The organism is Bacillota bacterium, from assembly GCA_040757205.1.
Taxonomy (GTDB): domain Bacteria; phylum Bacillota; class Desulfotomaculia; order Desulfotomaculales; family Desulforudaceae; genus Desulforudis.
The window spans coordinates 1-46884 of record JBFLXL010000012.1 but is presented as its reverse complement, the minus strand read 5'-3'; the positions used below and the strand labels follow the sequence as shown (position 1 = coordinate 46884).

The window sequence follows — 46884 nt, the reverse complement described above, 5'->3', positions numbered from 1 at the left end:
CTCGATCCAAGAGGTCCGGGGGCCGGGAACGTCAACTGTCACGGCTCCCGGTGCCATCCACTCCCGGCAATGACGAGTGCCATTGGCACGCGTCAATCAGTGACAAATAGCTCCGGCAGCAACAGCCTGGTGGGGTCTCTTTTTTTTTACACGTATGCTATAATTCAGGGCAGAGGTGGGAGCGGGTGCGTATTGCGGTCGTTGACGGCCAGGGAGGCGGCATAGGTAAGCACATCACGGAAAAACTGAGAAAAGAACTCCCCGAGGGAGCGGAAATTCTCGCTCTGGGCACGAACGCTCTGGCCACGGCGGTAATGCTGCGGGCCGGAGCGAACGAGGGTGCAAGCGGGGAAAACGCCGTCGTGTTGAACGCCGGGAGAGTGGACCTCATTGTCGGCCCGATCAGCATAGTCGTACCCAATTCCATGCTGGGGGAACTCACCCCCAAAATGGCCGAAGCCATCGCTCAGAGTACCGCGGCCAAAATCTTGCTGCCCTTGATTCCGGGGAGAACCACCATTGTGGGCCTGAAGTCCGAACCATTGCCCCACCTCATAGACGAACTGGTGCGCAAGGTAAAGGAACTTTGGACCGATTGATGCGGGTGGTTTTGGGCGCAGCCTGTCCGCAGTGTGGTCCTTTCTCGAAGAAGGAGGCAGGATATCCTTGGGCTGCAAGATGTACTTGGTGCGGCACGGTGAAACGTTGTGGAATTACGAACTCCGTTATCAGGGTCATGCGGATATCTTACTGAGCGAGTCCGGAATCCGGCAGGCCCGGGCCCTGGCGCTTAGGCTCAAGGACCAGCGTTTCGCGGGTTTTTACTCCAGCGACCTGCGCCGGGCTTACGACACCGCCCGCATCCTGGCGGAACCGCACGGGGCGGAAGTAGAGCGGATGGCCGAATTGCGGGAGATCAACTTCGGTGATTGGGAGGGGTTGACCCGCGAGGAGATTATCCGCATGTACCCCGACGTCTCCAGGAAATGGTGGTCCAAGCCGCTGGAAACCCGTTTGCCGGGCGGTGAGACCCTGAACGAGGTGGCCGACCGCTGCGTCCGTGCGCTGCAAGCAATCGCCGCCCGCCATCCGGACGACCAAGTGCTGGTGGCCGCCCACGGTGGTTCGATCCGGGCCAGTGTGGCCCTCCTGATGCGGATGGACCTCAACCAGTACTGGCGCCTGCGCCAGGACAACGCCGCCCTCACCGTCGTCGAGCTTTTCGAACCCGACCGCGCCCAGCTTTTGCTTTTCAACGACACCTGCCATCTATAGGCCTGGTGGCAATAACGGTATCTTTAATTTGACACCGGTCTGTTGCGCAGTGTATACTATCTTCACAAGAGCGCTGAGTTCCCGGGAAAAGTCCGGGAAGCGGGGGAACCACCAATTGGGGTGAATCCCGGCATTACGCCGGGTAGGGTTAGCTTTCGACCCGAACCCGTCAGCTAACCTCGCAAGCGTGGGAAGATGGCCCGGCTGACAAGCCGCTCAGGGTTGTCGGAACGGATATTGTTCGCGCATCTTCCCCGGAACCGGTGCTCCGGGGTTTTTGTTTGCCGGCCAAGTCGCTTTCGGGAGGTGGAAACACATGGCGATCGACAGCCTGGAGTGCGGCGTATTGTCGCCGGAGGAGAGCCGGAAGCAGGGACTGAAGCGGGCCAAGGAACTGAAGGGCCGCATTGCCGACTACCTGATGGTCAAAGACTATATCCCCTGTGGGCGTGAGCGGGCCGATGAGATCGGGGTCCACAAAGAGCGGCTGTTGAAGCTTTTGGGCGGGACCAAGGAGCAATGGCTGGACTGGCATTGGCAAATGCGCCAGCGAATCACGAACGTCAAGGTGCTGGCCCGGTTTGTGGAACTCAACCGCGATGAGATTCGCGATATTGACCAGGTCTCCAGGCAGTACCGGTGGGCCGTGTCTCCGTACTATGCCGCCGTGATGGCCGTTGGGGGAATGAAGGGGCCGATCTGGGCTCAGGCCGTCCCGTCGGCGGCCGAGATCACCGATGGCCGCGGAACGGCCGACCCCATGGCGGAACGGCTGACGTCCCCCGCGCCCGGTATCACCCGGCGGTACCCGGACCGGCTGATTATCAACGTTACCAACCAGTGCGCCACCTACTGCCGCCACTGTCAGCGGCGCCGGAACATCGGGGAGGTGGACCGGCACCAGCCGCGGCGGGTGCTTGAGGCCGCCCTGCAGTACATCCGTGAGAACCGCGAAATCCGCGACATTCTGGTCACGGGCGGTGACGCGCTGCTTTTGAGTGACACGGTGCTGGATTGGCTCCTGGGCGAGTTGCACGTCATCCCGCACGTTGAGATCAAGCGGTTGGGAACCCGGACGCCGGTGACCCTGCCGCAACGGATCACGGCGGGGCTCTGCGCCGTACTGGAGCGGTATCCGCCGGTATATATCAACTCGCAGTTCAACCACCCGCTGGAGGTCACGCCCGAGGCCATCCAGGCCTGCGGCCGGTTAGTGCGGGCGGGAGTGGTTCTGGGCAATCAGGCCGTACTGTTGAAGGGAATCAACAACGACCCGCACGTGATGAAAAAGCTGAACCACGAGCTTCTCCGCGCCCGGGTGCGGCCCTACTACATCTTTCACGCCAAGTCGGTACGGGGCACCAGCCACTTCATCACTCCGGTCGAGGAAGGGCTAGCCATTATGGACCAACTGCGCGGTTACACTTCGGGCCTGGCGGTGCCCACCTATATCATCAACGCTCCCGGGGGTTACGGCAAGACGCCGGTGACCCCTTCATACGTGGTGGACCATGACGACCAGCGCTTGATCCTGCGCACCTGGGAAAACCGGGTCCTTCCGTACCCCAACCGACCGTCCGGCTTATGAAAGCGCCGGTCGTGGGGGAACCTATGGGCACGGAGCGGACCGTCGGTCTTTGGTCTTGCAGACCAACGCCTGCCGGGGAAAAGGGGGCCTTAGCTCACTAATGGATATCGACCGTTGGGAAACCTGGTCGCGGGCGCCGTGGAGCACGCAGCCCAGCTTGAAACTAAAGACTGACGAGGTCGGCATAGACTTCGACCTTTTCATCGAGGGCTTACGCGAGGGGCGGAGCGATGCGGAAATGGCCGGCGCCTTCGAGGTGCCGGCGGGGACGGTGGCCAACCTGCGGGAGCACTTCATGCGCTACGGCGTGGACTCGGTCCAGGGTCAGGACTAGGAAAGGCCCCGGCTGACGGGCCGCCGACCGGCCCAGACCACGCGGAATAGAATACCCAGTCAGAACCGACCGAGCCGAGAATTGAACCGGCTTGCGCCAACGGATTATTCCTTGAGCAATGCCTTTGGCGCCTTTGATCGTCCGATTGGCAGGCCTGTTTCTCCTATGCTATAATGTTCGGCAATCAATGTTAGGAGGCGGGCTTACTTGACGCACCCCGAAAGGTTTATCCAGGAAGGCTTGACATTTGACGACGTGTTGCTGGTGCCCGCGGCCTCGGAGGTCCTGCCGTCGGAAGTGGACACTCTGACCAGGCTCACCCGCAAGATAACCCTCAACATTCCCCTGATGAGCGCCGGGATGGACACCGTAACGGAGGCGCGCCTGGCGATCGCCGTCGCCCGCGAGGGCGGCATCGGCGTCATCCACCGGAACATGAGCATCAAGAAGCAAGCCCTGGAGGTGGACAAGGTAAAGCGTTCCGAACACGGCGTGATCTCCGATCCGATTTACCTGTCGCCGCGCAACCTGATCGGCGAGGCCGATATGCTGATGGGCCGATACCGGATCTCAGGGGTGCCGATTACGGAAAAGGGCAAGCTCGTGGGAATCATCACCAACCGGGACCTCCGTTTTGTCACCGATTTCAACCAACCGATCGATCAGGTAATGACCAAGGAGAACCTGATCACCGCTCCGGTGGGCACCACTCTGGAAGAAGCCAAGGAAATCCTACGCCGTTACAAAATCGAGAAACTGCCCCTGGTGGACGGGGAGAACAACCTGCGCGGCCTGATCACCATCAAGGACATCGAAAAGGCGCACAAGTACCCGCGTTCGGCGAAGGACCCCCAGGGACGGCTGCGGGTGGCGGCCGCGGTGGGCGTTTCCCGGGATTTCATGCACCGGGTCAACGCCCTGGTGGAAGCAAAAGTGGACGCCGTGGTGGTGGACACCGCGCACGGCCATTCCCGCCGGGTGATCCAGGCCGTCTCGGTGATCAAAAACAAGTATCCGGACCTCTGCGTGATCGCCGGGAACGTGGCCACCGCTGAGGCGTCCCGGGACCTGATCCAGGCCGGGGCGGACGCGGTCAAGGTGGGCATCGGGCCGGGTTCCATCTGCACCACCCGGATCATCTCCGGTGTCGGGGTGCCGCAGATCACCGCCGTGCACAACTGTGCCGGCGAAGCGGCGAAACACGGTGTGCCGGTCATTGCCGACGGGGGTGTGAAGTACTCCGGGGACATCGTGAAGGCGATCGCCGCCGGAGCCGATGTGGTTATGATCGGGAGTCTTCTGGCCGGCACCGAGGAGAGCCCCGGAGAGATCGAAATCTTCCAGGGCCGGAGTTACAAGGTCTACCGGGGAATGGGCTCGCTGGGCGCGATGAACGAGGGCAGCAAGGACCGTTACTTTCAGGAAGGCGCGGGCAAGCTGGTGCCCGAAGGGGTGGAGGGGCGCGTACCCTTCAAAGGTCCCCTGTCGGAGACCGTTTATCAGTTGGTGGGCGGTCTTCGCTCCGGTATGGGCTACTGCGGGGTGCGGACCATTGAAGAGCTTAAGCACAACACGCGCTTCGTGCGGATTACACCCGCCGGCCTGCGTGAGAGCCATCCTCACAACGTAACCATCACCAAGGAGGCACCGAACTACAGTTTACGCTAAAAACTCCTAAAAAAAGTTTGCCTTTTCCCGCAGGGTTTACCGGGTCGACGGGGTATTTATCTGTAAAGACCTGGGATCACTAGCAAATGAAGGGAGAAGGTGAGCGCACCGGTGAGCGGGACCCTACATTCGTTGACCGATGTACTGAAAAAGACCCTGTTCTTTTTTGAAGCTATGTCCGCCAAGGAACTGGCGCCTTACGTGCGGCGGAAAATGCTGCAGGACTATTCCCTGAGCCAGATTGAGGAAAAGGTGCTGCTCTGCCTGAAACAGCACGCTGGCTTCAAACAGGGAGAGGACCGTCTGTGGATGCTTAACCTTGAGGGCAACCGGGAAAACGACCAGTTCTACCACCTGCTCCTCAAGCGGGGTGAAGCCTTGAGCCTCTGGGATGCGGTCAACGTTGGCCCAAACAAGAAGAAGAAGCTAAGGCGCCTGATTGCGGAAGAGGCGAACCTGATCCGGGACGGGCGGTTCGTCCAGTTGACCAACGGGACGTGGGGCCTGACCGAATGGGACACCGAGACCGAAGGCTATCCCTTGAATCATCTCATTATCAAGGCTCTCCGGCTGCATCCTGCGGGCCTGTCCCTGCCCCAGATCGCAACCGTGGTAAACAAGTGGCGCCTGGCCACCGAGGCTTCGGTGGAGGCCCAGGTGCGCAAGTTTCCGTACTTCGAAATCCAGAGTGAGAGCGTTTGGACTTACAACCAGTCCGCCCACCGGGTTTACGAAGAGGTCATGAAAAAGTACCTGGGCATCCTGCGCGATCAGAAGAAACGCTGGCAGTGGGAGCGCGAGCAGTGGTACCGAAAGTACCAGCAGGTGCAGGCCCAACTCGAAGAACTGGGTTCCGCCCAGCGGGAGGCAGCCGCAGCCGTCGCTCAGCACGTCATCGTCCGGGACCAGCGGGACCACCTGGCCACCCTGCTTTCCGAGAAAGACCTGCTCCTGTCGCTGCGCAAGAAGGAGATTCTCTACTACCAGGACCAGGTGCGGAAACTGGAGTCGAAAGCGAACAGCATCCTGCACCAGTGCCGCCTGTGGGTCCAGCGGGCCCGCGACTCCCAGGATGAGACCCGCCGGCTGCGGGATTCACTGGAGGCGACCCAGAACAACCTGGAGGGGATGTTCAGCAAGCTCCAGCAGTTCCGCGAGCGGGCCCGGGAACAAAAGAGCGAACTCGCCCAGCTGAAAGAGGAGCAGAGTGCCCGCGTGGCTGAACTCCAAGGGGAAATAATCGAACTGAAAGCCCGGGGCGAGAAGGAACGATTCACGGCCTCCCGCAAGGAGAAGACCCTGCGCGAAGAGATCGACCGGATGCAGCGCGATCTGCGCGATGCCCTGGAGGCTGGGGAGGACCTGCAGCGTTCAATCCGCTTCATGCAGGAGGAAGTGGGGCGGACGCGGGAGGAGTTCCGGCGGCTGCAGAGGACCGCAAACCATCCCTTGGTGCGGCTGGCCGTACGGATCTCCACCATCCTTGCCCGCCGCCCCAGTGATGCCTAAAGGGCGCCAAAAGGGGAGCGCGCCCACGCACCGAAAAAGGTGTCGACCCTTTTTCACTAAACACGAGTGCGAAAAAAGTGTCAGACACCTTTTGCGCACCTCGAAAAAGCGTCAGACCCTTTTGCCTTTCCTGATGTCACGAGTGGATATCCTGGTTGCCAAGGAACAGGGTCACCGAGGGGGACAGGCACCTTTTCCCACTTGTCACTTGTACTGGTAATCGTCAGGTTTCCATGCGGGAAAAGGAGCCAGTCCCCTGGAACGGGGACAGTTCCCCTCTCCCCAAGGGGACTGTCCCCCTTTGGTGTTACGGAAAAGGGCACGTCCCTCTTTGGATACGGAAATAGGGGGGGGATAGGGGACTGCCCCCCTTTTCCCCTTTTTTTAGGTGTAGACGCGCAGGCCGCGGTCGCGGGCCATGCGAATCGCTTCGAGCACCTCTTCCCGGAACGGCCGCCGGTCCAGAGGCGGGAAGTGCCGCGCGCGGTAGGCCGGGCGGTACTGGGCCATGATGTTGATGAAACAATCCGGGGAGACTTTTGCCGCCAGGAAATCAATCAGCTCGGCGGTGCCCGCCAGGCCGCCGGGCAACACCAGATGCCGCACCAAGAGCCCCCGGGTCGCGATCCCGTCCCGGTCCGTCACCAGGTCGCCCACCTGGCGTTGCATCTCGCGGACGGCGGCCTTGGCGACGCTTGGGTAGTCTTCCGCTCCCGACAGGCGCCTGGCCGTATCACGGTCCATATACTTCACGTCCGGCATGTAAATGTCCACTATACCGTCGAGCAGCGCCAGCGTCCGCAATGAATCGTAGCCGCCCGTGTTGTAGACCACCGGGACCCGCAGACCCTCGCGAGCGGCGAAGTACAGCGCGGCGATGATCTGCGGCACGTAGTGGGTGGGGCTGACGAAGTTGACATTGTGGCAGCCCCGTTTCTGCAGGCCCAGCAGGATGCCGGCCAGCTTTCGCACGGTGACCGGTTCGCCTTCCGCCTGCCAACTGATGCCGTAGTTCTGGCAGAAGACGCATTTCAGGTTGCAGTGGGTCATGAATACGGTGCCCGAACCGTACCGCCCCACGAGCGGGGCCTCCTCGCCGAAATGCGGGCCGTAGCTCGAAATCATCACGAGCCGTCCGGCCCGGCAGGTTCCGGTCTCGTTCAGGACACGGTTCACCGCGCACTCCCGGGCACAAAGCCGGCAGCTCTTCAGTTCCCGGTAAGCCCGTCCCGCCCGGTGCCGCAGATTCTCCAACCCCAACTTCAGGTAAGCCGGTACAAAGCCCCGCTCCCGCTCCCGTTTCCGCTCCTTACCCTCGGCCATAGCCGTTTTCACACCCCATCGAACATGCCGTTCAATAGCTATTTGTGTTTACATTAATATAATTGCACTTGTAGACACAAGCGCACAAAAAGCCATCGGCAAGAGGAAAACTGCGGAAGATGGAGAAGTATTGTTTTTTGAGGTAGCAATGGACGTCACCTTGTGGAGGAGGAAAAAGGCCAGTGAACGAGAGGGTCATCAAGATCGGCCTTCTGGGTTTGGGTACGGTCGGCGGCGGCGTGTACCAAGTTCTGCAGAAAAACGCCGGCCTCATCACGCGCAAAGCCGGTGTGCGGCTTGAGATCGACCGGATTATGGTTCGGGACGTAGGCCGCGACCGGGGTTTGTCATTGCCCCCCGGTGTGCTCACCGACAGGCCGGAAGACATTCTGGAAAACCCGGCCATACAAATAGTGGTGGAGGTCATGGGCGGCACCGGGCCGGCGCTCGACTACGTGCGCCGCGCGCTCAGGCGGGGGAAGAGCGTGGTCACCGCCAACAAGGACATGCTGGCGGAGCACGGGAAGGAGCTTTTCGATCTCACCCGTGAACACAAGAGCGACCTCCTGTTTGAGGCCAGCGTGGCCGGCGGCGTCCCGATCATCCGAGTCCTCAAACAGTGCCTGGCTGCGAATCGGATCGAAGCGGTGATGGGTATCCTGAACGGGACCACGAACTACATGCTCACCCGGATGACCGCCGAAGGCACCGACTTCCAGACCGTGCTGCAGGAGGCGCAGGCGCTCGGCTACGCGGAGTCCGACCCGACCAACGACGTGGAGGGCTACGACGCGGCCCGGAAAACGGCAATCCTGGCCTCTATCGCCTTCAACACCCGGATTTCGTTCCCGGCCGTGTACGTTGAAGGAATTTCGCGAATTACTGCCGAAGATATCACCTATGCCACCGAACTCGGCTACGTGATCAAGCTCCTGGGGATCGCCAAGGATACCCCGGAGGGCATTGAGGTCCGGACGCACCCGGCGCTGTTGCCGCGCCGGCACCCGCTGGCCGCCGTGAGCGACGTTTTCAACGCCATCTACGTCCGGGGTGACGCGGTCGGCGAGACCATGTTCTACGGACGCGGCGCCGGAGCCCTGCCGACGGCGAGCGCGGTGGTGGCCGATATCATGGATGCGGCCCGGAACATCGTGCACCGGGTTCCCGGCATCATCAGCTGCACCTGCTTCGAGGACCGCCCGCTCAAGGAGATGGGGCGGGTCAGCTGCAAGAATTACCTGCGCCTTCGGGTCGTGGACCGGCCCGGGGTGCTCGCTCAGATCGCGCGGGTGTTCGGGGACAACCAGGTCAGCCTGGCCGCGGTGACGCAGAAACACAGCGAAGGGACCAAGGCCGAACTGGTTCTGGTCACGCACGAGGTGGCCGAGCAGAATCTGCGCGGCGCCCTGGCCGGACTCACCGGCCTGGACGTGGTGGAGAGGGTCTGCAATGTGATCCGGGTGGAGGGCGATAGTTGAGCGGGCGCAAAGCGATAGTCCGGGTGCCGGCCACGTCCTCCAACCTGGGCCCCGGATTCGATTGCCTGGGTTTGGCCCTGGAGCTTTACAACTTCGTGGAGCTCAAAGTCGTGCCGGAGGGCCTGGATGTCACCGTCCAGGGTGAGGGGGCTTCGGAGATCCCGGCGGACGAGTCCAATCTGACGCTCCGGGCGGCGCGGCGGGTGTTCGACCTGCACCGCGAACATCCACCTGGCCTTAGCCTGCGCATGACCAATAATATTCCCCCGGCTCGCGGACTCGGTTCCAGTGCGGCGGCGGTGGTCGGCGGGCTGGTCGCCGCCAACGCCCTTTTGGGGAACCGACTGTCAAAAACCGAACTTTTGCGTTTAGCCGGGGAAATGGACGGACACTTGGACAACGTCGCCCCGGCACTGCTCGGAGGCCTGACGGTGGCCGTTCCGGACGGCGCGGCGGCGCTCGCCCTGCGCCTGGAACCGCCCGCCGGACTCCTAGCGGTGGCGGCCGTCCCCGCCGTTAACGTATACACCCCCCGGGCCCGGGCGGTTCTGCCGCGCGACGTTCCCTTCGCGGACGCGGTGTTCAACCTGGGGCGCGTGGCGCTCTTGGTCGGGGCCCTCACCGGGGACCGATTAGAGTTCTTGGCCCCCGCCATGGCCGACCGCCTGCACCAAAAGTACCGGGAACAGCTTGTGCCCGGATTGGCCGGCGTTATCGAGGCCGCTCTTGAAGCCGGCGCACTGGGGGCGGCGCTCAGCGGTTCCGGACCCACCGTGGTCGCCCTGACGGACGACCCGGAAAAGGCGGGGGCAATAGCCGCGGGGATGCGGGAAACCTTCGCTAAACTCGGACTCCCGGCTTGGACGCCGACCCTGGCGCCGGACCGGGATGGCGCGTGTACGGTGGAAACTGTGGCAGGAGGCACGATATGCTCGTAGTGCAGAAGTTTGGGGGCAGTTCGGTGGCCGACGCCGGACGGATCGCCCGGGTGGCCGTCCGGATCAAACGTACGGTTGAAGACGGGCACCGGGTCGTGGTGGTAGTCTCGGCCATGGGCGACGCCACCGACGAATTGCTGGCCTTGGCCGGCGAGGTCACCCGGAACCCCTCGGCCCGGGAAATCGACATGCTGTTGGCCACCGGCGAGCAGGTGTCGATCGCCCTTCTGACCATGGCACTTCAGGCGATAGACTTGGACGCGGTTTCTCTGACCGGTGCCCAAGCCGGGATCACCGTTGACGGCATCCATACCAAAGGGAAGATTGTGGGCCTAGACACGGCCCGCCTGCACTCCGAACTCGAGCGGGGCCGGGTGGTGGTGGTGGCCGGCTTCCAAGGGGTGACCCGCGACGGCGAGATCACCACCCTGGGGCGGGGCGGTTCGGACACCACGGCGGTGGCGCTGGCCGCGGCCCTGAAGGCCGGGGTCTGCGAGATTTTCACCGACGTGGACGGCGTGTATACCGCCGACCCCCGCCTGGTGCCCGAAGCCCGCAAACTGGACATGATATCCTACGACGAAATGTTGGAGCTGGCCAGCCTCGGGGCGGTCGTGCTGCACCCGCGGGCCGTGGAACTGGCCAAGCTGTACGGGGTACCCCTGGTGGTGCGGTCGAGCTTCAACAACGGGCCGGGGACGCTCATAAAGGAGGTCGGCGATTTGGAGAAGACGGCGGTGGTGAATGGGGTGGCCCACGACGTGAATATCGCCAAGATCAGCCTGTTCGACGTTGAGGACCGTCCGGGCATCGCCTCAAGGATCTTCCGCGAACTGGCCCGGTCCAACATCAACGTGGATATGATCATTCAGGGCGCAATGCGCGACGGCCGGAACGACATCGCCTTCACGGTGAGCCGGGACGACCTGTCCCGGGCACTGGAGGCCGTTCGCCGCATCCAGGCACTGGTCGGCGCCAAGGGGGTGACCTTCAACGACACCCTGGCCAAGGTTTCGATCGTGGGGGCCGGAATGGTCTCCTATCCCGGGGTCGCGGCGACGATGTTCGAAGGGCTGGCCGAAGCGGGCATCAACATCGCCATGATCAGCACTTCGGAGATCAAGGTGTCGTGTGTGATCGGCCGGGAGGAAATCGAACGCGCGGTCCGGGTGCTGCATATGAAGTTCAACCTGGGCGAGGTACCCGCCTCCGGCGCACCGGCCTAGCGACTGTTTCGGTTGCGGGGGGGGGAGGGCGCAACACCCGTCCCGCCGGCAACCAGGGGATAGATACCGCTTCTGGGAGCGGGATTAGACTAGAGGACCCGCCTCCCGGGAAACGTAATTTTTGCAAGGAGGTGAAACATCACCGAAAGAAAAGAGTACTAGGCAAGAAATATTACGGGATGGTCTGGCTTTTAACACCTATTTTTTTTAGGAGGGAAACACTGATGGCGCTACCAAATCCGCATGGTCCGGAGAAAAAACTGATGCCCCTGTTCCTGGAGGGCGAGGCGCGTGAAGCCGAAATCGCCCGCGCGGCAAGCCTCCCGAAAGTCTACATGACCTCCATGGAGACCTCGGACATCCTGATGCTCGGCATGGGTGCGTTCACCCCGCTGAAAGGCTTCATGAACAAGGCCGACTGGCAGGGTTGCGTATTCGACCTTAAACTCGCCGACGGCACCATGTGGCCGATGCCGGTCACCCTATCCATCTCCGCCGCCGAACTTGAGGCCTCCGGTGTCAAGGAAGGCAGCGACGTCGCCTTGATCGACCGTGAGTCGGGCGAGGTGTATGCAACCATGAACATAGAGGAGATCTACCAGATCGACAAAATGGCCCAGGCCAAGGAAGTCTTCAAGACCGACGACGCCGAGGGGCACCCCGGCGTGGAGAAGACCTTCAAGCAGGGCGAGTTCAACCTCGGCGGCCCGATCAAGGCCCTGAACGAAGGCAAATACCACGAAATCTACCCGGAGTACTACATGTACCCGGCCCACACCCGGGCACTCTTCGAGAGCAAAGGCTGGTCGCGGGTGGTGGCCTTCCAGACCCGCAACCCGATGCACCGCTCCCATGAATACCTGGTCAAGTTCGCCCTGGAAAGCGGAGCCGTTGACGGCGCCGTCATCCACGCCATCGTGGGCGCCCTGAAAGCCGGCGACATCCCCGGCGAGACCCGCGTCAAGTGCTACGAGGCCCTCATCAACAACTGGTTCCCGAAGCAGAACATCGCGCTCGCCGTGTACCCGATGGAGATGCGCTACGGCGGCCCGCGTGAGGCCCTGCTGCACGCCGTCTTCCGGCAGAACTTCGGCTGCAAATACCTGATCGTCGGCCGCGACCACGCCGGCGTGGGCAGCTACTACGGCCCGTTCGACGCCCAGACCATCTTCGACGAGCTGTGGCCGGGCGCCCTGGAACTGGCCCCGATGAAGATCAACTGGACCTTCTACTGCTACAAGTGCGAGAGCATGGCTTCCCTGATGACTTGCCCGCACGGCAAGGAAGACCGGGTCATCGTGTCCGGTACCCAGTTCCGCCGCGCAATGCAGGAAGGCGCCGAACTGCCGAAGGAATTCGGCCGGCCCGAAGTCCTGGCTATCCTGGAAGAGTACTACCAGACCGCGGAGAAGGTCGAGATCAAGAAGCACGCCTACGAAGAACTGACCCCCGAGATGCTGAAGAAAATCCAGGAAGGCAAGAAGTAGTCAGTCTCTTTTAAGCTGCAAGAATTGCTTAAAGGGCCCGCTTCCGGCACGGAACGCGGGCCCTCTTTCCGCCGTGGAGCGGCCGGCTCACTCAACGTTGGCGGGGCAAGCCGACCTGTCTTTGTGTCGCCCGTGGTCCAAAAGCACCGGGCGGCGAGTTTTCAAAAGGGCGGCAAGTTCTCAAAACAACGCCGAAACGCCTGGAGCGCCGGGCGGCCCCGCACCTGGAACGTCCTGAAACGTTTTCGGCTCACTTGACGAGCGGCCGGATCATGGGGTACAATCAAGGACACAAGCTCAGTCGGGGCGTAGCTCAGCTTGGCTAGAGCGCTACCTTGGGGTGGTAGAGGCCGCAGGTTCAAGTCCTGTCGCTCCGACCATAAAGTACTTCCGTAAGTCAAAGAAGGCTTACGGATTCTGCTTTTTTTGAGAGAAGTCATGTAGTTGCCGGACAACCCGACGGAATAGAGCCATCAATTTGGTAAGATAAGGTGGTACGTAACCACATGGGATCGATCAACCGCACTAACGCCGAGGGGCCGCCAAGAATGTCCCGGCTTTCGGTAAGCGGGCGCACGGGCGGCAACCAACAAAGGGACGGTTTGTAAAGAGAAAATGACAAATCCGGTGCAATACAAAGCACTACCGTCCTCAATGGCTCGGTTTGCGCACTCTGGAACATAGCCAGGCAGGCCATAATTGTCCCGGTTTCAGCCTCGAAAACGGGTTTCTGTACTCCAAGCGGTTTCACCAGGGCGAGACTCTGGGTCGTTGGGCTATTAATTGGTACCCAGGCAGTTGTCTGGGCCAAAATTGTTGGATTGTATTGACCGCACCCAAGGATGTTTGCTATAGTGATATTGTGAACAAGCGCAGCAGTATGCACCAACACGTGCCATAATGTACAAAACATCGACCCCGCACGCGCTAATCCGCATGAGGAGGTGATATTTCCAGAGTTTCGGCGATGACTGATTGCCCAGAGAGTCCGTGTGTAGTGACGGAAGCAAATATCCGTATAGGGAAAGGAGAAGAGACATGAGTCTGATCGGGCACGGTGGAAAAGAAATTGTCGAACGGGTAATGGATCCGCAGGAGGCGGTGGATAAGATCCGTGGCCTCACCCAAATTCCGATCCGGAACCAGATCGCGCGCGAAGTCATCATGCTTTCCTACGGCTTCTTTACTCCGTTGGAAGGCTTCATGACCAAGGCCGATGTGGACGGCGTGGTCGAAAATATGCGCCTGGCGAGCGGAGTGGTTTGGTCAATCCCCATCGTCTTCGACATGTCCAGTGAGGAGATCGCCGCCAAGGGAATCAAAGAGGGGGATACCCTCCTGCTGATGTCCCAGAACCAGCCTTTGGCCACCCTGGACGTGGAGGAGATTTTCGAGTACGACCTGAAAAACATGGCCGCCAAAATCTACGGCACCGACGACGAAAAGCACCCGGGCTGCGCCCGGACCTACCGGTACGCCGACCGTTTCATCGGCGGGAAGGTTACCCTGGTGAACCCCCCGAAGATGAACGAGCCCTACGACGCGTTCTTCCTGACCCCGCGCCAGATGCGGGCCAAGATCGCCGAGAAGGGCTGGGAGCGCTGCGTCGCCCACCAGACCCGCAACGTGCCCCACAGCGGCCACGAGTGGCTGATGAAGCATTCCTGGATCGCCTGCCACGCCGACCAACCGGTGGAGAAGACGATCACCGGGGTCGTGGTCAGCGCGGTCATGGGCGAAAAGCGCAAGGGTGACTACATCGACGAGGCGATCGTTCTCACCCACGACGCCTTAAGAAAATACGGCTACTTCCGGGAAGACGTGCACCTCACCTCGATCATCATGTGGGACATGCGCTACGCCGGCCCGAAGGAAGCCATTTTCCACGCCATCGTCCGGACCAACCTGGGCATCACCCACCACATGTTCGGCCGCGACCACGCCGGCGTGGGCAGCTACTACGATCCGTACGACGCGCACCGCATCTTCGACACCATCTCCAAGGAGGACCTGCGCATCACGCCGATCCGGGTGCTGGAGTGGTGGTTCTGCCCGCTGTGCGGTGAGGTGACCTACATGGGCCTGTGCGGGCACACCAAGGAGCGCCAGAACTTCAGCGGCACGGTGGTCCGGAGCATCATCCAGGACGGCGTGAAGCCGCCGCGGATCATCTTCCGCCCCGAGGTGTTCGACATTATCCTGGAAACGGCGGAGAAGTACGGCTTCGGTTCCGCATACGTGAATGACCAGTACCTGGCGCAGAGGCAGCCGCTGTTTACGGTGCCGCCGCTCGAACTCTAGTTAGTTAAGGAGGTATCAGAGAAGATGACCCATCACGAGGAGACCTTCCCGATCAACGTGTGGATCAACGAGGAGCGGTTCGCCAAGCTGCAGGCCGTTAAGCTGGGCGACCTGACCCAGGAGGCGTTCGCCGGACTCAAGGTGTTGCGCGTGCCGTGCACCGCCGAACAGCGGGACAAGGTGCTGGCCGTATTTCCCACGGCCAAGTTTGATAGCGCCACCACGAAGAGCATCGAACAGTTGCCCAGGGACATCAAGGACAAGATCTTCGACCTGGTGGTGGAAAAGGCGAGCGTGGACATAATGGAGGAGTTCCTGGCCGGCTACTAGCCGTCTGAAAACCCACCAATCTCAGAACTGGGTGGCGGCCCGCCTCCGGGCTGGAGCGGGCCGCGGCCTTGTGCGCCTGCATACTTTGCGCCGGTGCACGCCAGACTAGCCATGAAATTCTCCCAAGTGCAGGAGGTGTCCGGCTTTGCAGGTGGAAGTCGATCCGGAACTTTGCATCAGCTGCGGGGTATGCATCGAGATGTGCCCGGAGGTGTTCAACTGGGGCAACGAGGACAAGGCGGTGGCGGTCAGGGACGAGGTGCCCGACGACCTGGAGGAACGCGCCCACGACGCCATGGACGGCTGCCCGACCGAGGCGATCCTGGAACATTAGCCTGATCCGGTTTAGTACGGCCAAGGCTCCCCTGAAAGAGGGGAGTTTTCTTTTGTCGGACCTCCGGGGCCGGCGGGGCGGCTGCCACCGGCAAGCCGGGTGAGGAAATCCGGGTGTCGGCTTTCCAGGAGGCGCGCGAACTGGGCTCGGCTGGTGCGGCCGGTCACCCGCAGGCGCTTTAAGGTGTGGGGATCGTCACCGGCCTCGACCCGGCCCTGTACGGTGGTGAAGGCGAGCATGTACCCGGAGTCGGCCACCGTTTGGACCGTATGGTCGTTGAATTCGCCGTACGGGTAGCAAAAGTGCTGCACGGGGCGGCCCAATCTCTCCGCCAGAACTTCGCGCGCGCCGCGTACCTCGTGCTCGGCCCGGCCCGGGCTGACGGCGGTCAACCGGGGATGGTCCAGGGTGTGGGCGCCGATAGTCCAGCCGGCCGCGTCCAAAGCCCGGATCTCATTCCAGCTCAACATTACGTTCACCGGCTGGGTGTCTACGTCGAAGTAGTTGGTGCGTTCGACCGCGTTGGCCACCACGAAGACCGTGGCAAAAAACCCGTACTCGCGCATAATCGGGTAGGCGCAGACGTAGTTGTCGCGGTAGCCGTCGTCGAAAGTGATGAGGACCGGCTTCGGGGGTAGGGGCGCACCGTGGTCCAGCCAGGCCCAGAGCTGATCCGGGGTAATGGTGCTGTAACCCCGAGCCGCCAGGTAGCTCATCTGCCACTCGAACTCCCGTGGGTCCACCCGCAGTCCCCAGCCGCCCGTGTACCGGTCCGGGTTCACCTTGTGGTACATTAAAACCGAGATATCCCGTGGAGCAAATTCGGACGAGACGGGCGCAGGGGAATGAAACGGAGCGAGCAGGAGAAAGAAGACGGTCGCCAGAATGCCCCATGTTAGGGGCGATCGGTGGGGCGGCCTTGCAGGGGTCGGAGTTTGCCCGGCATCGGGTGCACGGCAGTGCATCGAACGCTCCCTCCACATTTGCGTCGTTAATTCCGGTATATTCGCGCTATCCGGTCGATAATCCTCGTTTTTTGGGCCTGCCCCGACGGCGCGGCGAGTGCAGGAATCCGGGCTGTCCCGCCGAATCACCGATCGTCTGTCTGTCTGTCTGTCTGCGTGCGGCGCTGGGAATACGGCGGCCGGTCGGCGGGCAAATAAGGATCAGGCAGGCTTTCCAGGAAAAGGAGTACTAAACGACATGGCGGAACGGTTCGACGTCCTGCACGTTATCAGGCCCGCGGACGGGGGCATGAAAAACCACCTCCTGACCCTGGCGCGGGGGATGCACCAGCGGGGCGTAAAGGTGCTGGTGGCCGGTCCCGCGCCCTTGCTCGCCGCCTTCCGGGAGGTGGGGCTCGCGACGGCCCCGGTGTGGATTGAACCCGGCCCGCGGGTCGACCGGCAGGTCGGGGCCCTGTGGCACCTCGTCCGGCTGATCCGCGCCCACCGGGTGACGGTGCTGCACGCCCACGCGGCGGCGGCCGCACTGGCGGCCTGCCCGGCGGGGCGTCTGGCCGGGGTCCCGGCGGTGGTGGTGACAATGCACGGGTCGGTCAGGCTGGGAGGCGTATGGCGGCAGCGCGCCGCTATCGCGGCGCAGAAAGCGGTGCTCCGGTGGTCCCACCGCACTATCTGCGTCGCGGAATACGTGCGCGCCGAGCTGCTGGAACTCGGGCTGGTACGGCCCGAACGGGCGGTGACCGTGTACAACGGGATCGACCCGCCGGTGCCGCAGGCCGGGGGTGGGGAGGCGCTGCGCCGGGAACTCGGATTGCCCGCGGACCGCCCGGTGGTGGGCACCCTGGCGCGCCTCGCCCCGCAAAAGGGAGTGGAATACCTCTTGCAGGCCGCGGCCGTACTGCGGGACCGGGAGCATCCGGTCGCTTTGGTGATCGCCGGCGACGGGCCGCTGAGGGCGCCGCTTGAAAAGACGGCCCGGGCGCTTGGGGTGGACGCCCGGTTTTTGGGATACCGCCCGGACGCAGCCGGCTTGTTAAGCTTGTTTGACGTGTTTGTGCTCCCTTCGGTCACCGAGGGCCTGCCGCTGGTGGTGCTGGAGGCGATGGCCGCAGGTTGCCCAGTGGTCGCCGCCGGGGTCGGCGGGGTGCCGGAGGCCGTGGAGGACGGCCGGACGGGCAGGCTCGTGCCGGCCCGTGACCCGGAGGCGCTGGCCCAAGCCTTGGCGAGCGTCCTGCGGGACCGGGCGAGAGCACAAGCCATGGCCGCGGCGGCCAGCAGACGCGTCAGCGAACTCTTCACCCGCGAACAGATGGTACAGCGCACCCTGGCGGTCTACCGCGAAGCCCTGGCGGCCGGGGGGAAAGACCGGGTGAGTGCAGAATTTGAGTAGGTGATGACAGGTCGGAAATAGAAATGAGACCTCAAGCGGCTTCCCACAAGGGGAACTATCCCCCGCTTGGGTGTTGTTTTTCCCCGGGACGGTGCATTAGAATGAGTAAAGTCGGTAACGGAGAAGAGGTGCGTCCTTGAGAATTCCGGGGCTGGGTCTGGTGGCGGCCCTGTTGCTTTACACGGCCCTTTTTGGAGCCCACCCGGCGGCCGCCGCCGAAGGGCGGGTCGTGATGGTGGTCATCGACCGGATGAGTTTGAGCGACCTGGGGGCCTCCGAGGCGTTTGGCGATCTTGTGCCGTACGCCGGGCTGGGCCTGATGAATACCAACACCGGCGGCCTCCGGAACGTGGAGAACAGCCATGCCTCCATCGGGGCGGGCAGCCGGATCGTGGCCACCGGCGTCGGTTTTCCCGCTTTTGAGGTCAACGAGCGGGTGCAGCGCATTCCCGCCGGAGAAGAATACGCCCGCCGGACCGGGGTTGCGGCCCCGGACGGGAGCGTGGTGCACTTGGGCATCGCCCGTGTCTGGGAGCTTACCCGGGCGCTCCCCTACCCGGCCGAGGTCGGTGCCCTGGGCACGGCGCTGCGGGCCAACGGGCTGGTGACCGGGGTGCTGGGCAACGCGGACTGGGACGGCATGCCGCGGCGCCCGGCGGCCTTGATTGCCATGGACGGGTGGGGGCTCGTGGACCGGGGTGTGATCGGTGACGAGACGCTCGCCGCGGACTCCCGCTTCCCCGGAGGTCTGCGCACCGATTACGAACGTCTGTTCGCGGCGTTCCGGGATGCGGACGGGGTCGACTTTCTGGTGATTGAACTGGGCGACCTCTCCCGGCTGGACGAGGCTAGGCCGATGGTGCTCCCGGAGGTCCTGACGGAGTTGCGCGCTTCCGCCCTGAAAGAGTGCGCGGAATTCGTGGAGCGGGTGCGCCGGGAACTCGATTCCGGGCGGGACCTCCTGCTGGTCGTGTCTCCAACGCCCCCGGCGGCGAGCATTGCGGCCGGCGACACTTTGAGCCCGGTCCTGATGTTCGGGCCGGAGGGCAGCGGCACACTGACCGCTTTTTCCACCAGGCGCCCGGGCATTGTCAACAACACCGACCTCGCTCCCACCGTGACGCGGTTTCTGCATGTGGACGCGCCGGTGAACATGACCGGGCGGCCGCTCACCGTCATTCCGGGCAAGCCGGACCTTGGCGGACTCCAGGCGCTGAACCGCCAACTGGTTCTCACGCACAACGTCCGGGCACCGATCATCAAGACCTATATGACCATTCAGGTCGCCGTGGTGATCGCCGCCCTGCTCACGATTCTCTTCCGGGAGATCGGCATCGTGCGGCGGGAATACATACGGGGCGCGCTGCTCGTGATCATGAGTTTTCCGCTGGCCGCGTTGGTGCTGCCGCTCTTGCCGCAGCCGGGTCCGGTTTGGGTGGGTGTGCAGATGGTGGCCGTCACCCTGGCGGTGGGGGCGGCGGCGATCAGGATGAGCTGGCATACCGCGGTCGGCGCGTTCGCCTTCCTGGGCGGGCTCACGGCCCTGGTGATCCTGGTAGACCTGTTCCTGGGCGCTCCCCTGCAGAAGTTTTCGCTCTTGAGTTATGACCCGCTGGGTGGGGCCCGGTATTACGGCATCGGCAACGAATTCATGGGGGTTTTGATCGGGGCGGTGATTCTGACCGCGGTCTGCACCCTGACCCTTGCGCCGCGCCGCTTCCGCGGCCCGGTTCTGGGCGGCTCCGGCGCACTGTTCTTGATCACCCTGTTCGCGATGGCGAACCCCGGGATCGGCGCGAACATGGGCGGCACCATCACGGCGCTGGTTGCTTTCCCGGTGACGATCCTCTTGCTTCTGAACGTGCGTTTCACCCGGCGGCTGATTCTGGCGGGCGCCGGCGGGGTGTTCGTTTTCCTGGCCGGGCTGACGGCGTTCGAGTTTATGCGGGGCGCGGAGCAGCAGTCGCACATCGGGCGGGCGGCCCGGCTGGTGTTCGGCGGGGACCTGGAGCGCGGCTTCCAGGAGGCATACAGTATCATCGAGCGCAAAGTCTCGATGAACTTGAAGCTCATCCGCTACACCATCTGGAGCCGGGTCTACCTGGCAAGCCTCGGCGGGCTGATTCTGCTGTTTTACCGGCCCACCGGGCGCATGCAGACGTTCCGGGATCAGTACCCGTACGTGTTCAAAGGGCTGGTGGGCATCGCCGTCGCCAGTGTGGTGGCGCTCATCTTCAATGATTCCGGGGTGGTGGCCTCGGCCATGGTGATGATGTTCGGGGCCCCGCCACTTTTATACCTGTTCCTGGAAGAAGACTAGGCGGTTATGACGCGGTTCGACCGGTTTGCAGGCGTGGACAAGGGCCAAGTCGTTTGACACCTTCCGCTCCCTGGGTCCGTATATTGTAGCGGGTCCACCGCCGGGCCAGATCGGGGTGACTACCCTGAAAATCCCCTCTCCCTCTGGGAGAGGGTCAGGGTGAGGGGTATTTTCATCCTTCCGATGGTGCCGCTAGAGCGGCATGGTTGTCTCTTTACCTGAACGGGGCAGAGCGGCGGACCACCCGCTTAGAGCGACCAGATCTTCGGGCCGGCGGCCCTGGTGAGCTTCATCAAAGTCGCCGCCAAACGGCCTTAGGTGGCGGAATTAGCCGAATCAGGCCTAAAATTCTGTTGACAAACCTACCGTATATGTTAGAATTTATTCTGTTGGAATTTAACCAACAAATTCTACTTCTGAAGGGGGAAGATAATGACGATGAAACCCATGGGGCGGCATATACTTGCCGAAATCTACGGATGCGACTTCAACGTACTAAATGATCCCAGGAAAGTAGAAGAAATAATGGTCAACGCAGCACTAGCAGCAGGAGCCGAAGTCAGGGAGTGTGTGTTTCACAAGTTCAGCCCCCAGGGAGTCAGTGGCGTGGTCGTGATTTCCGAGTCTCATCTCACCATCCATACCTGGCCCGAATTGGGTTACGCGGCCGTAGACGTTTTCACCTGCGGCGATCGGGTCGATCCCTGGGATGCCTGCAACTACTTGTGCAGCCGCTTCAATGCCAAGCAGATCAAAGCGGAAGAAACTGTCAGGGGAATCTTTCCGGATTCCGTGCCCGAATTAAAGGCGGTCAATCATTAGGGGGGATATTTATTAGTACCAAGCCGCAGAGGGATGGAGAAAACTGAATCGGCCTTGCCACTCCGAAAGGAAATGTGCAGGGCCATTTTGTTTCACTGCGCAGCCACGCCGCCTTCCTTGAGCTCCCCGCCGTTCTTTACCCGGCAACGCGCCTTCCGCGTGTCATTGCCGCCTCAACGGTTTTCTCCGCATCCCGGTTTATTTCCACTCATTCTGTACAAGTTTACTAGGAGGACATACTCGGAAGAGCACGAATTCTCTCTATTCAGGGGAACCCACGTGGAGGTTTTGCTGTTTCGTGACCACGCGATTCTTTGATTCTATCCGGTCCGAGTTGGAAGAAGTGCACCGGGCCACTAACGTGACCGACCGGTTTCCGGCGGCTGAGCACTACAACATGTACACGCTCTTGGAGTTGCCGCCGCTCGAGGTTGACCTGCGGCCGGGGGTGGTGCTCCTCACGGGTCGGCTGTTCAACGGCGCCCGCGCCAAGCTGGTCGCCCTGGCTACGATGGTCCAGTTGTTGTTCCTGAGTGTGCGGGTCCATCAGCACGTTAACGAGGACGGCGGCCCGGGCAACGACCGCACGCGGCTGGCCGTGCTCATCGGGGATTACTACCTCGGGCGGTTTTTCGGCCTGGTCGGTTCGAGCGGTATGATGGGAGTGCTGCAACCACTGTCGGAGGCAGTGTGCCGAATCCACGACGGGGCGATTTCACGCCTCCACCTGAGCGCCACACCGGCGTTGGTCGCGGATGCGGTACGGCAAGAAACCGCCGAGTTGATCGCCCAGGCGTGTCTGATCGCGGGCCTGGAAGGGGAGGCGCCGGAGCGGGCGCGCGAAGACCTGTACCGGCTCGGTTACAACCTGGGGATGGGATACGGTCTTTCGGCCCGGGGATTGCCCAAAGACGCCCGCCAACATCTGGAAGAGGCCCGGCGCCGCCTGGCGGGGTTGGCACCGGGTGCGCCGCGGGACGCGCTTGACGGCCTGGCCGCCCACCTGTTAGACTGGCCGGGACAGCCCCCGGCCGGGGCCGGGAGTTGAAAATGAACGGCGGGACACAAGAGCCCGGCGATTCCCCGGAAGCGAAGGCCGAGGCGATGCTGGCCATGTTCGCATCGATCGCCCACCGCTACGACCTGCTCAACAGTGTGCTGAGCCTGAACCAGGACCGCTACTGGCGCGCCTCGGCGGCGGCGGTCTGCGGACTCAAACCCGGGGGCCGGGCGCTGGACGTGGCTTGCGGGACGGGGCGCCTGACGCTGGAGTTGGCCCGGCTGGTGGGGCGGGAGGGCCGGGTGGTGGGGCTCGATTTCTGCCCGGAGATGCTGGCCCGGGCCCGGGAGAACCTGGAGCGCGCGCCGCTGGGTGAAATGGTCGAGCTGGTCGCCGGCGAGGCCACCGGACTGCCCTTTCCGGATAGCAGCTTCGACGCGGCGGCGATTGGCTTCGCCCTGCGCACGGTGTCCGACCTGGAGCGGACCATCGCCGAAATGGTACGGGTGGTGCGGCCCGGCGGGAGAGTGGTCAGCCTGGAGTTGGCTAAACCGGAACTCCCGGTGCTGAAGCAGGCGCACTCCCTGTACCTGCGCCGGGTGGTGCCCCTGGTCGGCCGGTTGGGGGTGGGTTTTACCGGACCCTACGATTTCCTGTCCATGTCCCTGGAACATTTTCCGCCCCGGGACCATGTCCGCGAATTGTTTGTGCGGCAGGGACTGGTGGACGTGCAATACACGGAACTCACCGGCGGGATTGTGACTGTGCACTCCGGTGCGAAACCGCAGCCGAGTTAGGCCCGTAAAGGAGCATTAGTCAAAGCGGCGATGTTGCAGCGCGTGGTCATCGTGGCCCAGATGATTCGTTTCGAGCACACGGTGTTCGCCCTTCCTTTCGCCTACATCGGCGCCCTGCTGGTGGAGCACCGCATTCCCAGCGGGCACGACCTCTTGTGGATCACCCTGGCCATGGTCGGGGCGCGTACCGGGGCGATGTCTTTAAACCGGATCATCGACCGGCATGTCGACAAGGCCAACCCCCGCACCGCCGAACGGGCACTGCCACGGGGAATCCTGTCGGTGGCCGAGGTCTGGGTATACGCCGTGCTCTCCTTTATTCTGCTGGGGCTGGCGGCCATGCAGCTGAGCCCCTTGGCCGCGAAGCTCTTCCCGTTCGCGGTGTTCATCCTGGCCGCCTATTCGTATACCAAGCGTTTCACCTGGGCTTGCCACCTCTGGCTCGGAATGGCGCTCGGGATCACCCCGGTGGCGAGCTGGATCGCGATCGCGAACGGCTTCACTCTGGCCCCCGTACTGCTGGGTCTGGGGGTGTTGTTCTGGGTGGCCGGTTTTGACATTATCTACGCCTGCCTGGACTACAATTTCGACCGGGAACACCGGATTCACTCCATCCCGGCGCGCTTCGGGATCGTCAGGGCGCTCCGGGTCGCGCTGGTCTTCCATGTTCTGGCGCCGGTGCTGTTTGCGGCGGCGGGGCTGATGCTGGGTCTGGGGGCGTTCTATTTCATCGGGGTGGGCATTGCGGCCGGGCTCCTGATGTACGAGCACATGATTGCCAACCCTGCGGACCCGGCGCGCATCAACGTTGCTTTTTTCCACGTGAACGTGGCGCTCTCGCTGACGATGTTCGTTTTTACATTGGCTGACGTGTTAATCGGTTAAAAGATAACGGGGTATGATCAGCGTGGACTATGAGTTTTTTGACGACAGGCTCGGGGCGGTCGCCCGGAAGGTGCAAAGCGGTACCCGTCTCGGGCTCGACGACGGAATGGCCCTTTTCCAGTCTCCGGACCTGATCGGGGTCGGGCGGCTGGCTGACGCCGCCCGGCTCCAAAAACACGGCGACCGGGTGTACTTCGTGGTGAACCGGCACATCAACCACACCAACATCTGTGTGAACGGCTGCCGGTTCTGCGCCTTCGGCAAGGAACCGGGCGACCCGGCCGGTTACGTGATGTCCCTCGGCGAAGTCGAGGCCCAGGCACGCGAATCCTGGGCGCTCGGCATTTCCGAAGTGCACGTCGTCGGCGGCCTGCACCCCGATCTGAACCTGGACTACTACCGGGAGATGCTCACCCGGCTCCGGGACGCAGTCCCCGGCGTGATCATCCAGGCCCTGACCGCGGTCGAGGTGGACTATTTGACCGGCCTGCATGGGCTTGAGCTTGAGGACGTATTGGTTGAACTCCGGGCGGCCGGCCTGGATACCCTGCCCGGCGGCGGGGCCGAGATCTTCGCCCCGCGGGTGCGGGAGTTGGTCTGCCCGAACAAGATCAGCGGCGCGCGCTGGCTCGCCGTGCACGAAACGGCCCACCGGCTGGGCATCCGCACCAACGCCACCATGCTCTACGGACACGTGGAGACGCTGGAGGAGCGGGTCGAGCATCTCTTGCAGCTCCGGGAACTCCAGGATCGGACCGGGGGCTTCAAGGCTTTCATCCCGCTGGCCTTCCACCCGCGGAACACCGCCCTCGAGCCGGAGATCCCCACCGCCACCACCGGGTACGACGACCTGAAAACGCTGGCGGTGGCGCGGCTCATCCTCGACAATTTCGAGCACATCAAGGCTTACTGGGTGATGATCGGGCCTAAGCTGGCCCAGATTTCCTTAAACTTCGGGGTTAACGATATCGACGGCACGGTGGTCGAGGAGCAGATTGCCCGGGCGGCCGGCAGCCAGACGGCCCAGAGCCTGGGGCAGGGAGAACTCCTGCGGCTCGTCCGGGCGGCGGGCCGCGTGCCGGTGGAACGCGATACGCTGTATAACGTGGTCAGGGAGGATTTCGCCTGATGACGTTGATCCGCCTGGGACAGGTAGATTACCTGAACTGCCTGCCCATCTACTACGCCTTTGAACAGGGCCTGGTTGACGTGCCCGCCGTTCTGGTGAAGGGCCCACCCACGCGGCTGAACGGGCTTTTCTTGCGCGGTGAATTGGAGATAACCCCGATCTCCAGCATCGAGTACGCCCGTCACCCGGACCGCTGCTTGATCGTGCCCGGTCTCTCAATCAGTTCGGACGGCCCGGTGGGGAGCATCTTTTTGATGAGCAAGGTGCCGCTCACCGAGCTGGACGGGAAAAAGGTGTGCCTGCCGGACACCTCCGCCAGCGCCGTGGCCCTGTTGAGGGTCCTGTTCCACCATTACTACCACGTGGACGTGCAGTTCGAAAGCACGGTTTCAAACCTGGAACTCATGCTGAGCCAGGCTGACGCCGCCTTGCTGATCGGCGACGAGGCCCTGGCCGCCTACCGGCGCGTGCGGGAAACCAGGGCGCCGCTGGTGGTCGTCGATCTCGGGGAGGCCTGGAAGAAGTTCACCGGGGAACGAATGGTTTTCGCCGTCTGGGTGGTCCGGCGCGACTATGCCCTGGCTCACCCTCGGGAAACGGCCGTGCTGGTCGCGGCGCTGCATCAGGCCCGGGAGATCGGCCTTCGGGAGCGCGAGGCGGTGCTGGACCTCGGCGTGCGCCGGACGGGCCTGTCCCGGGAGTTCGTTGCTGACTATTTGAAGCTGGTCCGGCACGACTTTGACGCCGACTACCGCCGGGGACTTTTAACCTTCTATGACTATACGTACAAAACGGGCCTGATCGAGGAACGGGTGCGGCTCGCCATCTGGGGGGAACACCTTGCCTGAACTGCGGGAGGTCCTCGAAAAGGCGGCGGCCGGTGAGCGGCTCACGGAAGAGGCGGGCACGGTCCTGCTTGAGTCGGCCGGTCTTTTGGACTTAGGCCGGGCCGCGGACCTGGCACGGCGGCGGCGGCACCCGGAGGGGCGAGTTACCTTCGTGATCGACCGGAACATCAACTACACCAACGTGTGTGTGTCGGCCTGCCGTTTTTGCGCTTTCTACCGCGCCCCTGATGCTCCGGAAGCCTATGTCCTGTCCGTGGAGGAGATCATTGAGAAGATCGGGGAGCTGGTGCGTCTGGGCGGCACGCAGGTGCTGATCCAGGGCGGGCTTCACCCCGAACTCGGGCTGGAGTATTACACCGGGATGCTCGGGGCGATCAAGGCCCGCTTTGACGGCATCCAGGTGCACTCGTTTTCGCCGCCGGAGATCGTGTACCTGGCCCGCCGGGAAGGGCTGGCGGTGCGTGAGCTGTTGGCGGCCCTGCGGGAGGCGGGTTTGGATTCGGTGCCCGGAGGCGGCGCCGAGATCCTGGTGGACCGGGTGCGGCGCTTCATCAGCCCCCGCAAGATCTCCTGGCGGGAGTGGATGGACGTGATGTACGCCGCCCACGAGCTGGGGATGCGCACCACGGCGACCATGATGTTCGGCACGGTGGAAACGCCGGCCGAACGGGTACGCCACCTCGTCCGCCTGCGGGAGGCCCAGGACCGTACCGGCGGGTTCACCGCCTTCATCCCTTGGAGCTACCAGCCACCCAACACTGAACTCGGCGGCGACCCCGCCGGGAGCCACGAGTACCTGAAGGTGCTGGCCGTGTCCCGCCTCATGCTGGACAACTTTCCGAACGTGCAGGCCTCGTGGGTCACCCAAGGGGCGAAAGTGGCCCAGGTGGCGCTTTCCTTCGGCGCGAACGACTTCGGCGGCACGATGCTTGAGGAGAACGTGGTCCGGGCGGCGGGAGCGGCGCACCGCGTGCCGCTGGCCGAGATCATCCGGGTGATCCGCGACGCCGGTTTCGTCCCGGTGCAACGGACTACTGAATACGAGATTCTGCACGAGTTTTAGGGCGACGTACGACAATGGGTCCGCCGGGTTAAACTGTAGGAGGAACAAGAATCCAGAATCCAGAATTCAGAAGTAGTGGAAGGGAGGGACAGACAGGAATTCAGAATCCAGAATCTAGAAGAAGGGGAAGGATTAAAACCACCGCCGTCGGTATCAGGTATTTGCAGTGCCAACCGTGTTGGTCTTAGGCTGTCAAACGGGTGAATTAGACGGCAAGGCCCGTAATCTTGTTTCATATTCTGGATCCCGGCTTCTGAATTAAGGATTCTAATGGTTTTCATTCTGAATTCTGAATTCTGCATTCTGGCTCTTTTAGGAGGTCTTACTAAATGGCTCCGCACAACATCTGGCTTGAGTGCGCCCTGTGGGTGCCGTTGGGCAAAGCGGCCGCCTGCCGGTTTCAGTACGGGCACCACATGGAGGTGCAGGGCAAGGCGCGGCCCGACCGTGCCCGCCTATGGGCCGCCCCGCCGGGCGGGGAACCGGTGGAACTGGCCTTGGTTGAGGACGGCGATACCTTGTCGGCAAAATTCTTCCCCGCAGTGCGCGGGGTTTATGCTCTCCTCGCGGAGTATGACCCGGGGGTCTGGTCGGTAACCGTGGACGGCCGTTACCTTCCGGGACCGGCTGAAGAGCAGGCCGGGGAAGAAGTGGTCCGGACCATCCGCTATGGCCATTTCGCCAAGCGGCTGGTGTTCGTCGAGCAGGACACGCCGTGGCCCGGATCGTTCGGGCGGGAGATGGAAATCGTGCCCCTGCCGCCCGCGGGAACGGAACAGGAAATCTTGGTCCAGTACCGGGGCCGGCCCCTCGGCGGGGCCAAGGTCCACGCGATCGGCCGCGGGCGGCCCGGGGGGCGTTACGGAATAACGGATCCGGACGGCAAATTGGAGTTCGGGCTCCCCGCCGGGGAGTGGCTTTTGTTCGCCCGGCACGAATCGCCGGGCACGGACGCGGACGGCGCCGACCTGCGCGTGACGGGCGTGGTTCTCGCCCTTACCCGGTCCTGAAGGGGGACGGCTTAGAGACAAAAGGCGGGAGGTGCGGCGGTTTTGGGGTTTGACAATGGAGATGTGTTGCGCAGGCTCCCTGCCGTAGATGAGCTTTTGCGGGAGCCGGAGGTGGAGGGGCTCCTTGCGGAGCACCCCCGCGCGCTCGTGGTGGCCGCGGTCCGCGAGGTGCTCCAGCACTGGCGGGAGACAGCGCGCGCCGAGCCCGGGCGGGTACCCGGGAGTCGGGAGGAGTTGGCGGCAAGAGCCGCCCGGGACGTGGCGGCAACCGTCCGCGCCAAGGCGCGTCCGGCCCTGCGGCGGGTGGTCAACGCGACCGGCGTGGTGTTGCACACCAACCTCGGACGGGCGGTCTTGCCCGACAGCGCCTTGCGGGCGGTGCACGAGGCGGCCGCCCACTATTCCAACCTGGAATTCAACCTGGACACCGGCCGGCGGGGCTCCCGCTACGCGCTGGTGGAGGACTTGCTTAAGCTTCTGACCGGGACTGAATCGTGCCTGGTGGTGAACAACAACGCCGCAGCCGTTCTGCTCGCCCTGGGCACCCTGGCGGCGGGCCGCGAGGTGATCGTTTCCCGGGGCCAATTGGTGGAGATCGGCGGTTCCTTCCGCATTCCCGAGGTGATGAAACAGAGCGGCGCCCGGCTGGTGGAAGTCGGGGCCACGAATAAAACGCACCTGCGCGACTACCGGGACGCGATCACGTCCGAAACCGCGCTTCTTTTGCACGTGCACGCGTCCAATTACCGGATCGTCGGCTTCACCCACGAGGTCGGCCTCGAGGAATTGACGGCCCTGGGCCGGGAATACGGTCTGCCGGTGATGTCCGACCTGGGCAGCGGTTTTCTGGTCGACCTGAGCCGGTTCGGCTATCCCTATGAGCCCACGGTACAGGAGACCGCGGGGGCCGGAGTGGACGTGGTGACCTTCAGCGGGGATAAGCTCCTGGGTGGGCCGCAGGCCGGGATCATCGCGGGCCGGCGCGAGGCCGTGGACCGGATGAAGAAAAACCCGCTCACCCGTGCGGTGCGGGTGGACAAGATGACCCTCGCGGCCCTGGAGGCGACGCTCCGGGAATACCTGGACCCCGAGGCGGCCCTGGAGAGAATCCCGACCCTGAAGATGCTCGCCGCCGGGGCCGGGGCGCTGGCGGAAAAGGCCGGGCGTCTGGCCGGGCTGCTGGGTCCGGTCCTTGTGGGCCGGGCCGAAGTCGGGGTGGAGGAGGACTTCTCCCAGGTGGGCGGGGGCGCCCTCCCCACTGCTCAGCCGAAGACCGTCCTGGTGACGGTGCGGCCGAAAGCCCTGTCACTGACCGAGCTCGCGGCCCGGCTGCGCGCGGCGGACCCGGCGGTGGTGGGCCGGGTGCAGGAGGAGCGGTTCTGCCTTGACCCGCGGACCATCGCCGAAGACGAATTCGCCCTGCTCACGGCGGCGTTGGACCGGGCGCTGGGGGTGACGGAATGAAGTACCTGGTCATCGGGACGGCGGGTCACGTCGACCACGGGAAAACCCAGCTCATCAAGGCACTCACCGGCATCGACACCGACCGCCTCCGGGAGGAAAAGGAGCGCGGGATCTCCATTGAATTGGGGTTCGCCTACATGGACCTCCCGGACGGGAGGCGGGCCGGCATTGTGGACGTACCCGGACATGAACGTTTTGTGAAACACATGCTGGCGGGAATCGGCGGCATCGACCTGGTACTGCTGGTGATCGCCGCCGACGAGGGGGTCATGCCCCAGACCCGTGAACACATGGACATTATTGGGCTTCTGGATATTGAGCGCGGCATCGTGGTGCTGAACAAGGTCGACCTGGTGGATCCGGACTGGCTGGAACTGGTGGAGGAAGACGTCCGCAACTTCCTGGACGGCACCGTGCTGGAGGACGCGCCGGTAATGCGGGTGTCGGCGCTGACCGGGGCGGGGCTGCCCGCCCTCCGGGAGGCGATCGTCGCGCAGACGGGCGGCCTGCGGGACCGGACCGGAGCGGGCCAGGCGCGCCTGCCGATCGACCGGGTCTTTTCGATCGTCGGATTCGGCACGGTGGTGACGGGCACCCTGGCGTCCGGCGCGCTGAAAATCGGGGACCCGGTCGAAGTGCTGCCGCGGCGCCTGGTTTCGCGGGTGCGCTCGCTCCAGGTGCATAATCAGAAGGTGCAGAAGGCCGGCTCCGGGCAACGGGTGGCGGTGAATCTGGTCGGCCTGGAGACCCAGGAGATCAACCGGGGGGACGTTCTGGCCGCGGCCGGCCTTTTCAAACCGACCCGGCGGGTGGACGTGCGGCTGTTTTTGCTGGGCAACGCGCCCCGGCCGCTCAAAAACAGGGCCCGGGTGCGTTTCCACCTGGGCGCGGCCGAAATCATGGGCCGCGTGCTGCTCTTGGACCGGGATGAATTGGCGCCGGGGGAGGAGTGCTACGCGCAAGTCATCCTGGAGGCCCAATCTGTCGCCGACCGGGGAGACCGGTTCGTGATCCGCTCCTACTCTCCGATGCGCACCATCGGCGGCGGGCGGGTGATCGACGCCAACCCGCCGCGGCACAAACGGAACCAGCCGCACGTGCTGGAGCGGTTGGCCACTCTCGAAAAAGGGAATCCGGGCGAGTTGATCAGCCAGTTTTTGCAGGGCGGCCCCGCGCCCCTCAACGAGAACGAAGTGGCCCAGGGCACGGGACTTGAGCCGGAGACGACCGCGGCCGTATGCCGGGAACTGGAGGCGGGGGGAGTCTTGCGCCGGCTGCCGGGCGCCGGGTTTTTGGCCCACACGGATGATTACCGGCGTTGGGAGCGGGCCGTGACCGGGATACTCAAGGACTACCACGGGCGCTACCCGCTGCGGGAGGGCCACCCTCGGGAGGAACTCCGTTCCCGGGCGTTCTCCGGATTCAGCACGGCCAGGTTCCAGGACTTCCTGGCGGCGCTGGAAACCGACGGCGTGGTGACCCTCTACCCGCAGAGCATCGCCTTCCGGGAGTTCGCCGAGCGGGAACTGCCGGAGAAAGCCAGGAAAACGCTGACGGAGCTGGAAGGCCTGTTCCGCGCCGGCGGGATGCAGCCGCCGGCCACTATTCAGGCTTTGGAGAAACTGGGGCTCCCGGATCCGGAAGGTCAGGAGTACCTGCATCACCTGATCCGGGGCGGAACGCTGGTCAGGGTCGACAATGAGTGGTGTTTTCACTCCGAGGCGGTGGAGGAAGCCAGAAGGCGGATCGCGAACTACCTGGCGGACCACGAGGGCCTCTCGGTGGGGGAGGCGCGAAACCTTTTGGGGACGTCCCGCCGGTACACTCTGCCGCTCCTGGAGCACTTTGACCGGACCCGGTACACGAAGCGGGTGGGGGACTTGCGCTTTCTGGTGAAGAAATGAGCGGGGCCGGCGCCGATGCGCGCCTTGCGGCAACGTGAACCAGGAGAGTGTTGCAAAACCAGAAGTTACTTTAAACGCTTGGAGACCGCGAAAAACAAGCATGGCGCGAAAGGCGAAGGCGGACGGCGCGGAGCGTACTGGGTAGTACGTGAGCACCGGACGGCGAGCCTGACAAAGCTAGGCGCAGTTTTGCAGCGGTCTCCTAGGGGGGGTGGTCATCAATGAACACTGAGCCTATCAGGCGGGTTGAGGTAGTCGCCGGCACGGGGCGGCACGTGGTCCAGGCCGCGGCCACCGTTACCCCGGACGGGGTGATCGTGGCGCTTTTGGGCGGTGAACGCCCGCACGTCGGGGCGGTGGCCCTCGGCCTGCCGCGCCCGAGCCTGGATGATCCGGCAAAGGTGAGCAGCAACGTGGCGGTCCTGCCGGTATTGGGGCACAAGGACGACGAGGTGGCCCGGCCGGCCGCTGCCCGGGCGGCCCGGGAACTGAACCGGACCGTGGTGGTCGTCGCCGGGCTGCACGTCGACCGGGCGGGCCAAGACGATATCGAACTGCTGGTAGAAAACGCCGGGCAGGCCCTGACCAGGCTCATCGAATTGGTAGGACAAGCCTCCATAGGCAGCGACCCCTGAGACTTTCCAATATTTACGGTCTGGAAAAGGGAAGAAAACAAGGTATAATGGCGTAAAACAGCCGTATCACTGGCTAAACAGGCTAGGACGGGAAGGCTTGGGTTCCGGCAGACAGGAGCGGGAGGTGATGGAAACCAAGACCGGCAGGCCCAAGGCGGTACCGGCTCTATCGGCCTTTTACGAACTGAGACGGCTGGCATCAGGGAGGTAATGATGCAAAAACGCCTGATTCTTGCGGCTCTGTGCTCCTGCATTATAGTCCTGTTTTCCGCCGGCACCGCTTTTGCGGCCACGCACACGGTCCAGGCGGGTGAGTCCTTGTTCAAAATCGCCCAGCGTTACGGCGTGTCCACGGCGGACCTGATCGCCGCGAACGGTCTCGGCAACCGGACCGAGATCCGCCCGGGACAGACCCTGACCATACCGGGCCGGAACACCTACACCGTGCGTCCCGGAGACTCCCTGTTCAAAATCGCCCAGCGCTACGGAACCGACTACCGCGAACTAATGCGCCTAAATGGTCTCACCAAAGCCGAAATCCATCCCGGACAGATTCTAAGGGTTCCGGTTGGGGGAGCCCAAGCAGGTGCGGCCCCCAGCCGCTGGTTGGTATCGGCCCGGGACTTTGACCTGTTGGCCCGGTTGATCACTTCCGAGGCGGATTGCCAGCCTTTCATAGTTAAGGTTGCCGTCGGCGCCGTGGTGCTGAACCGAGTCAAATCCCACCTTTTCCCCAACACCATCGCCAGCGTGATCTATGACCGGTCGCACGGCAAGTACCAGTTCGAACCGGTCTTGAACGGCTTCATCAACCGGCCGGCCACCCCCGAATCGGTGCGGGCGGCCCAGGCGGCGCTGAACGGGGAGGACCCCTCCTGGGGGTCGCTCTTCTTCTTCGAACCCTGGGTGACCAACCGCTTCCTGCACACCCTGCCGGTGGCCCGCGACCTCGGTGCGTTCCGTTTCGCCTACCCTCGCTAGACAGCCAGTTAAAACCCTGGTTTGCCGGACCCTTGGGGGTCCGGTTTTTTTCTGCCCGGGCAAGGTTTTTAACCGGCCGGAGAAAACACAAACACCTAACCCGGTTTAACTGCCGTACAACCCGGTTTAATAAGCAATTCACAGTCCATCCAGTGTATGGGAAAAGGTTCTTCTTATATACTGGGTGACATTAGCGACGCCCCGATTGTCGGGGATATCTGCATTCTGGCTTCCATGGACCGGTCGAATACATTTTTTCGTCAGGAAAACGCTTGACTTGATTAGGGCAAAAAGATAGAATATTTTCACTATAGAAAAACAGCCATAAACATACAACTTATAAGGCCTAATCCCAGCAAGAAAAACGCAAGATTTTTTTATTTTTTTCATAATTAACTTATTGATTATTATGAAAATTTGGGCGGGGGGTAATAGCTAAATGTTGTCTGGCGAGAGTCTGGTCGCCGTTCTGGTCCTGTTGCCGGTGGCAACAGCCGCCGCGAGTCTGGCGATCAAGGATGAGCGGTTGCGGCGGCTTCTGATTATCCTGCCATCGGGTGCCTTGATCGCCGCATCCGTACTGCTCCTGGTTCAGGTCCTCGAAAACGGACCTTTGACCTTCACCCCCTCCGGACACTGGGATTCACTCATCCTGATTATTGAACTCGTGTTGCTGGCGTATTTCGTTTATGTCGGCGTGGTGCGCAAACATCTTTTGGTGTTGGGACTGGGGGCGACGCAGCTCGTACTGTTCGCCCTCTTCAAGTTCGCCTGGCTGCCGTCGGGGTTCAAGGTTCAGCCGGCCTTCCACATTGACCTGCTGGCCGTGATCATGTGCCTGGTGATCTCGGTGACCGGCAGCCTGATCGTAATGTACGCCCTCAACTATATGCAGAGCCACGAGCGGCACCTGAAGCTCGGGGCCACACGGCAGCACGTTTTCTTCTTCTTCCTGGTCGGTTTTCTGGGCGCGATGAACGGGGTGGTCTTCGCCAACAGCCTCTTGTGGTTCTTCCTTTTCTGGGAACTGACCACGCTTTGCTGCTACCACCTGATCCGGCACGATCTTACCGAAGAGGCGGAACAGTCGGGCCTGCGCGCGCTCTGGATGAACCTGGTGGGCGGCCTGGCCCTGGTGGCCGGAATGAGCCTCGCGTACCAGGCGTCTGGGTCGCTCTCGCTGCTCGATTTGACCGGGTTCGGCACCGTGGCCCCGGTCATGCTCCTGCCGCTCGCCCTGTTTTGCTTCGCCGGTTTCACGAAGGCGGCCCAGGTCCCCTTCCAGAGCTGGCTCCTGGGGGCGATGGTGGCGCCTACTCCGGTCTCCGCGCTGCTGCACTCCAGCACCATGGTCAAGGCCGGGGTCTACCTGGTGCTCCGCCTGGCGCCGGGCTACGAGGGAACGTACCTCTCGGCCGGCATCGCTGTGTTCGGCGCTTTTGTCTTCATGATTACTTCGGTCCTGGCCATCAGTCAGAACGTCTCCAAGCGGGTGTTGGCCTATTCGACCATCTCCAGCCTGGGGCTGATCATCTGTTGCGCCGGAATCAATACCGGCTTGGCCATAGCCGCGGCGATCGCCCTGATCATCTACCACGCCGTCGTCAAGGGCGTCCTGTTCCTGGCGGTCGGGATTATGGAACAGAGCATCCACAGCCGGGATATCGAGGATATGGAGGGATTGGTCACCCGGTTGCCGGCCTTGGCCGGGATGGCGATCATCGGAATGGTCGTGATGCTGTTCGTGCCCTTCGGGGTGCTGTTCGCCAAGTGGGCCGCCCTCCAGGCCGCGGCCGCCGCACCTACCGTCTGGTTCTCACTGGTGGTGGCCTTCCTGGTCATCGGCAGCGCGGCCGGGATAGTCTTCTGGGTCCGCTGGATCGGTCGGCTGATGAGCCACACGGCCGCCGGGGCGGGGGCTCCGGAGGCCGCACCGCCGGAGGCCGAGCCGCGGGGGTCGCTTTCCTACCTGGTGGTGGCCGGTCTGTTGGCGGGCGGCGTAGTCTTAAGCGTCCTGGCGGCGCCTCTGGTGTCCTACCTTATCAATCCGGCCGGAGCGGCGATGGGCTACAGTCCGGCCCTGGATACGGCGGGGTGGCACCTCAAAACGTCTTTCGGCTTCTTTACCCCGTGGGTGCTCTTTGTCGTGATCGGAGCGGCGCTGCTGCTGCCGGCGCTGCTGGTCCGGGTGCGCACCGAGGATATCCGTCCGGTCTACCTGTGCGGGGAGCACCAGGCGTCCTCAGCCGGCGGACCGGTGTTCACGTCGCTGGGCGACCAGGCGGTGCTCCTCGCGACCGGAGGGTTTTACTGGAGCCGGGTGTTCGGTGAGCGGAGCCTTAATGTATGGGTGAACGGAGCCGGAATCGCGCTCCTGGCCGCCCTGTTTGTGGGGGTGATCGTGTGAGCCTGACCGAACTGTTGATCGGCCTCGCCGCCCTGGTGCTGGCCCCCTTCGTGGGCGGTTTCCTGCGCGGGGTCGACCGGAGGATCACCGCCCGGATGCAGGGCCGGATCGGCCCGCCGGTACGGCAGCCGTTTTACGATTTCCTGAAGCTCTGGGGCAAGGCGCCCTCACTGCCCAACAGGGCATCGCTGGTGTGGGTCTGGGGTTATCTTTTGCTGACCATGGTGACCGTGTTTATGCTGTTCGTCGGCCAGGACCTGTTGATCATCTTTTTCGTGCTGGCCTTCGCGGCCGCCTGTTTGGCCTTCGGGGCCTACAGCGTCCGTTCGCCGTACGCGCACATCGGAGCGCACCGGGAACTTTTGCAGATGCTGTCCTACGAACCGATCCTTCTGCTGACGGTCGTGGCCATCTTTCTTCAGACCGGCACCTTCATGGTTTCGGGGGTGCTGGAGCACGGCCAACCGCTCCTGTTGACACTGCCGCTGGCGTTTGTGGCCGTTTTGGTGGCCCTGGGCATCAAGCTCCGCAAGTCGCCGTTCGATATCTCGGCTTCGGAGCACGCCCACCAGGAACTGGTGCGCGGCGTGTACACCGAATATTCGGGCCGCACCCTGGCCCTTATTGAACTGGCCCACTGGTACCAACTGGTCCTGATTCTGGCGTTTGTGGCCCTCTTCTGGGCCCAGCCGCTTTGGGCGGGGGTGCTCCTGGCGCTCGGCGCCTATTTCCTGGAGTTCGTGGTCGACAACGTCACCGCCCGTGTGCGCTGGACCTGGATGTTGTCCATCAGTTGGGGTAAAGGAGTCGGGCTGGTCCTGCTGAATATCGTCCTCATCCAGTTCGTGTTCAGCAGCGCAAGGGTGTAGCACAAGGAGGAGTAGGGAACGGTGGGATTAATCAGCAAGGCCCGCGTGAAGTCACCCTGGATCGTCCACTACTGTTGCGGCAGTTGCAACGGCTGCGACATCGAGATTCTGGCCTGCCTGACGCCGTACTACGACGTCGAGCGATTCGGCATATTAAACATTGGCAACCCCAAACACGCCGACCTTTTGGTGGTGACCGGCCCGGCGAACAGGCGCAGCTCCAGAGTGCTGAAGAATCTCTACGAACAGATGCCCGACCCGAAGCTGGTCATGGCCGTCGGGGCTTGTACGGCCACCGGGGGCGTGTTCCACAACTGCTACAACATCCTGGGCGGCATCGACCAGGTGATCCCGGTGGACGTCTACGTTCCCGGGTGCGCGGCCCGGCCCGAGGCCGTCATCGACGGCGTGGTGCTGGCGCTGGATAAGCTTAGCAAAATCAAGTAGGCGGTGGTGAAGCCGGTTATGGAGACGATCTCGGTGGGCAAGGGCGAACTCGGCCTCGCGGTGCAACGGTTGCTCGACGAGAACAGCCGTCTGGTCACGGCGGTCTGTCTGGACCAGGAAGAGCACTTCGTCGTAAAATATTTCTTCCATAAGGAACCGGATCTCGTGTGCCTCGCGGTAAAGGTGGGGAAGGACGAGGAACTCCCCAGCATTTCCGGGCTGCACCTGAACGCGGCGCTGATCGAGAACGAGATGAAGGAGTTCTTCGGGATCAACATCACCGGCATCGCCCTGGATTTCGGAGGCCGGCTGCTCCTGTCGGAGGAGAGCCCCCGGGCACCGCTGTTGAAGAAACGACCCGAGACTGGAGACGGAGGGATAGACTGACCTATGCCGAGGATGACGTTTCCGTTCGGCCCGCAGCACCCCGTACTTCCGGAAGCGATTCAGCTGAAGCTGACCGTGGAGGATGAAAGGGTCGTCGAGGTGTTGCCGGCGATCGGCTATATGCACCGGGGCATCGAAAAAGCGGCCGAAAAGAATCCATACATTAACAACGTGTTTTTGTGCGAACGGATCTGCGGGATTTGCAGCTTCATCCACGGGATGGCCTACTGCCAGACGATCGAGGAGATCATGGAGGTGAAGGTGCCGCCCCGGGCCGAGTACCTGCGGGTGATTTGGAGCGAGCTTTCGCGTCTGCACAGCCACCTGCTGTGGCTCGGGCTCCTGGCCGACTCCTTCGGCTTTGAGAGCCTGTTTATGCAGTGCTGGCGGGCCCGCGAGATCGTGCTCGACATGTTGGAGATGACCACCGGACAGCGGGTGATCCAGTCGACCTGCGTGATCGGTGGAGTAAGGCGCGACATCGACGCCGAGCAGGCCGCCCGGATGCGGGAGATGCTCAAAACCCTAAAGCCTCAGATTGACGCCGTGATTCCGGTCTTCAAGCATGACTACACCATTAAGTCCCGCACGGTGGGCAGGGGCGTGCTGCCCAAGGACCAGGCTTGGAAGCTGGGCGCGGTCGGACCGACCCTGCGCGGCAGCGGCGGCGCTTGGGACGCCCGCTTGACCGGTTACGCGGCGTACGGCGAACTGGGGTTCGAGCCGATGGTGGAGACGGACGGCGACAGCTACGCCCGGACCCAGGTGCGGGTTCGGGAGACATATCAGGCTTATGAACTGGTGTTGAAGGCGCTGGACCGGCTGCCGGAAGGCGAGACCAAGGTCAAAGTGAAGGGTTTTCCGAACGGTGAGGCCGCGATCCGCGTCGAGCAGCCACGCGGGGAGCTTTTCTACTACGCTCTGGGCGACGGGACTTCCCACCTGGAGCGGCTGAAGGTGCGCACGCCGACGTTCGTCAACATCCCGGCGCTATTGACCATGCTGCCGGGCTGTGAGATCGCCGATGTTCCGGTGATTGTGCTTTCGATCGACCCGTGTATGTCCTGTACCGAAAGGTAAGCGGCCGGCGGTGATGAGCCGCCCCATAGCAAAGCGGGGGTGTGTGGAAATGCCCTGGATGATCCCCAACATCGCGAAAAACCTGACCGGTTCACCGGCCACCCGCAAGTACCCGTTTGAAAAGCGGCCGTACTTTCCGGGCACGCGGGGCAGACTGGAGGTTGATTTTCTCACCTGCGGCTACTGCGGCCTGTGCGAGCGGGTGTGTCCCGCGCAGGCCATCAAGAAGATCGGGGACAAAAAGGACCCCGACGTGACGATTCTGTACAAACCCTTCGCTTGCATCTACTGCGCCCGCTGCGTCGAGGTCTGCAAGTTTGGGTCCGTAAAGATATTCGAGGAACACACCGCGCCGGCCGACCGGAAACTGACGCTGGGGCGGGAAGGAGAGCCGGTCGACGAGGAATTTGTGCTGAACAACGGCTTTTGACCAGGTGGCTTAACCTGACTGTCGAGAAGGGCCGGTTGCGGCCCTTCCTTTCGTGTTGGCGGCCGGGCAGGAATTCGGCCTGACGGGACCGAATACTCCTTACAGGTAAGAACCATATCTGCAGTGGAGGAGACGAGGACATGTGCGTACAAAGTCCCTGGGAAAAGGCCCTTGAGTTTCACGGGCACGTTTGTCCGGGATTGGTGATCGGCTTCCGGGCCGCCGAGGCCGGCTTGCGGGAGTTGGGCCTTGACCCGGCGGGCGCCCAGGGTGCGGACCTTGTTTGTGTGGTCGAGAACCGGGCCTGCGCCGCGGACGCCGTCCAAGCCGTGACCGGTTGTACTCTGGGCAAGGCCAACCTGGTGGTCGCCGACCACGGGAAGCACGTGTACACTTTTGCGCGGCGCGAGGCTGGAGGAGAGGCGGTTCGGGTGTCCTTGACCGCGCCCGTCCCGGAGCTGGAGGAATTGCACGCCATGCAGGAAAAAGCTTTCAACGAGCCCGGCGAGGAAAACCGCCGGGCCTTCGCCCGGAAGCGCGAGGATATCTCGGACCGCCTGATGGAAATGCCGGAGAGCGAACTCTTTCAAGTCCGCAGGGTGAGGATGGAGCCCCCGGTCCGGCAGCGGGTGAAGTGCCTGGCGTTGTGCGGCCGGTGCGGCGAATACGTTTTCGAGGACCGGGCGGCCGATCAAGGCGGGCGCGTATTGTGCCCGCCCTGCGCCGCCGAATAGAGGGGGAAAAGGATGGCCGCGAGGGGAGCCCGCAAAAAGAGGAGCGGCAGAGCCGCCGGCCCCGGCCGCGGAGGCGGCGCGGGGGAAGCCGCGGGCGGCGGCAAAGACCGGAAAGACCATAAGGCAAAGGGGACTGTTAAGGGGACAGTCCCCCTCGGACCCAAGGGGACTGTCCCCCTAGGGGCCAAGGAGCCAACCGGAAGGGGACAGTCCCCCTCGGGGCCAAGGGGACAGTCCCCCTACAACCGTAAGGGGACTGTTCCCCTGGGAGCCAAGGAGGACATCCCTCCCATGGGCACGGCGGCCCGGATTGTGGGGATGCTTGTCAACCCGGTCCGCACCCTGGAGGACATCATCCGCCGGCCGCGCGCGCTGACGGCGGCGTCACTGCTTTTGGCCACCAACGTGCTTTTTGTGCTGCTGATCTGGGACAAGATACTAGAGCACTCCCACTGGCTGGTGGAACACGCCCCACCGCCGGGGGTACCCGCGGATGAACTGGCCCGCTTTGCCGCCCTAGCGCCGGGTGTAGCGGCGACGAACGCCCTGCTCGGCCCTGTCATCACCTGGTTCATGATTGTCTTGCTTTTTCGGATTCTAGCGAGCGGCGCGGGGCGCGCGGTTACGTTCGGCTTGTTGTTCAACCTGGTTGTTTTCGGAATGGTGCCGTACGTGCTGGGACTCTACCTGGATTCAGTGGTGCGGTTTTTCGCCGACCCCCAGCGCGCCGATTATCTGCAACTGAGCGTCAGTGCGGTCTATCTCGTGCCCGAAGGCGTGGACGCCAAATGGTTCCCGTTGCTTAACGCGGTAAACCCGTTCACGATCTGGGGGCTGGCCCTGGCCTCCATTGGCGGCGCCAAGCTCCTGGACCTCAGGGTCGCGCGGGTGGCGGTGCCCTTATTAGGGTTATGGTTCCTGCTGGCCCTCCTCCGGAGCTTCAGCCCGGCTGCCGCCGGCTAGGAGAGTGTTGCAAAACCAAAAATTGCTCTAAACGCTTGGAGACCGCGAAAAACAAGTATGGCGCGAAAGGCGAAGGCGGACGGCGCGGAGCGTACTGGGTGGTACGTGAGCACCGGACGGCGAGCCTGACAAAGCCAGGCGCAGTTTTGCAGCGGTCTCCCAGGAGCGAAACCGAACGCGGGAAGGAGCAGGGCTCGGGGCATCCTGTTTGCGCCTGGCGGGTATATTGGGGGTGTGTGGAGAAAGATTGAACAGCGGAAAGGCTTGGAACACAACCAGGGCGAAGTGGGGAATCCATAAATGAGAGTGGCCGTATTCACCGACAGCTATCGCCCCTACACCAGCGGGGTGGTGCGCTCCATAGAAACGTTCAGCGAGGAATTGCTCGCCCTGGGCCATCAGGTCTATATTTTCGCGCCTCGATACGGACAGGTGCACGCCCGGGAGGAGTCCATTTTCCGCTTCTACTCCGTACCGTCCCCGACGAATCCCGGCTACAACATCGCGATTCCGATCTCCCTGCGCCTCAAAGGCACTCTGAAACAACTCAAGGTGGACATCATCCACGTGCATTCACCATTCATGCTCGGCCGGCTGGGAGCCCGGTGCGCACGGGACCTTGGGCTGCCACTCGTATTCACCTACCACACCCTGTACGACCAGTACGTGCACTACCTCCCGGTGGCTCGCAACCTGACGCGGAAGATGACCCAGAAACTGTCGGCACAGTTTTGCAACCGGTGCGACATGGTCCTGGTACCCACCTGGGTGATCGGCGAATATATCCGCGGCCTTGGGGTGCAAGTGCCCGTAACCAAGCTTCCCACCGGAATCAAGATCGAGGATTTTCAGCAGGGTGACCCGCGCTGGCTCAGGGAGCGGTACGGGATAGCGGCGGAAGAGAAAGTGCTCCTCTTTGTGGGCCGCATGGGGCAGGAAAAGAACATCGATTTCCTGCTGCGGGCCTACCGGCAGGTCCTGGACGGCCCCCGCAAAACCCCGGTCCGCCTGGTGCTGGTCGGCGGCGGTCCGGAGACCGGAAACCTGAAACTTCTAGCACGGGCGCTTGGTATCGGTGAGCGCACGGTGTTCACCGGCCCTCTGGCCGGACGGGACGTGGCAAGCTGTTATGCCGGGGCCGACCTGTTCGTGTTTGCGTCCGTGACTGAAACACAGGGGCTGGTGATCGGCGAGGCCAAGGCCGCCGGGGTACCGGCCGTGGCGGTGGACGCGTTCGGCGTGGCCGAAATGGTCAGCCACGGTGAGGACGGGTTCCTGACCGGCTTGTCCGAGGAGGCCTTCGCCGAAAGAATTCTGCTGCTTTTAAGCGATGATGAGCTGCACCGGAGAATGGCCGCTGCCGCCCGGAAAAACGCCCGCGAACTATCCGCCGGAGTGCTGGCGGCCCAACTGGAAAGCCTGTACCGGCGCCTGATCGAACACCCACCGTATTTATCACGGGTACGCTAGATCAGAATTCAGAAGCCAGAAGCCAGAATTCAGAATGAGAAAACCAAAACGGGGCAGAGCCATAAAGGGGTAGTCACCCTAAGGGCCAGAATTCAGAAGCCGGAATGGGAAGAACAAAATGGAGCAGAGCCACGAAGGGGGCAGTCCCCCTCTCCCCAAGGGGACAGTCCCTCTCTCCCCAAAGGGACTGTCCCCCTCTACCAGCCAACGTCCCGGTGGAATGAGAAGCCGATCACACTCGGTCCGACGTGGGCGCCGATTACGCCCCCGACACGGCAGGACAGGTCGGGGCCGGACCCCGCGCGCGCGGCTAGTTTTTCCCCGAGCTGGGCAAAAAGCTCAGGGGTGTTCCCGTGGGTGACGCCGTACTTAACCGGCCCCTGGCGCACCGCCTCCTCCAGCACACCCGCCAGGCGTTCCAGCCCTTTGGCCCGCCCCCGCACTTTGTCAAAGGGGGTGACCTGGCCGTCTTTGAGCGTTAACAACGGCTTGATGTTGAGCAGGGTGCCCAGAAGGCCTTGCGCCCGGCCGATGCGACCGCCCCGCTGCAGGTACTCCAGGGTGTCCACCATGAAGTAGATGCCGGTGGACTCCAGAATGGAATTCAACAGCGCGAGTATTTCCGACCGGTCGAGGCCAGCCTGTGCCGCCCGCGCCGTGGCGAGCGTCGCCATGCCCAGAGGGATGCTGGTAAGCTTCGAGTCGATGACGTCGATCGAAGCGTCCGGGAGCAGGGCCCGGGCGGCCTGGGCGGAGTGCACGGTGCCGCTCAAGGCCGCCGAGATGTGTATGGAAATGATCTCCCGGCCCTCTTCCGCCAGGGGCCGGTAGACGTCCAGGAACTCCGCCGGGGACGGCTGAGAAGTGGAGGCCGGAAGCTCGGCCAGGCGGGCAAAGAACTGTTCCGGCGCAAGGTCGATTCCGTCGCGGTAGAACTCCTCGTCGCTGAAGATCACTTTCAGGGGGACCACAACAATCTCGTGCCGCTCGGCCAGTTCGGCGGGAATGTCGGCGGTGCTGTCGGTAACAATTTGAACGCTTTTCGTCAAGGCTCATCACTCCACTGAAATAATGAAATGGTACAGGGGTTGTCCACCGTAGTACAGCTCGAACTCGGCGCCGGGGAAGACCGCTTGGAGCCCGGCGATTATTTCCTCGGCTTCAGCAGTGCTCACGTCTTTGCCGTGGTATAGCGTCACCAGGCTGCCGGCAGCCACCAGTGCGCCGATCACTTTCTCGGTCACCTCGCTCAGGCCGCCGCCGGTGACCAGGTTCGCTTCGGCAATGCCGAGCCAACCCCCCGCGGCGATTTCCTGCCCGTCCATCGCCGCGTCCCGCACCGCCTGGGTGACCTCGCCGGTCAGCACATTTCCGAGAGCGGCTTCCATCCGGGAGGCGTTCGTCTCCAGGTCCGCGTCCAGCGCAAAGGAGAGCATGGCGGCCAGGCCCTGGGGCACAGTGCGGCTGGGCACCACGCGCACTTCCTTCTTGGACAGCGCCTGGGCCTGCTGGGCGGCCAGGATGATGTTCGAGTTATTCGGCAGAATGAGTACCCGGTCCGCGGGAACGCGCTCCACAGCGCGCAGAATCTCCTCGGTGCTCGGGTTCATCGTCTGCTGTCCGGGCACAACAGCGTCGGTTCCGAGACTTTCAAAGATCTTGGCCAGTCCCTCGCCGGAGACCACCGCCACCAGCGCCAGGGGTTTCCTGGGTTGTTTGAGTTCGGCGGTCTGGTCGGCCATGTTGTTGATATGCACCTCGTGCAGGGTGCCGTGGCGCAGACCCTCCTCGAGCACGCGCCCGGGGTTGTTGGAATGGATGTGGACCTTGAGCATGTTCCCGTTGCCGGCCACCATCAGGCAGTCGCCCAAATGGCGCAGGCCGGCTCGCAGTTCATCACTCTTCAGGTCCGGACCCCGCACTAAAAACTCGGTGCAATAGAGGAAACGGATATCCTCCAACTCTTCCAAGTGCGGGGTACTCTGCGCCGAACCGGTGAGGAAGTCAAACGGGGCAGTGAGCAGTTCCTCCTCCCGGAAGCGCCGGAAGACGTGGAGCATACCCTCGAGAATGACCAGAAGTCCCTTGCCTCCCGCATCGACCACCCCGGCTTGTTTCAGCACCGGCAAGAGTTCCGGGGTCAGGGTCAGGGTTTCGGCACCCCGCCGGTAAATCTGGAGGCCTAAGCGGCGGATGTCCGGGCTGCGCTCTGCCGATTCGCGGGCCGCTTCCGTGGCGCTTCGCGCGACGGTAAGGATTGTGCCCTCCACCGGATCGCTTATCGTCCGGTAGGCGAATTCCACCCCCTTCTCAAAAGCCTCGGCGATGTCTGCGGCGCCGGCCTGGTCCTTGCCGGCCAGGGCAGCGGAAAAACCCTGCAGAATCTGCGACAGGATCACGCCGGAATTGCCGCGGGCTCCCAGAAGCGCACCCCGGGCCATCGCCTCGGTCACGGCACCGATTGACTCGTCGCTGGTTTGACCCAGTTCCTGCAACGCGCCCATGAAAGTCAGGTACATGTTGGTGCCGGTGTCACCGTCGGGTACCGGGAAAACGTTCAACCGGTCGATTTCCTGGCGCATGCGGGCCAGGCGGGCCGCCCCCGCGATCAGCACTTCCTGCAACTGGGCTCCGTTGATGTACTGCACGATAAACCAGGCACTCCCCTTGACATTTCTCTCATAATTCCGTCTTCGACAGAACGGATGCAAATCCCTCTAACCCGACGATGCAAGTGATTCACCGGTGTTTTAGCCCGGCACGCAACTTTTTTGCGGCCGATTCCCGGCGGATGCTATAATGTGCTTGGGTTGCTAAGGAGAGGAGTGGGCTGTTGACGGGAATTCCGGACGCCGGTGCGGAAAAAGCGGTGCTGGTAGGGGTGGGACTCGGGGACGCGACGCAGGAAGAGGTGCGGGATAGCCTCGCTGAGTTGGGGCGTTTGGCTGCCACGGCTGGGGCCGAAGTGGCGGGCACCGTCGTCCAGAGGAGGCCGCGCCCGGACCCGGCGCACTTTGTCGGCCGCGGCAAGGCCGAGGAATTGGCGGCGCTTTGCAGTGCCGCCGGTGCGGAACTCCTCATCTTTGACCAGGACCTGTCTCCGGCCCAGGCCCGAAACCTGGAGAATACGACCGGTGTGCGGGTGCTCGACCGCACCCAGATCATCTTGGATATCTTTGCGAGCCGGGCCCGCACCCGCGAAGGAAAACTCCAGGTGGAACTCGCCCAGCTGAACTACTTTTTGCCGCGCCTGACCGGCCGGGGCACCGAACTCTCACGGCTGGGCGGCGGCATCGGCACCCGGGGTCCCGGTGAAACCAAACTGGAAACGGACCGGCGCCGCATTCGCCAACGGATCGCCGACCTACAGCGCGAGATCGCCGAGGTCCGCCGGCACCGGCAGCTGCTCCGGCAGGCCCGCCAGACGGTCCCAGTGCCGCTGGTGGCCCTGGTGGGATACACCAACGCCGGAAAGTCCTCGCTTCTAAACGCTCTCACCGGTGCGGGGGTATTCGTTGAAGACCGCCTGTTCGCCACGTTGGACCCGACCAGCCGGCAATTGCGCCTCCCGACGAACGAGGTCGTGGTGCTCACCGACACGGTGGGGTTTATCCGGCATCTGCCGCACCACCTGGTGGCTGCCTTCCGGGCCACTCTGGAAGAGGTCGTGGAGGCCGACCTTTTGCTGCACGTGGTCGACCTGAGCCACCCGGCCCACCGGTCCCACATCACAGCGGTGGACGGAGTGCTCGAGGAACTGGGCGCCGCCGGCAAGCCGCGGCTGATGGTGTTCAATAAAGCCGACCTGGTCGCCTCCGGGGAACCAGAACTCCTGGGGCGAAACGACCTGGCCGTATCTGCCGCGACCGGAACCGGTTTGGATGCCCTTAGGGCCGCCGTTGCGGACGCGCTGTCCGCCCGGCGGACGCGGGAGCGTTTCCTGATCCCCTACGGCCACTCCCGGTTGGTGGCGCTGGCGCATGAACACGGCCTGGTGCTGGCGGAACACCACCGGGAGGACGGGGTGGAGATCAAGGCCGAACTGCCGGTGGCCTGGGCGCGCCGAATCGCGGCGCGGCTTGAGGAACTTGAAGAGCAAGCAGATTCTTGACTTTAGGGCTCGTTTTCGCTAAGATAAGAAAGACGAACGGGATGTAGCTCAGTTTGGCTAGAGCGCACGGTTCGGGACCGTGAGGCCGCAGGTTCAAATCCTGTCATCCCGACCATTTACCTTCCACAAAGCCAGCGATACCAAGGGTTCCAGGGTTTTAACAAAATAAGGGAGCCGGGCAAGAGTTTCAAAAGGGTTCCGCAAGGAACCCTTGATTTTTGCGGGTTTGCGGGTTTGCGGCGGACAATTCGGCGGACAGTTGACGGGCATGTGGCGGACAATTCGGCGGACAATAAACGGGGCCGGAAAGCCTTGTGGCGCAAGGGCTGCGGGTCAATGTTCGGGAAGCGGGGCGGGGAAGTGACGGGCATATGCCCAAAATGCGGCAAAAGGAATTTTGTTGGAAGGGGGGGGGGTTAAGGTGCTGAACAAGAAACTGCGCGAAGTACTTGGATTGAACGAAGTCTTTTACGGCTATACAAAGACAGGTTCGGAAGAAGCATCTTGGCGAATCAGCGGGATTGAAACTTTGGAAATGTGGCTGATGGTCAATCTGGAAGGCTGGGAAAAAGTAAGAGTTGACAACGCGAAAGGCAAGCCGGTACTGCTGGCAGAAAACGGCGGAGTGTACATGCTGGCAGATGAAAGACTGAGAAGCATGTTTGTTTCAAGCCAGGTGGCAGAAGAATGACGCTGGGCCGCCAGGTGGTCCAGGAGCAGCGAAATAAGAGCGGGATATAGTCCAACATTCCCCGCCGGGGTTGCGGGGCGTGTGGGGCGTTGTGGAAGGCGCAAGGTTAGCGGCAAGAGCAACAAGCCACCCCGGGGGCTAACGCCCCCGGACCCCCAAGGGGAACCGGGGCACTGAAGGCGAAGAACCCCTGCCGGGGTTCTTCTTCTGGCCGTGACGCGGACGGGTACCGCGCTCACGGTCCGGCGGCCCGGGCGCGGACATTGGGTTCAACATGGCCAAATGGCCACC

Annotated in this window: 42 protein-coding genes, 2 tRNA genes and 1 riboswitch; of the genes, 40 read left to right on the top strand and 4 right to left on the bottom strand. The window is 63.0% G+C overall.

Features of this window, described 5'->3' with window-relative positions; translation table 11 throughout:
- Positions 1 to 185: 185 nt before the first annotated feature.
- From AB1402_09000 to AB1402_08975, 6 genes are all read left to right on the top strand, one after another.
- A complete protein-coding gene (locus AB1402_09000) occupies positions 186 to 599 on the top strand; it encodes a DUF3842 family protein (protein MEW6541732.1) in 414 nt (137 codons plus the stop codon).
- A 67-nt stretch (positions 600 to 666) separates the two neighbouring features.
- The gene (gene cobC / locus AB1402_08995) at positions 667 to 1275 is read left to right on the top strand and encodes an alpha-ribazole phosphatase (GenBank protein ID MEW6541731.1); all 609 of its coding nucleotides are present in this window, start codon (positions 667 to 669) and stop codon (positions 1273 to 1275) included.
- Positions 1276 to 1336: 61 nt separating this feature from the next.
- A riboswitch (cyclic di-AMP (ydaO/yuaA leader) is annotated at positions 1337 to 1474 on the top strand.
- A gap of 117 nt (positions 1475 to 1591) precedes the next feature.
- Positions 1592 to 2863, top strand: a complete 1272-nt coding sequence (gene eam / locus AB1402_08990; GenBank protein MEW6541730.1) for a glutamate 2,3-aminomutase — start codon at positions 1592 to 1594, stop codon at positions 2861 to 2863.
- 100 nt (positions 2864 to 2963) lie between these two features.
- Entirely contained in the window at positions 2964 to 3197 is a 234-nt protein-coding gene (locus AB1402_08985; protein MEW6541729.1) for a helix-turn-helix domain-containing protein, read from the top strand.
- A 207-nt stretch (positions 3198 to 3404) separates the two neighbouring features.
- Complete coding sequence (gene guaB, locus AB1402_08980; protein MEW6541728.1) at positions 3405 to 4865, top strand: IMP dehydrogenase; 1461 nt, start codon at positions 3405 to 3407, stop codon at positions 4863 to 4865.
- Positions 4866 to 4976: 111 nt separating this feature from the next.
- Complete coding sequence (locus tag AB1402_08975; protein MEW6541727.1) at positions 4977 to 6374, top strand: phage-shock protein; 1398 nt, start codon at positions 4977 to 4979, stop codon at positions 6372 to 6374.
- Positions 6375 to 6758: 384 nt separating this feature from the next.
- On the opposite strand, the gene AB1402_08970 is transcribed toward AB1402_08975, so the two are convergent.
- Positions 6759 to 7697 (bottom strand): radical SAM protein, encoded by a 939-nt coding sequence (locus AB1402_08970; GenBank protein MEW6541726.1) that lies wholly within the window; start codon positions 7695 to 7697, stop codon positions 6759 to 6761.
- A gap of 182 nt (positions 7698 to 7879) precedes the next feature.
- Between AB1402_08970 and AB1402_08965 the strand changes: the two genes are divergently transcribed.
- From AB1402_08965 to AB1402_08930, 8 genes are all read left to right on the top strand, one after another.
- A complete protein-coding gene (locus AB1402_08965; GenBank protein ID MEW6541725.1) occupies positions 7880 to 9175 on the top strand; it encodes a homoserine dehydrogenase in 1296 nt (431 codons plus the stop codon).
- Positions 9172 to 10113, top strand: a complete 942-nt coding sequence (gene thrB / locus AB1402_08960) for a homoserine kinase (GenBank protein MEW6541724.1) — start codon at positions 9172 to 9174, stop codon at positions 10111 to 10113. The genes AB1402_08965 and thrB overlap by 4 nt, the downstream gene beginning before the upstream one ends.
- On the top strand, positions 10104 to 11339 hold the full coding sequence (locus tag AB1402_08955; GenBank protein ID MEW6541723.1) for an aspartate kinase: 1236 nt from the start codon (positions 10104 to 10106) through the stop codon (positions 11337 to 11339). The genes thrB and AB1402_08955 overlap by 10 nt, the downstream gene beginning before the upstream one ends.
- A 224-nt stretch (positions 11340 to 11563) precedes the next feature.
- Entirely contained in the window at positions 11564 to 12826 is a 1263-nt protein-coding gene (sat, locus tag AB1402_08950; protein MEW6541722.1) for a sulfate adenylyltransferase, read from the top strand.
- Between the two features lie 302 nt (positions 12827 to 13128).
- A tRNA-Pro gene (locus AB1402_08945) sits at positions 13129 to 13206 on the top strand.
- 658 nt (positions 13207 to 13864) lie between these two features.
- Positions 13865 to 15127, top strand: coding sequence for a sulfate adenylyltransferase (gene sat, locus AB1402_08940; protein ID MEW6541721.1), 1263 nt, complete (start codon positions 13865 to 13867; stop codon positions 15125 to 15127).
- Positions 15128 to 15151: 24 nt separating this feature from the next.
- Complete coding sequence (locus AB1402_08935; GenBank protein MEW6541720.1) at positions 15152 to 15457, top strand: hypothetical protein; 306 nt, start codon at positions 15152 to 15154, stop codon at positions 15455 to 15457.
- A 145-nt stretch (positions 15458 to 15602) separates the two neighbouring features.
- Positions 15603 to 15791 (top strand): ferredoxin, encoded by a 189-nt coding sequence (locus AB1402_08930; protein ID MEW6541719.1) that lies wholly within the window; start codon positions 15603 to 15605, stop codon positions 15789 to 15791.
- Positions 15792 to 15802: 11 nt separating this feature from the next.
- Here AB1402_08930 and AB1402_08925 read toward each other — a convergent pair whose 3' ends face one another.
- Positions 15803 to 16585, bottom strand: a complete 783-nt coding sequence (locus tag AB1402_08925) for a polysaccharide deacetylase family protein (GenBank protein ID MEW6541718.1) — start codon at positions 16583 to 16585, stop codon at positions 15803 to 15805.
- A 409-nt stretch (positions 16586 to 16994) separates the two neighbouring features.
- On the opposite strand from AB1402_08925, the gene AB1402_08920 reads away from it, so the two are divergent.
- The 23 genes from AB1402_08920 (at position 16995) to AB1402_08810 (ending at position 41791) form a co-directional block, all read left to right on the top strand.
- Positions 16995 to 18146 (top strand): glycosyltransferase family 4 protein, encoded by a 1152-nt coding sequence (locus AB1402_08920; protein MEW6541717.1) that lies wholly within the window; start codon positions 16995 to 16997, stop codon positions 18144 to 18146.
- A 136-nt stretch (positions 18147 to 18282) separates the two neighbouring features.
- A complete protein-coding gene (locus AB1402_08915) occupies positions 18283 to 20466 on the top strand; it encodes a hypothetical protein (protein ID MEW6541716.1) in 2184 nt (727 codons plus the stop codon).
- A 438-nt stretch (positions 20467 to 20904) separates the two neighbouring features.
- Positions 20905 to 21288, top strand: coding sequence for an adenosylmethionine decarboxylase (gene speD / locus AB1402_08910; protein MEW6541715.1), 384 nt, complete (start codon positions 20905 to 20907; stop codon positions 21286 to 21288).
- A 298-nt stretch (positions 21289 to 21586) separates the two neighbouring features.
- Positions 21587 to 22336: a polyprenyl synthetase family protein gene (locus AB1402_08905; protein ID MEW6541714.1), complete on the top strand. Its 750-nt coding sequence runs from the start codon at positions 21587 to 21589 to the stop codon at positions 22334 to 22336.
- Between the two features lie 2 nt (positions 22337 to 22338).
- Positions 22339 to 23085, top strand: a complete 747-nt coding sequence (locus AB1402_08900; protein MEW6541713.1) for a ubiquinone/menaquinone biosynthesis methyltransferase — start codon at positions 22339 to 22341, stop codon at positions 23083 to 23085.
- A 30-nt stretch (positions 23086 to 23115) separates the two neighbouring features.
- Positions 23116 to 23970 carry a UbiA-like polyprenyltransferase gene (locus AB1402_08895; protein MEW6541712.1) on the top strand — a complete coding sequence of 285 codons (855 nt, stop codon included), beginning with the start codon at positions 23116 to 23118 and terminating at the stop codon, positions 23968 to 23970.
- Between the two features lie 22 nt (positions 23971 to 23992).
- Positions 23993 to 25099 (top strand): aminofutalosine synthase MqnE, encoded by a 1107-nt coding sequence (gene mqnE, locus AB1402_08890; GenBank protein MEW6541711.1) that lies wholly within the window; start codon positions 23993 to 23995, stop codon positions 25097 to 25099.
- Positions 25099 to 25947, top strand: a complete 849-nt coding sequence (locus tag AB1402_08885) for a menaquinone biosynthesis protein (protein ID MEW6541710.1) — start codon at positions 25099 to 25101, stop codon at positions 25945 to 25947. Before mqnE ends, AB1402_08885 begins: the two co-directional genes overlap by 1 nt.
- Complete coding sequence (gene mqnC / locus AB1402_08880) at positions 25940 to 27010, top strand: cyclic dehypoxanthinyl futalosine synthase (GenBank protein MEW6541709.1); 1071 nt, start codon at positions 25940 to 25942, stop codon at positions 27008 to 27010. The genes AB1402_08885 and mqnC overlap by 8 nt, the downstream gene beginning before the upstream one ends.
- Before the next feature lie 329 nt (positions 27011 to 27339).
- Positions 27340 to 28020, top strand: a complete 681-nt coding sequence (locus tag AB1402_08875) for a DUF4198 domain-containing protein (GenBank protein ID MEW6541708.1) — start codon at positions 27340 to 27342, stop codon at positions 28018 to 28020.
- A 42-nt stretch (positions 28021 to 28062) separates the two neighbouring features.
- Positions 28063 to 29484, top strand: coding sequence for an L-seryl-tRNA(Sec) selenium transferase (gene selA / locus AB1402_08870; protein MEW6541707.1), 1422 nt, complete (start codon positions 28063 to 28065; stop codon positions 29482 to 29484).
- On the top strand, positions 29481 to 31388 hold the full coding sequence (gene selB, locus AB1402_08865; protein ID MEW6541706.1) for a selenocysteine-specific translation elongation factor: 1908 nt from the start codon (positions 29481 to 29483) through the stop codon (positions 31386 to 31388). The genes selA and selB overlap by 4 nt, the downstream gene beginning before the upstream one ends.
- Before the next feature lie 221 nt (positions 31389 to 31609).
- Entirely contained in the window at positions 31610 to 32023 is a 414-nt protein-coding gene (locus AB1402_08860) for a hypothetical protein (protein ID MEW6541705.1), read from the top strand.
- 213 nt (positions 32024 to 32236) lie between these two features.
- Entirely contained in the window at positions 32237 to 33004 is a 768-nt protein-coding gene (locus tag AB1402_08855; protein MEW6541704.1) for a LysM peptidoglycan-binding domain-containing protein, read from the top strand.
- Positions 33005 to 33446: 442 nt separating this feature from the next.
- Entirely contained in the window at positions 33447 to 35411 is a 1965-nt protein-coding gene (locus tag AB1402_08850) for a proton-conducting transporter membrane subunit (protein MEW6541703.1), read from the top strand.
- Positions 35408 to 36280 (top strand): complex I subunit 1 family protein, encoded by an 873-nt coding sequence (locus AB1402_08845; protein ID MEW6541702.1) that lies wholly within the window; start codon positions 35408 to 35410, stop codon positions 36278 to 36280. Before AB1402_08850 ends, AB1402_08845 begins: the two co-directional genes overlap by 4 nt.
- A gap of 21 nt (positions 36281 to 36301) precedes the next feature.
- Complete coding sequence (gene nuoB / locus AB1402_08840; GenBank protein MEW6541701.1) at positions 36302 to 36727, top strand: NADH-quinone oxidoreductase subunit NuoB; 426 nt, start codon at positions 36302 to 36304, stop codon at positions 36725 to 36727.
- An 18-nt stretch (positions 36728 to 36745) separates the two neighbouring features.
- Positions 36746 to 37114: an NADH-quinone oxidoreductase subunit C gene (locus tag AB1402_08835; protein ID MEW6541700.1), complete on the top strand. Its 369-nt coding sequence runs from the start codon at positions 36746 to 36748 to the stop codon at positions 37112 to 37114.
- 3 nt (positions 37115 to 37117) lie between these two features.
- The gene (locus tag AB1402_08830) at positions 37118 to 38194 is read left to right on the top strand and encodes a nickel-dependent hydrogenase large subunit (protein MEW6541699.1); all 1077 of its coding nucleotides are present in this window, start codon (positions 37118 to 37120) and stop codon (positions 38192 to 38194) included.
- A gap of 49 nt (positions 38195 to 38243) precedes the next feature.
- The gene (locus AB1402_08825; protein ID MEW6541698.1) at positions 38244 to 38624 is read left to right on the top strand and encodes a 4Fe-4S binding protein; all 381 of its coding nucleotides are present in this window, start codon (positions 38244 to 38246) and stop codon (positions 38622 to 38624) included.
- Positions 38625 to 38764: 140 nt separating this feature from the next.
- Positions 38765 to 39358, top strand: coding sequence for an FmdE family protein (locus AB1402_08820; GenBank protein ID MEW6541697.1), 594 nt, complete (start codon positions 38765 to 38767; stop codon positions 39356 to 39358).
- A gap of 291 nt (positions 39359 to 39649) precedes the next feature.
- A complete protein-coding gene (locus tag AB1402_08815) occupies positions 39650 to 40321 on the top strand; it encodes a YIP1 family protein (protein ID MEW6541696.1) in 672 nt (223 codons plus the stop codon).
- 300 nt (positions 40322 to 40621) lie between these two features.
- Positions 40622 to 41791, top strand: coding sequence for a glycosyltransferase family 4 protein (locus AB1402_08810; GenBank protein MEW6541695.1), 1170 nt, complete (start codon positions 40622 to 40624; stop codon positions 41789 to 41791).
- A 197-nt stretch (positions 41792 to 41988) separates the two neighbouring features.
- On the opposite strand, the gene AB1402_08805 is transcribed toward AB1402_08810, so the two are convergent.
- Both AB1402_08805 and AB1402_08800 read right to left on the bottom strand, forming a co-directional pair.
- Complete coding sequence (locus AB1402_08805) at positions 41989 to 42840, bottom strand: DegV family protein (GenBank protein ID MEW6541694.1); 852 nt, start codon at positions 42838 to 42840, stop codon at positions 41989 to 41991.
- Positions 42841 to 42846: 6 nt separating this feature from the next.
- Entirely contained in the window at positions 42847 to 44439 is a 1593-nt protein-coding gene (locus AB1402_08800; protein MEW6541693.1) for a DAK2 domain-containing protein, read from the bottom strand.
- Positions 44440 to 44624: 185 nt separating this feature from the next.
- Between AB1402_08800 and hflX the strand changes: the two genes are divergently transcribed.
- The 3 genes from hflX to AB1402_08785 all read left to right on the top strand — a co-directional run bounded on the left by hflX (position 44625) and on the right by AB1402_08785 (position 46593).
- Entirely contained in the window at positions 44625 to 45902 is a 1278-nt protein-coding gene (hflX, locus tag AB1402_08795; GenBank protein ID MEW6541692.1) for a GTPase HflX, read from the top strand.
- A gap of 37 nt (positions 45903 to 45939) precedes the next feature.
- A tRNA-Pro gene (locus AB1402_08790) sits at positions 45940 to 46017 on the top strand.
- Between the two features lie 306 nt (positions 46018 to 46323).
- Positions 46324 to 46593 carry a hypothetical protein gene (locus AB1402_08785; protein ID MEW6541691.1) on the top strand — a complete coding sequence of 90 codons (270 nt, stop codon included), beginning with the start codon at positions 46324 to 46326 and terminating at the stop codon, positions 46591 to 46593.
- The last annotated feature ends 291 nt before the right edge of the window (positions 46594 to 46884 follow it).

Bases quoted from the DNA above. Each gene is read 5' to 3' on its own strand.
- eam (MEW6541730.1), top strand. From the start codon at position 1,592: ATGGCGATCGACAGCCTGGAGTGCGGCGTATTGTCGCCGGAGGAGAGC.
- AB1402_08985 (MEW6541729.1), top strand. From the start codon at position 2,964: ATGGATATCGACCGTTGGGAAACCTGGTCGCGGGCGCCGTGGAGCACG.
- AB1402_08970 (MEW6541726.1), bottom strand. From the start codon at position 7,697: ATGGCCGAGGGTAAGGAGCGGAAACGGGAGCGGGAGCGGGGCTTTGTA.
- AB1402_08955 (MEW6541723.1), top strand. From the start codon at position 10,104: ATGCTCGTAGTGCAGAAGTTTGGGGGCAGTTCGGTGGCCGACGCCGGA.
- sat (MEW6541722.1), top strand. From the start codon at position 11,564: ATGGCGCTACCAAATCCGCATGGTCCGGAGAAAAAACTGATGCCCCTG.
- sat (MEW6541721.1), top strand. From the start codon at position 13,865: ATGAGTCTGATCGGGCACGGTGGAAAAGAAATTGTCGAACGGGTAATG.
- AB1402_08935 (MEW6541720.1), top strand. From the start codon at position 15,152: ATGACCCATCACGAGGAGACCTTCCCGATCAACGTGTGGATCAACGAG.
- AB1402_08925 (MEW6541718.1), bottom strand. From the start codon at position 16,585: ATGTACCACAAGGTGAACCCGGACCGGTACACGGGCGGCTGGGGACTG.
- AB1402_08920 (MEW6541717.1), top strand. From the start codon at position 16,995: ATGGCGGAACGGTTCGACGTCCTGCACGTTATCAGGCCCGCGGACGGG.
- speD (MEW6541715.1), top strand. From the start codon at position 20,905: ATGAAACCCATGGGGCGGCATATACTTGCCGAAATCTACGGATGCGAC.
- AB1402_08900 (MEW6541713.1), top strand. From the start codon at position 22,339: ATGAACGGCGGGACACAAGAGCCCGGCGATTCCCCGGAAGCGAAGGCC.
- AB1402_08895 (MEW6541712.1), top strand. From the start codon at position 23,116: ATGTTGCAGCGCGTGGTCATCGTGGCCCAGATGATTCGTTTCGAGCAC.
- AB1402_08885 (MEW6541710.1), top strand. From the start codon at position 25,099: ATGACGTTGATCCGCCTGGGACAGGTAGATTACCTGAACTGCCTGCCC.
- AB1402_08875 (MEW6541708.1), top strand. From the start codon at position 27,340: ATGGCTCCGCACAACATCTGGCTTGAGTGCGCCCTGTGGGTGCCGTTG.
- selB (MEW6541706.1), top strand. From the start codon at position 29,481: ATGAAGTACCTGGTCATCGGGACGGCGGGTCACGTCGACCACGGGAAA.
- AB1402_08860 (MEW6541705.1), top strand. From the start codon at position 31,610: ATGAACACTGAGCCTATCAGGCGGGTTGAGGTAGTCGCCGGCACGGGG.
- AB1402_08855 (MEW6541704.1), top strand. From the start codon at position 32,237: ATGCAAAAACGCCTGATTCTTGCGGCTCTGTGCTCCTGCATTATAGTC.
- AB1402_08835 (MEW6541700.1), top strand. From the start codon at position 36,746: ATGGAGACGATCTCGGTGGGCAAGGGCGAACTCGGCCTCGCGGTGCAA.
- AB1402_08830 (MEW6541699.1), top strand. From the start codon at position 37,118: ATGCCGAGGATGACGTTTCCGTTCGGCCCGCAGCACCCCGTACTTCCG.
- AB1402_08825 (MEW6541698.1), top strand. From the start codon at position 38,244: ATGCCCTGGATGATCCCCAACATCGCGAAAAACCTGACCGGTTCACCG.
- AB1402_08820 (MEW6541697.1), top strand. From the start codon at position 38,765: ATGTGCGTACAAAGTCCCTGGGAAAAGGCCCTTGAGTTTCACGGGCAC.
- AB1402_08815 (MEW6541696.1), top strand. From the start codon at position 39,650: ATGGGCACGGCGGCCCGGATTGTGGGGATGCTTGTCAACCCGGTCCGC.
- AB1402_08810 (MEW6541695.1), top strand. From the start codon at position 40,622: ATGAGAGTGGCCGTATTCACCGACAGCTATCGCCCCTACACCAGCGGG.